The organism is Marinobacter sp. EhC06, from assembly GCF_001650915.1.
In the GTDB taxonomy this organism is placed as follows: domain Bacteria; phylum Pseudomonadota; class Gammaproteobacteria; order Pseudomonadales; family Oleiphilaceae; genus Marinobacter.
In genome coordinates this window covers 171,573-226,808 of the sequence record NZ_LXYO01000033.1, presented here as the reverse complement: position 1 = coordinate 226,808, position 55,236 = coordinate 171,573, and the positions used below count along the sequence as shown (strand labels likewise).

At 58.3% G+C, this 55,236-nt stretch carries 55 protein-coding genes and 1 pseudogene (2 of these 56 running past the window's edge); 23 read left to right on the top strand and 33 right to left on the bottom strand.

What is annotated here, in order from left to right; translation table 11 throughout:
• Positions 1-977, bottom strand: partial view of an AsmA family protein gene (locus A8B84_RS16900; RefSeq protein WP_064227528.1) — the beginning only. Its footprint begins 1,201 nt before the window's first position; the window shows 977 of its 2,178 coding nt (coding positions 1-977); the start codon lies at positions 975-977; its stop codon lies off the left edge, out of view.
• Positions 978-1,169: 192 nt separating this feature from the next.
• Between A8B84_RS16900 and A8B84_RS16895 the strand changes: the two genes are divergently transcribed.
• The 5 genes from A8B84_RS16895 (at position 1,170) to hisF (ending at position 4,590) form a co-directional block, all read left to right on the top strand.
• On the top strand, positions 1,170-1,631 hold the full coding sequence (locus A8B84_RS16895) for an SRPBCC family protein (RefSeq protein ID WP_064227529.1): 462 nt from the start codon (positions 1,170-1,172) through the stop codon (positions 1,629-1,631).
• 138 nt (positions 1,632-1,769) lie between these two features.
• On the top strand, positions 1,770-2,363 hold the full coding sequence (hisB, locus tag A8B84_RS16890; RefSeq protein WP_014578250.1) for an imidazoleglycerol-phosphate dehydratase HisB: 594 nt from the start codon (positions 1,770-1,772) through the stop codon (positions 2,361-2,363).
• A 71-nt stretch (positions 2,364-2,434) separates the two neighbouring features.
• On the top strand, positions 2,435-3,076 hold the full coding sequence (hisH, locus tag A8B84_RS16885) for an imidazole glycerol phosphate synthase subunit HisH (protein WP_064227530.1): 642 nt from the start codon (positions 2,435-2,437) through the stop codon (positions 3,074-3,076).
• The gene (hisA, locus tag A8B84_RS16880; RefSeq protein ID WP_064227531.1) at positions 3,070-3,807 is read left to right on the top strand and encodes a 1-(5-phosphoribosyl)-5-[(5-phosphoribosylamino)methylideneamino]imidazole-4-carboxamide isomerase; all 738 of its coding nucleotides are present in this window, start codon (positions 3,070-3,072) and stop codon (positions 3,805-3,807) included. The genes hisH and hisA overlap by 7 nt, the downstream gene beginning before the upstream one ends.
• Before the next feature lie 9 nt (positions 3,808-3,816).
• Positions 3,817-4,590, top strand: a complete 774-nt coding sequence (gene hisF / locus A8B84_RS16875) for an imidazole glycerol phosphate synthase subunit HisF (protein WP_064227532.1) — start codon at positions 3,817-3,819, stop codon at positions 4,588-4,590.
• Between the two features lie 162 nt (positions 4,591-4,752).
• Here hisF and A8B84_RS16870 read toward each other — a convergent pair whose 3' ends face one another.
• From A8B84_RS16870 to gpmM, 4 genes are all read right to left on the bottom strand, one after another.
• Positions 4,753-5,568, bottom strand: a complete 816-nt coding sequence (locus A8B84_RS16870) for a divergent polysaccharide deacetylase family protein (RefSeq protein WP_064227533.1) — start codon at positions 5,566-5,568, stop codon at positions 4,753-4,755.
• A complete protein-coding gene (locus A8B84_RS16865; RefSeq protein WP_064227534.1) occupies positions 5,565-6,971 on the bottom strand; it encodes a S41 family peptidase in 1,407 nt (468 codons plus the stop codon). Before A8B84_RS16865 ends, A8B84_RS16870 begins: the two co-directional genes overlap by 4 nt.
• Positions 6,972-7,068: 97 nt before the next feature.
• On the bottom strand, positions 7,069-8,202 hold the full coding sequence (locus A8B84_RS16860; protein WP_064227535.1) for a murein hydrolase activator EnvC family protein: 1,134 nt from the start codon (positions 8,200-8,202) through the stop codon (positions 7,069-7,071).
• 20 nt (positions 8,203-8,222) lie between these two features.
• Positions 8,223-9,770 carry a 2,3-bisphosphoglycerate-independent phosphoglycerate mutase gene (gene gpmM, locus A8B84_RS16855; protein WP_064227536.1) on the bottom strand — a complete coding sequence of 516 codons (1,548 nt, stop codon included), beginning with the start codon at positions 9,768-9,770 and terminating at the stop codon, positions 8,223-8,225.
• Positions 9,771-9,917: 147 nt separating this feature from the next.
• Here gpmM and A8B84_RS16850 point away from each other — a divergent pair, with 147 nt between their 5' ends.
• The 8 genes from A8B84_RS16850 (at position 9,918) to A8B84_RS16815 (ending at position 18,076) form a co-directional block, all read left to right on the top strand.
• A complete protein-coding gene (locus A8B84_RS16850; protein ID WP_008169323.1) occupies positions 9,918-10,334 on the top strand; it encodes a rhodanese-like domain-containing protein in 417 nt (138 codons plus the stop codon).
• A 144-nt stretch (positions 10,335-10,478) separates the two neighbouring features.
• Positions 10,479-10,982 (top strand): protein-export chaperone SecB, encoded by a 504-nt coding sequence (gene secB, locus A8B84_RS16845; protein ID WP_064227537.1) that lies wholly within the window; start codon positions 10,479-10,481, stop codon positions 10,980-10,982.
• A gap of 171 nt (positions 10,983-11,153) precedes the next feature.
• Positions 11,154-13,136, top strand: a complete 1,983-nt coding sequence (locus A8B84_RS16840; protein WP_227512665.1) for a TonB-dependent receptor plug domain-containing protein — start codon at positions 11,154-11,156, stop codon at positions 13,134-13,136.
• Positions 13,137-13,174: 38 nt separating this feature from the next.
• Positions 13,175-14,299 carry an HmuY family protein gene (locus A8B84_RS16835; protein ID WP_064227539.1) on the top strand — a complete coding sequence of 375 codons (1,125 nt, stop codon included), beginning with the start codon at positions 13,175-13,177 and terminating at the stop codon, positions 14,297-14,299.
• 4 nt (positions 14,300-14,303) lie between these two features.
• Positions 14,304-15,377: a hemin-degrading factor gene (locus A8B84_RS16830; RefSeq protein ID WP_064227540.1), complete on the top strand. Its 1,074-nt coding sequence runs from the start codon at positions 14,304-14,306 to the stop codon at positions 15,375-15,377.
• Positions 15,374-16,228 carry a heme/hemin ABC transporter substrate-binding protein gene (locus tag A8B84_RS16825; RefSeq protein ID WP_064227541.1) on the top strand — a complete coding sequence of 285 codons (855 nt, stop codon included), beginning with the start codon at positions 15,374-15,376 and terminating at the stop codon, positions 16,226-16,228. Before A8B84_RS16830 ends, A8B84_RS16825 begins: the two co-directional genes overlap by 4 nt.
• Positions 16,218-17,255: a FecCD family ABC transporter permease gene (locus tag A8B84_RS16820; protein ID WP_064227542.1), complete on the top strand. Its 1,038-nt coding sequence runs from the start codon at positions 16,218-16,220 to the stop codon at positions 17,253-17,255. Before A8B84_RS16825 ends, A8B84_RS16820 begins: the two co-directional genes overlap by 11 nt.
• Positions 17,255-18,076: a heme ABC transporter ATP-binding protein gene (locus tag A8B84_RS16815; RefSeq protein WP_064227543.1), complete on the top strand. Its 822-nt coding sequence runs from the start codon at positions 17,255-17,257 to the stop codon at positions 18,074-18,076. The genes A8B84_RS16820 and A8B84_RS16815 overlap by 1 nt, the downstream gene beginning before the upstream one ends.
• Here A8B84_RS16815 and trmL read toward each other — a convergent pair.
• The 5 genes from trmL to traF all read right to left on the bottom strand — a co-directional run bounded on the left by trmL (position 18,034) and on the right by traF (position 23,145).
• A complete protein-coding gene (trmL, locus tag A8B84_RS16810) occupies positions 18,034-18,498 on the bottom strand; it encodes a tRNA (uridine(34)/cytosine(34)/5-carboxymethylaminomethyluridine(34)-2'-O)-methyltransferase TrmL (protein ID WP_064227544.1) in 465 nt (154 codons plus the stop codon). The genes A8B84_RS16815 and trmL overlap by 43 nt on opposite strands.
• Before the next feature lie 5 nt (positions 18,499-18,503).
• Complete coding sequence (locus tag A8B84_RS16805) at positions 18,504-19,682, bottom strand: acetyl-CoA C-acetyltransferase (protein ID WP_064227545.1); 1,179 nt, start codon at positions 19,680-19,682, stop codon at positions 18,504-18,506.
• A 125-nt stretch (positions 19,683-19,807) separates the two neighbouring features.
• Complete coding sequence (locus A8B84_RS16800) at positions 19,808-20,554, bottom strand: pteridine reductase (protein ID WP_064227546.1); 747 nt, start codon at positions 20,552-20,554, stop codon at positions 19,808-19,810.
• A gap of 9 nt (positions 20,555-20,563) precedes the next feature.
• The gene (locus A8B84_RS16795) at positions 20,564-21,685 is read right to left on the bottom strand and encodes a multifunctional CCA tRNA nucleotidyl transferase/2'3'-cyclic phosphodiesterase/2'nucleotidase/phosphatase (RefSeq protein ID WP_064227547.1); all 1,122 of its coding nucleotides are present in this window, start codon (positions 21,683-21,685) and stop codon (positions 20,564-20,566) included.
• 176 nt (positions 21,686-21,861) lie between these two features.
• Complete coding sequence (gene traF, locus A8B84_RS16790; RefSeq protein WP_064227548.1) at positions 21,862-23,145, bottom strand: conjugal transfer protein TraF; 1,284 nt, start codon at positions 23,143-23,145, stop codon at positions 21,862-21,864.
• Between the two features lie 248 nt (positions 23,146-23,393).
• On the opposite strand from traF, the gene A8B84_RS16785 reads away from it, so the two are divergent.
• Complete coding sequence (locus tag A8B84_RS16785) at positions 23,394-23,942, top strand: LPP20 family lipoprotein (protein WP_064227549.1); 549 nt, start codon at positions 23,394-23,396, stop codon at positions 23,940-23,942.
• An 18-nt stretch (positions 23,943-23,960) separates the two neighbouring features.
• The gene (locus A8B84_RS16780) at positions 23,961-25,166 is read left to right on the top strand and encodes a flagellar assembly protein T N-terminal domain-containing protein (protein WP_064227550.1); all 1,206 of its coding nucleotides are present in this window, start codon (positions 23,961-23,963) and stop codon (positions 25,164-25,166) included.
• 12 nt (positions 25,167-25,178) lie between these two features.
• On the opposite strand, the gene A8B84_RS16775 is transcribed toward A8B84_RS16780, so the two are convergent.
• The 8 genes from A8B84_RS16775 to yegQ form a co-directional block, all read right to left on the bottom strand.
• The gene (locus A8B84_RS16775) at positions 25,179-25,649 is read right to left on the bottom strand and encodes a SufE family protein (protein WP_064227551.1); all 471 of its coding nucleotides are present in this window, start codon (positions 25,647-25,649) and stop codon (positions 25,179-25,181) included.
• Positions 25,650-26,192, bottom strand: a complete 543-nt coding sequence (gene sufT, locus A8B84_RS16770) for a putative Fe-S cluster assembly protein SufT (RefSeq protein WP_064227552.1) — start codon at positions 26,190-26,192, stop codon at positions 25,650-25,652. It lies immediately after the preceding gene.
• A gap of 79 nt (positions 26,193-26,271) precedes the next feature.
• Positions 26,272-26,625, bottom strand: coding sequence for a HesB/IscA family protein (locus tag A8B84_RS16765; RefSeq protein ID WP_064227553.1), 354 nt, complete (start codon positions 26,623-26,625; stop codon positions 26,272-26,274).
• A 13-nt stretch (positions 26,626-26,638) separates the two neighbouring features.
• Positions 26,639-27,892, bottom strand: a complete 1,254-nt coding sequence (locus A8B84_RS16760) for a cysteine desulfurase (protein WP_064227554.1) — start codon at positions 27,890-27,892, stop codon at positions 26,639-26,641.
• 6 nt (positions 27,893-27,898) lie between these two features.
• Complete coding sequence (gene sufD / locus A8B84_RS16755) at positions 27,899-29,185, bottom strand: Fe-S cluster assembly protein SufD (RefSeq protein ID WP_064227555.1); 1,287 nt, start codon at positions 29,183-29,185, stop codon at positions 27,899-27,901.
• 15 nt (positions 29,186-29,200) lie between these two features.
• Entirely contained in the window at positions 29,201-29,986 is a 786-nt protein-coding gene (gene sufC, locus A8B84_RS16750) for a Fe-S cluster assembly ATPase SufC (RefSeq protein ID WP_064227556.1), read from the bottom strand.
• A gap of 72 nt (positions 29,987-30,058) precedes the next feature.
• The gene (gene sufB / locus A8B84_RS16745) at positions 30,059-31,507 is read right to left on the bottom strand and encodes a Fe-S cluster assembly protein SufB (protein WP_064227557.1); all 1,449 of its coding nucleotides are present in this window, start codon (positions 31,505-31,507) and stop codon (positions 30,059-30,061) included.
• Between the two features lie 480 nt (positions 31,508-31,987).
• Complete coding sequence (yegQ, locus tag A8B84_RS16740) at positions 31,988-33,313, bottom strand: tRNA 5-hydroxyuridine modification protein YegQ (protein WP_064227558.1); 1,326 nt, start codon at positions 33,311-33,313, stop codon at positions 31,988-31,990.
• A gap of 157 nt (positions 33,314-33,470) precedes the next feature.
• Here yegQ and A8B84_RS16735 point away from each other — a divergent pair, with 157 nt between their 5' ends.
• Positions 33,471-33,827 carry a helix-turn-helix transcriptional regulator gene (locus A8B84_RS16735; RefSeq protein ID WP_064227559.1) on the top strand — a complete coding sequence of 119 codons (357 nt, stop codon included), beginning with the start codon at positions 33,471-33,473 and terminating at the stop codon, positions 33,825-33,827.
• Between the two features lie 6 nt (positions 33,828-33,833).
• Here the strand turns inward: A8B84_RS16735 and fabB are convergent, their stop codons facing one another.
• Positions 33,834-35,045: a beta-ketoacyl-ACP synthase I gene (fabB, locus tag A8B84_RS16730; RefSeq protein ID WP_064227560.1), complete on the bottom strand. Its 1,212-nt coding sequence runs from the start codon at positions 35,043-35,045 to the stop codon at positions 33,834-33,836.
• 11 nt (positions 35,046-35,056) lie between these two features.
• Positions 35,057-35,566: a bifunctional 3-hydroxydecanoyl-ACP dehydratase/trans-2-decenoyl-ACP isomerase gene (fabA, locus tag A8B84_RS16725; protein WP_008169354.1), complete on the bottom strand. Its 510-nt coding sequence runs from the start codon at positions 35,564-35,566 to the stop codon at positions 35,057-35,059.
• Between the two features lie 219 nt (positions 35,567-35,785).
• Between fabA and A8B84_RS16720 the strand changes: the two genes are divergently transcribed.
• The gene (locus tag A8B84_RS16720; RefSeq protein ID WP_138103048.1) at positions 35,786-36,301 is read left to right on the top strand and encodes an SRPBCC family protein; all 516 of its coding nucleotides are present in this window, start codon (positions 35,786-35,788) and stop codon (positions 36,299-36,301) included.
• 8 nt (positions 36,302-36,309) lie between these two features.
• On the opposite strand, the gene A8B84_RS16715 is transcribed toward A8B84_RS16720, so the two are convergent.
• Positions 36,310-37,494 (bottom strand): NnrS family protein, encoded by a 1,185-nt coding sequence (locus A8B84_RS16715; protein WP_064227561.1) that lies wholly within the window; start codon positions 37,492-37,494, stop codon positions 36,310-36,312.
• Positions 37,495-37,617: 123 nt separating this feature from the next.
• On the opposite strand from A8B84_RS16715, the gene A8B84_RS16710 reads away from it, so the two are divergent.
• A complete protein-coding gene (locus A8B84_RS16710; protein WP_064227562.1) occupies positions 37,618-37,989 on the top strand; it encodes a SirB2 family protein in 372 nt (123 codons plus the stop codon).
• Position 37,990: 1 nt separating this feature from the next.
• Here A8B84_RS16710 and A8B84_RS16705 read toward each other — a convergent pair whose 3' ends face one another.
• The gene (locus tag A8B84_RS16705; RefSeq protein WP_064227563.1) at positions 37,991-38,812 is read right to left on the bottom strand and encodes an ion transporter; all 822 of its coding nucleotides are present in this window, start codon (positions 38,810-38,812) and stop codon (positions 37,991-37,993) included.
• 221 nt (positions 38,813-39,033) lie between these two features.
• Here A8B84_RS16705 and A8B84_RS16700 point away from each other — a divergent pair, with 221 nt between their 5' ends.
• Positions 39,034-40,386 (top strand): hypothetical protein, encoded by a 1,353-nt coding sequence (locus A8B84_RS16700; protein ID WP_062781106.1) that lies wholly within the window; start codon positions 39,034-39,036, stop codon positions 40,384-40,386.
• Positions 40,387-40,410: 24 nt separating this feature from the next.
• On the opposite strand, the gene A8B84_RS16695 is transcribed toward A8B84_RS16700, so the two are convergent.
• Together A8B84_RS16695 and A8B84_RS16690 are read right to left on the bottom strand one after the other, a co-directional pair.
• Positions 40,411-40,869 (bottom strand): EVE domain-containing protein, encoded by a 459-nt coding sequence (locus A8B84_RS16695; RefSeq protein WP_064227564.1) that lies wholly within the window; start codon positions 40,867-40,869, stop codon positions 40,411-40,413.
• Positions 40,870-40,970: 101 nt separating this feature from the next.
• Positions 40,971-42,332 (bottom strand): MFS transporter, encoded by a 1,362-nt coding sequence (locus tag A8B84_RS16690; protein WP_053112981.1) that lies wholly within the window; start codon positions 42,330-42,332, stop codon positions 40,971-40,973.
• Positions 42,333-42,641: 309 nt separating this feature from the next.
• Here A8B84_RS16690 and A8B84_RS16685 point away from each other — a divergent pair, with 309 nt between their 5' ends.
• The gene (locus tag A8B84_RS16685; protein ID WP_064227704.1) at positions 42,642-43,103 is read left to right on the top strand and encodes a universal stress protein; all 462 of its coding nucleotides are present in this window, start codon (positions 42,642-42,644) and stop codon (positions 43,101-43,103) included.
• 46 nt (positions 43,104-43,149) lie between these two features.
• Positions 43,150-44,652, top strand: a complete 1,503-nt coding sequence (locus A8B84_RS16680) for an MFS transporter (RefSeq protein ID WP_064227565.1) — start codon at positions 43,150-43,152, stop codon at positions 44,650-44,652.
• Positions 44,653-44,756: 104 nt separating this feature from the next.
• Here the strand turns inward: A8B84_RS16680 and A8B84_RS16675 are convergent, their stop codons facing one another.
• From A8B84_RS16675 to A8B84_RS16665, 3 genes are all read right to left on the bottom strand, one after another.
• Complete coding sequence (locus A8B84_RS16675; RefSeq protein ID WP_064227566.1) at positions 44,757-45,173, bottom strand: globin; 417 nt, start codon at positions 45,171-45,173, stop codon at positions 44,757-44,759.
• 162 nt (positions 45,174-45,335) lie between these two features.
• The gene (locus A8B84_RS16670; protein ID WP_064227567.1) at positions 45,336-46,928 is read right to left on the bottom strand and encodes a hypothetical protein; all 1,593 of its coding nucleotides are present in this window, start codon (positions 46,926-46,928) and stop codon (positions 45,336-45,338) included.
• Between the two features lie 258 nt (positions 46,929-47,186).
• Positions 47,187-48,344 (bottom strand): NnrS family protein, encoded by a 1,158-nt coding sequence (locus tag A8B84_RS16665; protein ID WP_082905202.1) that lies wholly within the window; start codon positions 48,342-48,344, stop codon positions 47,187-47,189.
• A gap of 73 nt (positions 48,345-48,417) precedes the next feature.
• Here A8B84_RS16665 and A8B84_RS16660 point away from each other — a divergent pair, with 73 nt between their 5' ends.
• A complete protein-coding gene (locus A8B84_RS16660) occupies positions 48,418-48,981 on the top strand; it encodes a Yip1 family protein (RefSeq protein ID WP_064227568.1) in 564 nt (187 codons plus the stop codon).
• Here A8B84_RS16660 and trhA read toward each other — a convergent pair whose 3' ends face one another.
• Positions 48,982-49,671, bottom strand: a complete 690-nt coding sequence (gene trhA / locus A8B84_RS16655; RefSeq protein ID WP_064227706.1) for a PAQR family membrane homeostasis protein TrhA — start codon at positions 49,669-49,671, stop codon at positions 48,982-48,984. It abuts the gene before it with no gap.
• A gap of 166 nt (positions 49,672-49,837) precedes the next feature.
• Here trhA and wrbA point away from each other — a divergent pair, with 166 nt between their 5' ends.
• Positions 49,838-50,437, top strand: coding sequence for an NAD(P)H:quinone oxidoreductase (gene wrbA / locus A8B84_RS16650; RefSeq protein ID WP_064227569.1), 600 nt, complete (start codon positions 49,838-49,840; stop codon positions 50,435-50,437).
• An 85-nt stretch (positions 50,438-50,522) separates the two neighbouring features.
• Here wrbA and A8B84_RS16645 read toward each other — a convergent pair whose 3' ends face one another.
• The 5 genes and pseudogenes from A8B84_RS16645 to A8B84_RS16625 form a co-directional block, all read right to left on the bottom strand.
• A complete protein-coding gene (locus tag A8B84_RS16645; RefSeq protein ID WP_064227570.1) occupies positions 50,523-51,230 on the bottom strand; it encodes a Crp/Fnr family transcriptional regulator in 708 nt (235 codons plus the stop codon).
• 101 nt (positions 51,231-51,331) lie between these two features.
• Positions 51,332-52,828, bottom strand: a complete 1,497-nt coding sequence (locus A8B84_RS16640; protein WP_064227571.1) for a nitrite reductase — start codon at positions 52,826-52,828, stop codon at positions 51,332-51,334.
• Positions 52,825-53,661 (bottom strand): annotated as a pseudogene (cobA, locus tag A8B84_RS16635) (uroporphyrinogen-III C-methyltransferase); the annotation flags it as partial. The gene A8B84_RS16640 and the pseudogene cobA, both read right to left, overlap by 4 nt.
• Positions 53,662-53,699: 38 nt before the next feature.
• Positions 53,700-54,896: a heme d1 biosynthesis radical SAM protein NirJ gene (gene nirJ / locus A8B84_RS16630; RefSeq protein WP_064227573.1), complete on the bottom strand. Its 1,197-nt coding sequence runs from the start codon at positions 54,894-54,896 to the stop codon at positions 53,700-53,702.
• A gap of 13 nt (positions 54,897-54,909) precedes the next feature.
• Positions 54,910-55,236 carry the 3' portion of an Lrp/AsnC family transcriptional regulator gene (locus A8B84_RS16625; RefSeq protein ID WP_064227574.1) on the bottom strand. Its footprint extends 189 nt past the window's final position, so 327 of the gene's 516 nt are visible here — the last part of the coding sequence; its start codon lies off the right edge, out of view; its stop codon occupies positions 54,910-54,912.

Sequence of the window (55,236 nt, the reverse complement as noted above, 5' to 3'; positions counted from 1 at the left end):
TCAACCGCGGGCTGGCCGAGGTTGTTCAGCAGACCTTTCAGCGAGAACTCGGCGATGGACAATTCGCCACTCAGGGTTGGCTTGTCGCCGAATCCGGTAACATTCAGGTCGGTAGACAGGTTCAGATTGGCAAGGCTGGCAGTAAAGCCGCTCAGGTTAGCTGTCTCGTTTTCCAGGTTCGCCCTGGCCGAGCCCTCAAGTTCAGCCGTGACTTCCTTGCCACCAAAGGGTTCGCCGGTCATGTCGAACACGGCATTCAGACCGGATACGGCGAACTCGTTGAGCGCCTCGTTGGCGGCGAGGCGGGCGCTGATATTGCCATCCACTTCAAACGTGGGCTGAGTGGTGGCTACCCGGAACCCGATCTCCAGCGGGAACTCGGAGCCCAGAGTTATGTTGCTGGCGTTGACGGTGAAGTTCTCCAGCGTGACGGACTGGCCGGTGCTCTTGTCGGTGTAGTGCACCTGGGCATTGCTGATCTGAACGTTTTCAACGTTGAAGTTCAGAGGTTCGCCGCCTGCGCCCTCGCTATCCTGTGCCTGCTCATCCTGCGTCCCGGCTGTCTCCTCCGTTGCCGCCCCGGCTGGCTTCTCGGGCATGATCCGGTTCCAGTTGCCCTCGCCCTGTTCGTTTACTTCAAGACGGGCATCCAGCCCGTCCAGCACGAAGGTATTTACCCGCGGCGACATGGCAACCAAAGACCAGAAATCGATCTGGGCAACCAGCTGCTCCAGGGCCACAAAACGATCACCTTCAAGTGTGGCCTCTACGGAATTCAGCTCCAGACCCAGCGGGATAAAAGACCAGCCAATGTCGCCTTCCAGCATCAGATCCAGGTTCGTTGTATCCTCAACGGCCTGTTCAATCTGGGGCTTGTAGTCGTTGGGGTTGATCACGGCCATGGCAATGGCAACGGCGGCCACTGCAAGAACGACCAGTGCAACGACGGCAATCAGCACATAACGGACGGCTTTCATATTTCAGGCTTCCTTCCTAATGTTGGGAGCTTGCAGTATTCGCGGCGAATACTGACGCCAATGACCCAAAGGATAACGCAGGGTTAACAAATTAACAGCGAGGAGTATGACAATGCGGTAGTGTTGGGCCAAAATACACCCCCTTAAATTTCCGACTACATTGATACCTATAAACACAAGAAGGAGTTGGCCGTGGCTATTACCGTTTCGATTGAGCTGAACCGGGAACTTGAAATTCCGGGAAGCTATGATGAAGTGTTTGATCTGCTGGCGGATGTGCCACGTTCAGCCAGTCATTTCCCGAAAGTCCACAAACTGACCGATCTTGGCGACAACGCTTATCGCTGGGAAATGGAAAAAGTCGGCGTCGACAAGCACGCGATCCAGTCGATCTATGCCTGCAAGTACCATTCGGACAAGGAGGCCGGGCGGATTACCTGGGAGCCGGTAAAAGGTGAGGGCAACGGGGTTGTGAGCGGTTCCTGGACCATCAAATCCAAGGGTGACAATGCCACTGCCGTGAAGTTCCAGACCAGTGCCGAGTTGACTGTGCCCCTGCCCAGCCTGCTCAAACTGGCCATCAGCCCGGTCATCAAACACGAGTTCAACAGTCTCGTGGATACTTACATGAACAATCTCAAGAAGGCCTTCTGAGGATTCTTCGCTTGCCGTTCAACCGGACTTCGCTATCGTAGCGATTAAACCGGTTGTGGGACTCCAGCGGACATAAAAGGTATAATCGCCGGATAGAATTTTTCCGGCGCTATGCCGCTCAATTGTCACGGAGTCCCCATGGCCGAACGTAAGGCTCGGGTAGAAAGAAATACCCTTGAAACCCAGATCACCGTTGAGATTGATCTCGACGGCACCGGCAAATCCAGTTTCGACACAGGCGTGCCCTTTCTGGAGCACATGATGGATCAGATTGCCCGTCATGGTCTGGTGGATCTGAACATCGTTTCCAGGGGCGATCTGCACATTGACGATCACCACACCGTGGAAGATATCGGTATCACCCTTGGCCAGGCCTTCAAACAGGCCGTTGGCGACAAGAAGGGCATCCGCCGATACGGTCATGCCTACGTGCCGCTGGATGAAGCTCTCTCCCGGGTGGTTATCGACCTGTCCGGCCGCCCTGGCCTGATGATGGATGTCCCATACACCCGCGGTGCCGTGGGCGGTTTTGACGTTGACCTGTTCGAGGAGTTCTTCCACGGTTTCGTGAATCACTCCATGGTGACCCTGCACATCGACAATCTGAAGGGCAAGAACACCCACCACCAGATTGAAACCGTGTTCAAGGCCTTTGGCCGTGCCCTGCGCATGGCGATTGAAATGGACGAGCGCATGGCCGGCATTACGCCGTCCACCAAAGGCTCTCTGTAAAAGACTCGTCGCCAGAAGGCTCGCTTTAGCCGGTCACTTGTGGCCGGTCAATCAAGGACACCGCAACAACCATGAAAACCGTTGCCATAATCGACTACGGCATGGGTAACCTTCACTCAGCCAAAAAAGCGGTAGAGCACGTTGCCCCGGACACCATCGTACTGGTCACCGACAACGCCGAAAAAATTCGTGAAGCAGACCGTGTCATCCTCCCCGGCGTTGGCGCCATCCGCGACTGCATGGCAGAAATGCATCGCCTTGGAGTGGTGGACCTGGTCCGCGAGGTCTCCCAGGACCGCCCGTTTCTTGGCATCTGCGTAGGCATGCAGGCACTGATGTCCCGCAGTGAAGAAAACGGCGGCGTCGACTGTATCGGCCTGTTCCCTTCGCAAGTGCGCTATTTCGGTGATCACCTCACGGAAAACGGCGAGCGCCTGAAAGTGCCCCACATGGGCTGGAATCAGGTACAGCAGACCATTGATCATCCCTTGTGGCATAACATTCCCGAGGGGGACCGTTTCTACTTCGTGCACAGTTACTACGCAGAGGCCGAGGGCAACGCTGATATGGCGGGCCGCACCCGCTATGGTGTAGACCTTGCGGCAGCGGTGGCACGAGACAATATTTTTGCGGTGCAATTCCACCCGGAAAAAAGTGCCCGGGCGGGCTTGCAGTTGCTTGAGAATTTTACGAACTGGACTGGAAAATGCTGATAATTCCCGCGATCGATTTGAAAGACGGCAAATGCGTACGGCTTCGTCAGGGCCGCATGGACGACTCGACGGTGTTTGGTGACGACCCTGTCGATATGGCCACCCGCTGGGTGGAAGCCGGCGCCCGTCGCCTGCACCTGGTTGACCTGAACGGCGCCTTTGCCGGCGAGCCGGTCAACGGGGAAATCGTTCAGGCCATTGCCCGCAAGTACCCGGATCTGCCGATCCAGATTGGTGGTGGTATCCGCTCAGCAGAAACCATCGAGGCCTATCTGAAGGCCGGCGTGCAGTGGGTCATCATTGGCACCAAGGCGGTGAAAGAGCCGGAATTCGTAACCGAGATGTGCAAGAAATTCCCCGGCCACATCATCGTTGGCCTGGACGCCAAAGACGGCCGTGTCGCCACTGATGGCTGGGCGGAGGTCTCGGAAGTGATGGCCACTGATCTAGCTAAACGGTTCGCCAACGACGGCGTGGACGCCATTGTTTACACCGACATCAGCCGCGACGGCATGATGCAGGGCGTAAACGTTGAGGCCACTGCGGCACTGGCCGAAGAAGGGGGAATCCCCGTTATCGCCTCCGGCGGTGTCACCAATATGGATGATCTCAAGCGCCTGGCTACCGTGGCGGACAAGGGTATCCTGGGTGCCATCACCGGCCGGGCTATCTATGAGGGTACCCTGGATGTGGCGGAAGCCCAGGCTTTCTGCGACAGTTTGAAGGGATAAGGACGACCTATGGCTCTGGCGAAACGCATCATTCCCTGCCTGGACGTCGACAAAGGCCGCGTGGTTAAGGGGGTCAACTTTGTCGATATCCGCGATGCCGGCGACCCGGTGGAAGTGGCCCGTCGTTACAACGAGCAGGGTGCCGACGAAATCACCTTCCTCGATATCACTGCCAGTCACGAAAGCCGTGACACCACCTATGAAACTGTCGAGCGGATGGCGGCGGAAGTCTTCATTCCGCTGACTGTCGGCGGCGGTGTTCGTACCGTGGATGACATTCGCAAGCTCCTGAATGCTGGCGCAGACAAGGTGTCGATCAATACCGCAGCCGTGTTCAATCCGGAATTTGTCCGGGAAGCGGCGGAGCGCTTTGGCAGCCAGTGCATTGTGGTGGCCATTGATGCCAAGCGGGTCAGTGAAGAGGGCGAGGAGCCCCGCTGGGAGATCTTTACCCACGGTGGTCGCAAGCCCACGGGGCTGGACGCCGTTGAATGGGCGCGCAAGATGGTGGAAATGGGCGCGGGTGAGTTACTGCTGACCAGTATGGATCGGGATGGCACCAAGATCGGATTCGATCTGGGTCTGACCAAGGCCATCAGCGATGCGGTGATTGTGCCGGTGATTGCCTCAGGTGGGGTTGGAGAGCTGCAGCACCTGGCTGATGGCGTTACCCAGGGTGGTGCCGATGCAGTGCTGGCGGCGTCGATTTTTCACTTCGGACAGCACACCATTCCTGAGGCGAAGGCCTTTATGAAGGCTCAGGGTATAGAAGTACGGGAGTGAGTTTCGTGGTTTGTCGGATTACGACTTTGTCTAATCCGACCTACTGTTCTCCGCGTGCATTCCCATCGTAGGTCGGATTAGGCGAAGCCGAAATCCGACTGTTACCCGTATGCACTCCACTTGTAGGTCGGATTAGGCGCAGCCGTAATCCGACAGCCAAGGCTACTTTTTCTGTGCAAAAGCAGGTCGAATGGCCTGCTTTTCTCCCTCCGCAAACATCTCCCGATTGCCATTGCGCATGGCCCAAAGGCCGCTGACGGTGGCAATGGCGATACCCTGCTCATCCAGTTTTGGCAGGTGCTTCTCCAGGTAATCCACGGTGACCTTGTGAGGATGGCCGATGCCGATGGCGCTGCCGTTTTCCCGGGCGCGCTTGATCAGCAATTTGAACTGGCGATCCACGAACTCCTCGGTTTGCTCATGGTCGAGAAACACGTCCCGGGTCATGGTTGGAATCCGGTAGGCGGCGGCGACATCACCGGCAACAGACGAGGCGATGGTGCGGCTGTCGATAAAGTACACCGGGTAGCGGAACAGCTCCTTCATCACCCAGTCCATGGGCTGCAGCTGCTGTGTCAGCAGACTACCCATGTGGTTGTTGACGCCTTGCACGTGTGGGATGGACTGGAGTGCCCTGCGCAGGGTGGTCACCATGTTCTGTTCGTCCATATCCGGTGTCAGGCCACCGGGGCCGAGGCCATAATTGCGGGTGTTGGCCATGGGGGCATGCAGCATGATTTCCTTGCGCTGCTTGTGGGCGAGCCGGGCAAGGCTGTCCGTATGTCGGCGATAGGGCAGGAATGCCAGGGTGAGCGGCTGATCCAGGTTTGCCAGTCGCTCACCTTCAACAAGGCTGTGACCCATGTCATCAATAATAATGGCAATGGTTGGGGGCAGAGCCGTTCTTGCCGGCTCTGCCGACACCGCGCCGGCGGCAATGCAGAATGCCAGGGCCAGCAGAGTGCTCACTACTCTCACTGATCGCTTCCTTCTGCCTTGTCCTTTTTGTTGGGGTTCAGGATCCGGATGCCCTTGAGCAGGTTCAGTGCGGAGCGCAGCTGGTAATCACGGTTTGACTGGGAGCTGGCTTCGCTCTCCGAGTCTGCTTCACCTTCCTGTTGCTCGCCCTCGTTCTGGCCTTCAAGGTGTCCGCTCAGGTCCGCTTCGGTGAAGAAGGGTTTGCTGTCGAGTTCTTTCAGTTCCGCAGGACGCACTTCAATGTCCGGTTTGATTCCGGTCGCCTGGATGGAACGGCCATCCGGTGTGTAGTAGCGCGCGGTGGTCATCTTGATGGCATGGGTCTCGTCCAGCGGAATAACCGTCTGAACACTGCCCTTTCCGAAGGATTTGGTGCCCATTACCACGGCCCGTTCATGGTCCTGGAGGGCACCGGCCAGGATTTCCGATGCTGAGGCGGAGCCGCCATTGATCAGAACTACAATGGGTGTGCCTTCCATGATGTCGCCGGCACGTGCGCTGAAGCGCAGGCGGGAACTCTGGATGCGGCCTTCGGTATAGACAATCAGCCCTTCATCGAGCAGGGCATCAGCAGACTCTACAGCGGCCTGCAGCACGCCGCCCGGGTTGTTGCGCAAGTCGATGATGAGCCCATCAAGGTCCCGGCCCAATTCGTCTTCCAGCCCGTTGAGGGCATCCTTGAACTGTGAGCCGGTATCAGCCTGGAACTGGGTGATGCGGACATAGCCGTAGCCATTCTCCAGCATGCGGGATTTCACGCTGGTCACTTTAATGATGTCGCGCTCCACTTCGATTTCGATAGGCGCGCTTTCGCCCTCACGCATAATAGTGAGTGTAAGGATCGAGCCGGGTTTGCCCCGCATAAGCTGAACGGCTTCCTCCAGACTCATGCCTTTAACCGGCTTTTCATCAAGCTTGATGATCAGGTCGCCGGCCTGGACGCCCGCCTTCTGTGCAGGCGTGTCGTCGATGGGCGCAATTACCTTAACGAAGCCGTTTTCCATACCCACTTCAATGCCCAGGCCTCCGAACTCACCAGAGGTGCTTTCTTCCAGCTCTTCGTAGTCTTTGGGTGCCAGGTAGGTAGAGTGTGGATCAAGGTCTGAAAGCATGCCTTTAATAGCGCTCTCGAGGAGTTTGCGATCGCTTACTTCCTCTACATAGGCATCTTTTATGCGGCTGAATACCTCGGTGAACTTCCGGAGGTCTTCCAGCGGCAGTTGTTTCTCGGGGTCGGGCAGGCTGATTTCCACCCGTTCGCCGTTCTGGATACCTTCCAGCAGCTGCTCGGTGGCGGCGTCTTCATCTTGGGCCCAGGCCAGTCCGGAGGCGGTTGCGAAACAGGTAGCGAGCGCAATGCTGCGTAATGGAAAGGCGTGGAGTGTACTTCTGACCCGTTTCATTCACATATCCCGTTTTTATTCCGATAGTTGGACTGGATTCCCTGACTCCGGACAGTATGGCGTTACCCGCGGCGTTTGTCAGCCCTCCCGGGGCGTCTCAGTTTGCCAGCCATCGGCCTGGATTGTCGGGCTTGCCATTGTGCCGGACTTCAAAATACAGGGCCGGGGAATCGGTACCACCGGTGCGGCCCGCCTGGGCAATGGGTTCGCCAGCGACCACCCAGTCTCCGGGGCTGGTGAACAGGCTGCTGCTGTGGCCATACAGTGTCATGTAGCCATCGCCGTGATCAATGATGGTAATCAGGCCAAATCCCCTCAGCCAGTTGGCAAACACGACCCGACCGTAGTGTATGGCGCGAATTTCCGCGTCGTCTCCAGTGGCGATAAGCAGGCCATTGCGCCGGAGTTTGCCGTCGGCGTAGCGGTCGCCGTAGCTGCTCAACACCTGGCCTTTCACTGGCCAGGGCAGCTTGTTGCGCAATGACGCGAAGGGCTGGGATTCATTGGGCGAGGGAATGTTGTTGATCGCCTGTTGCACTTCTTCAAGCAGATTTTCCAGCCGTTGGCGATCCGATTCCAGCTCTTCCCGTTCGCTGCGACGGTTCCGTATATCGGCATTCAGGGCGGCCAGTGTCTGCTGGCGCTCTTGTCTGGATTCTGTCAGTTCCTGCTGGCGTCTGGCGACGCTTTCTTCGGTTCTGGCCAGTTCAACCCTGGTCGACTGCACCGCAGCCTGGGTGTTTCTTAGCTCTTGCAGGCTTTGCCTGAATGCCTCAAGGCGATCAACCGTGTCCTTGCTGAGGTATTCATAGTAGGTCATGGTCCGGGCAATCTTGTCCGGATCAATTTCATTGAGCAGAACTTTTACTGCTGGCGCATCTCCCTCCATCCAGGCGGCGCGGATCTGCTTCTTGAGGCTGTCCCGCTGGCGGTCGAGTGTGCGGGTGAGCTCCTGAGCTTCCTTCTCCAGTTCCCGGAGTTTTTGCTGCTGTTGCTCTGCCTGCTGGCGCAGGGATCGGCGTTCACGGGTCAGGCGGCTGATGTTCTTCTCGGTCGCAGCAAGCTGCCGTTCCAGGGCGGAGCGGTCATCTTCGGCATCCTCCAGCCAGTCGTCGATGTCCTCAATGCGTTCCTTGAGTTCCTCGATCTGGGCCGGGGTGACCTCCTGCTGGGCGAGTGCCGGCGCTGCACCCAGAGTGAGGGTGAGCGCCAGAATTGCGGTAAGTCGCAAAGGTTGGTTCCGTTCCCGGATCAGCCGATCTCGACCAGGCTGTGCCCGGTCATTTCCTCTGGTTGCTCCAGCCCCATCAGGGCGAGCAGAGAGGGTGCCACATCACTCAGGCTGCCGTCGTTCTTCAGCACAACCTTGCGATGGCCTGTGTACACCAGCGGCACCGGCCCGATGGTGTGAGCGGTGTGAACCTGGCCGGAGTTGGGATCGGTCATCTGCTCGCAGTTGCCGTGGTCGGCAGTGATCAGAGCTTCGCCGCCGACTTCATCCAGGGCCTCGACAACGCGCTTCACGCATTCGTCGAGGCACTCGGCTGCCTTGATAGCCGCATCCAGCTTGCCGGTGTGGCCAACCATATCGCCGTTGGCGTAGTTGCAGACCACCAGATCGTATTTGCCACTCTTGATGGCCTCCACCAGCTTGTCGGTGACCTCAGGCGCGCTCATCTCCGGCTGCAGATCGTAGGTTGCCACTTTGGGAGAGGGCACCAGGATCCGGTCTTCGCCTTCAAACGGCGTTTCCAGCCCGCCATTGAAGAAGAAGGTAACGTGGGCGTATTTCTCGGTTTCGGCAATGCGCAACTGGGTCTTGCCCTGTTTCGCCATATACTCGCCAAGGCCGTTGCTGAGCTGCTCCGGCGGGTAGGCGCAGGAGGTTTTGATGTCGGCCGCGTACTCGGTCAGCATCACAAAATCGGCCAGTTCCGGGTGCTTCTTGCGTTCGAAACCGTCGAACTCCTTCTCCACAAAGGTGCGGGTCATTTCCCGTGCGCGGTCAGCACGGAAATTCATGAACAGCACCGTGTCGCCATCGTTGATGGTGCCCTCTGGCTCGCCCGGAGCGTGGATGCGGGTTGGTGTTACAAACTCGTCGTTTTCCCCGCGCTCGTAGGCCTGTTCCAGGCCAGATACCGGGTCGGCTGCGGTGAATTCTGCGGTGCCCTGGGTCATCAGATTGTAGGCGGCTTCCACGCGGTCCCAGCGGTTGTCGCGATCCATGGCGTAGTAGCGGCCCACAATCGAGGCAACCCTGCCAACCCCAAGGCTCTTCAACTTGGCTGCGGCTTTCTCCAGTGACGGTTTGGCGCTGCGGGGTGGCATATCGCGGCCGTCGAGGAAGGCATGAATGTAAACTTCCTTCGCCCCGCGGGCAGCGGCCAGTTCGGCAGCAGCAATGATGTGGTCTTCGTGGCTGTGGACGCCACCGGGAGACATCAGGCCCATGAGATGTACGGCTCGGCCGCTCTGAACAGCTTTGTCGATTGCAGAGCAGAGCACTTCGTTTTTCTGGAAAGTGCCTTCTTCGAGATCCTTGTCGATACGAGTAAGGCTTTGATAGACCACGCGCCCTGCGCCCAGGTTCATGTGGCCAACTTCCGAGTTACCCATTTGCCCCTGCGGCAGCCCGACAAACATGCCTGAGGTGTTGATCAGAGTCTTGGGCTGGTTCTGCCAGAGTTGGTCCCAGAACGGGGTGCTGGCGTTGCTGATGGCGTTGTCTTCGGCCGGGTCGCGGTGGCCCCAGCCGTCCAGGATAATCAGTGCAGTCGGCTTGCGCTTTGCTGTCATCATTAAGTCCGGAAGTAAAATGTTAGTAAGTTTACTAAAACGAAAATGAAGTTTATCTATTTTCGCATTTACTGGCCACTTTCGTCACCTTCTGTCAGGGGAGCAGGCTGTGTATAATCCCGCCAAACTCATTATCAGGGTAAGTTCATGGACCGGTTGTTTGAATTTGTCGTTAACCACTACATTCTTGTGTCGCTGTTCGTGGCATTCCTGGTCGCCATCCTTATTCTGGAATCCCGTCGTGGCGGTGCCAAGATCTCGGCCCAGGGCGCGGTCAATCTGATCAACAAGGATGAAGCCGTTGTAGTCGACATCCGGGACCGCAAGGAGTTTGGTGAGGGTCGCATTACCGGCTCGATCAACATTCCCCTGAACAGTCTCAAGAGCCGCGTTGGCGAGCTGAGCAAGTTCAAGGACAAGCAGATCATCGTTGCCGACAAGATGGGCCAGCATTCCGCCATGGCGGTCAAACAGTTGAACGCGGAAGGCTTCAGCAATGTGGTTCGCCTGAACGGTGGCGTGGCTGACTGGAAAGCCAGCAATCTTCCGTTGGTGAAGAAATAGGGCGGCCCTTGATCTGAAGATCATTCTGCCGCACTGTTTCACATAAGCCGGCCCGGCCTGAACGTAAAATGTCCCGGCAGCACGCTCTAAAGCATCCCATAACAACGGGCCCCGAGCCCACGATCGAGAACGAAAGGATTGAAAATGGCTGAGAATCAGCAAGCCGCAGCAGGCAGTGACAACCAGAACCAACCCCAGTTTGCCCTTCAGCGCATCTATGTGAAGGACCTGTCTTTTGAGTCGCCCAACTCTCCAACTGTATTTCAGGAGCAGTGGAAGCCGCAGGTTAACCTGGATCTGAACACCTCCCACAACAAGGTCAGCGACAACCAGTATGAAGTTGTGCTTTCCCTGACCGTCACCGCAAAAGTGGGTGAGAAGGTGGCTTACATCGTGGAGATACAGCAGGGCGGCGTGTTCCTGGTGCAGGGCATCGAGGGCCAGCAGTTGGGCCAGATGCTCGGCGCCTACTGCCCGACCATCCTGTTCCCCTACGCTCGCGAAGCAATTGACGGCATCGTCAATAAGGGTAGTTTCCCGGCCCTGATGCTGGCGCCGGTGAACTTCGATGCCATCTATGCCCAGGCGCTCAAGCGCAAGCAGGAAGAAGCTGCGGGTGAGGCAAACGAAGAGCAGCAGACTCACTGATCTGCGGCGGATGAAGCAGTAATAGAAAAACCGGCTCCGGCCGGTTTTTTTGTGCCTATACAAAAATTCCAGCCCGGGCATTGATATAAATCTAAATTCAAACGATAATCGTTCGCACTAAGATCTGAGTCGTTTGGTTGATTTATGTATTCTCGAATTTCGCATCTAACTTTGTCCTGCGCTTCCCTCCTCGCCATGGTCTCCACGGCAACACTCGCTGACAGCCGGCCAGCCGGTTACCTGGATGAGCTTGTTGTTACCGGAACCCGCAGTGAGCGTCAGTTGCTGGATACCCCAGTGCGGACCGAAGTGGTTACCGCCGAAGAGCTTGAGAGAACCCACGCTCGCAATCTGAAAGAGGCTCTGGAAAACGTGCCGGGTTTGCAGCTCCGGGAGATCCACGGCAAGCCCGGTTACGAGGTCTGGCTTCAGGGAATCGAATCCGATCGTGTGCTGGTTCTGATCGATGGTCTGCCAATGACGGCCACCACCGGATCAACGGTGGACGTCAGCCAGTTGGCCGTGCTCGATATTGAGCGGGTGGAAGTGGTCAAGGGCGCTGTCTCTGCCCAGTATGGCAGCTCCGGTATCGGTGGCGTGGTTAATGTCATTACCCGTCCGCCGGCTTCCGGGCTCTCCGGCCAGTTCGCCACCGATGCCGGTACCTATGGTGACCAGAATCCCTCGGGCGATGAAGCCGACCCCGCGCGATATTCCGCCCGAGCCACGGTCCAGGGAGGTAGTGAACAGTTGGCCCTGCGTCTGTCCGCATCTCACCAGCATTCCGATGGCATCGATCTGGAGCCGAAGACCTGGGCCCGACCGGGTGATGAATACGATCGCACCGATCTCAGCTTCCGCACCGACTGGTCTCCGAACGGGAATCACCGGCTGAGCGCTGCGGTCGCCCGGTTCGAGGAGGAGTCTGGGTCACGTTACACCGAGCGCAACCCGCCTTTTGTGATCAATCAGGGTAAGGATGAAACGGTAACCCGTACCCGCTATACCCTGTCTGGAGATCATGGACGCAACTCCGATCTGCGTGCCGGCTGGTCCGCCGTCCATGAGATTCTCAATGACGATACCCTGAAGTATACCGGCAGCGGGGTCTTTGATGACCGTCGTGCCGAATCCACTCTGTCCCGTTTTTCGGCCCATCTGGGCAAGCCGGTGGGGCTCAGTCACCACCTGCAGGGCGGTATCGATTTCAACCGTGAAACGCTCGAGCAGACCAAGGACGGCGCTTCCGAGCTCGGTGCGGAACCTCGCCGACAGCGTGAAAGCCAGGAAGCCTGGGTTCAGGACACCTGGATGCCCACTGAGCATCTTGAGCTGGTGCCCGGCGTCCGGTTCCAGAATGACTCCGACTTCGGAACCCACACCGCTCCCAAGATCAATGCACGTTACGACCTGGTCCGGACCGATTCACTGATCGGCTTTCTGCGTGCTGGCGTTGGCGCCGGATACCGGGTGCCCAATCTGAAGGAAAGGTACTTCACCTTTGATCACAGCCAGCTTGGCTACATCGTGCAGGGAGCTCCGGATCTGCAACCGGAGGAATCCGTCAGCTATCAGTTTGGAGGGGGGCTGTCCTGGAACAGGGCTGCGTGGTTGGAAGCGAACGCCTTCCTTAATGACATCGAGCAGCTGATCCAGACCTCGCCGGATACCGAGGCTACCCAGGCGCGGAACGACGGCGTTCAGGTTTTCTCCTACGAAAACATTGCTGAAGCAAGGACCTGGGGATTCGAGACCACGGCTGGCTGGGAACCTTCCGAGCACTGGCGGTTTAGCGCCGGCTATACCCTGACCCGAACCGAAGATGGTGCAACAGGCGATGAGCTTAATCGCCGCCCGAGGCACCAGGCGCGTCTGGGGCTGGACGGCCCGCTTGGGCTGCCAGGCCTGTCCTGGAGTGCACGGCTTCGGTACCAGAGTGAGGAGTTCGTGGATGCTGCCGCCGGGACCGTGTCCCCGGGGTATACAACGGCCGACCTGAAACTGAATTACCGGTTTTCAGACCAGCTCCGACTGTTTGCCGGGGCCGACAACATCACCGACGAACAGCGCGACTTTTCCAATGCCAGTGAAGATTTCAGACCCGTTGCCGGGCGCTTCCTCTACGCCGGGCTCACGGTTTCCTTTGGCGAATGATGCCTGACCACCAAAAAAACGACATGAAGGAGATATCCATGGATCTTTTCGATACCAGACCCCCGGCCATTGTGCTGGCCGCCCTGGCTCTGACGGCCTGTGGCGGGGGCAGTGACAACTCTATCGCGGAGGACGATGCGGATAATGTCAGCGCATTTTCCGAGCAGTTGATGCCCGCGGCAACGGAGACCGTCTACCTGAATCTGGAAACCGGAGCGATGGTGGAAGAAAGCGGCGACTGGCACATCGCCGCCAATCGTTTGAACTTCAAGGTGAACAGTGGTGCTTCCGGAAGTGCCAGTGTTGGTGGCGCCCTGGCAATTGCCCAGGACGATTTCTACGACGGTAACGGCGATCCCGACGCCAATGTGTTCACCAACGCGACCGCCAACTCCGAGGAGGAACATTTGCTGGGCATTCTCGAAGCACCCGGGAGCTGGCAGGAGGATGCCTTCGCCAGTGCGTTTGGATCTTCAGATACCTGGTCTCAATACGACTTTGCCACGGGTGTGATCACCGAGGCCGAAGATGTTGGCTATCTGGTGCGCTCTGCTGAGGGAAACAGCTATGCCCGTATGCGGGTTGTCGACTTCAATTTTCCGACCCGCGAAGGGCAGGGGATTGACGGCTTCACCTTCGAGTTTGACGTGCAGGCCTCCGGCGCTTTGGGATTCAGTGACACGGTAATTACTTTCACATCCCCTGCAAGCTATGAGGGCGGCGACGCATGTTTCGATTTTGACTCGGCTTCCGTTGTCGATTGCGAAACCAGCGAAGTCTGGGATGTCCAGGTCGGCTTCTCCGGTCGCGACTGGTACCTGAAATCCAACAGCGGGGTGTCCGGCAACGGCAGTGGCGGGGCCTCCGACCCGATGACCTGGAGCGAACTTGCCGCCAATGACAGCGATCCGGGTGTTCCCCAGCTGTACAACACGGACTCAACCGGCGGGGTATTCACGGATAACACCTGGTATGCCTACAACCTGACCAATCAGCACAAGATCTGGCCGAACTTCCGGACCTTCCTGATCAAGGCGGATGCCAATGATCCTGAGTCCACGGTCTGGGCGCTGCAGATTGTCGGTTACTACGACCAGGACGGAACGAGTGGCCAGCCCACGGTGCGTTGGCTGCCCGTTGAGCTTCAGCAGGCGCAGGAGTAACCCCATGGAACAGACAGCGATGGCAACAGGCACGGCAACCGATTCGCTCGCAGCACGCTGGCGGGCGCTGCAAGAAGCAGAGCCAAATATGAGGGTCCGTCAGATGGCGGATAAGTTGGGTGTTAGCGAGATGGAGTTGGTTCGGCTGCGTGGCGGCGACGAACTGATTCCTCTCAAGGACAATTTCGGGGATCTTCTCAAGGCCCTTGAAAGCGTCGGCCCGGTCATGATTCTGAGCCGCAACAACGAAGTGGTTCATGAAGTGACCGGCACCTTCAAGGATTTCACCAGCGGACGGTCCGGGGCCATGGGGCTGGCCGTTGGTGAGATCGACATCCGCGTCTTTTTCAAACACTGGGCCTATGGCTACCGGGTGCAGGAAAGGGTTCGCTCCGGGTTGAGGGAAAGTCTGCAGTTCTTCGATCAGTACGGGGCAGCGGTCCACAAAATCTACCGGGTTGCCGATACCGATGGCGACGCATGGGCGCGCCTGGTCCGTTCGTTCGCAGATCAGGAGCTGAGGCCGTTCAAGCCTCAGGGAGCGCGCCCGGCTCCTCAACGAGTGGTGCCAGAAGCGGTCAACACAGAGGTTCTTCGGGAGGGCTGGCGGGAGCTCAAGGATGTCCATCATTTCGGTGCGCTTCTGAAACGGGCCGGTACTGATCGGCTGACGGCGCTGGAACTCTTGAGAGGCGAATGGGCTACCGAGCTTGAGCGTACCGATGGTGATGTTCTGGACCGGCTGTTGGAGCTGCTTCGGGATAATCAGTGCCCGGCCATGTTCTTCGTTGGCAATCCCGGGATTGTGCAGATATTCACGGGCAAGGTGGCGAACCTGCGTCGCACCGGTCCCTGGATGAACGTTCTGGACAGAGGCTTTAACTTGCATGCCAACACCGAATCAATCCGGCGCTGGTGGCTGGTCCGGCGCCCCTCCGCAGACGGCATCATCACCTCAATGGAGGCGTTCAATGCTGACGGTGAGCTGGTGTTGACGGTGTTCGGTGAACGCAAGCCTGGCATCCCTGAATCCGAACTCTGGCGGGAGCAGGCGGCGACCCTGGAGGCTTTGTCATGATATCCAGGGTTCTTGTGTGGCTCTTGTTGGCTACCGCGTTCGGGGCTTCTGCCCAGGCGGGGGATTCGCCGCGGGTTGTGACCGCTGACGGAGCGATCACCGAGATTGTATACCGGCTGGGCCTGGAGTCGTTGCTGGTAGGTGTGGACACCACCAGCGGGTATCCGGAACAGACCGAGTCTCTGCCCAAAATTGGCTACCTGCGGGCGTTGCCTTTTGAGGGAGTGCTGGCCCTCAAGCCGGATCTGCTGATTACCTCCGAGCAGGCCGCACCCGCAGAGAATCTGGAGCGCTTGGCCAGGGCCGGTGTTCAGGTTGAAAAACTGCCTTCGGCACGGACGCCGGAGGCTGCGCTGGAGCGGATTGTGACTGTGGGTGGATTACTTGGTGAGGAGGAAAAAGCAGAAGTCCTGGCCTCCGAGCTCCGGTCGAAGATCAACCGTATTCAGCGGGCATCAGCAACCCGTGGAAACCCGCCGACGGTGCTGTTCATTCTCGCTGCCGGAAATCACTCCGTGATGCTGGCGGGGGAAGGAACCTCCGCTTCAGCCTTGCTGGATGCTGTCGGCGCGATCAATGCCGCGTCCGGGATCCAGGGCTATAAGCCGGCTAACCGGGAAGCCATTCTGGCTTCCCGGCCGGATGCCATTGTGATTGCTGAATCCACGCCGGGCCAGTTCACAATCGGTTCCTGGCCGGAGGTGGAGCGACTCGACGCCTGGCAGAGCGGGCACCGGCTGGTGGCAGACGGCATGATGCTGCTGGGTTTCGGCCCGCGGCTGCCCGATGCCATGGCTGCGGTAAACGAAGTCTTACCTGTACCTTCGAACGTGACAGCCAATGATTCGTGATGCTGCGGGCCGTTTAGGTTTTGCACCGTCACTGGTGGTCGCGTTATTGGCCGCTGCGTCTGTTGCTCTGGTGTCTATTGCCAGTGGCGCTTACCCGCTGGCACTTGGGGATATCCTGAGCGTGATCATTGGCCGGGAAGCGAGCGATCCGGTGGCTTCGATGGTGCTGCTGGAAGTCCGAATGCCGAGATTCCTGCTCGGCTTTCTGGTCGGAGCGGTGCTGGCAGTCTCGGGGGCCCTGTTGCAGGGACTGTTTCGCAACCCTCTGGCCGACCCGGGGCTGATCGGGGTGTCCGCCGGTGCCTCCCTGGCTGCCATTGCGGTGATCGTGCTGGGTAATACCTGGCTGGGTGGCTGGCTGGCCATGACCGGCGAATGGGCTTTGCCCATCGCCGCCTTTCTCGGCGGCAGTGGCACGGTGCTGCTGGCCTGGCGCGTTGCCAATCGATCGGGACAGACCGCCGTGGCAACCCTGTTGCTCGCCGGTATTGCGATTAACGCCGTGGCTGGCGCTGCCACCGGGTTGCTGACCTTCTATGCAAACGACGAAGAGCTGCGCTCGCTGACCTTCTGGACCATGGGCAGCCTCGGCCACGCCGGCTGGGACGATCTGCTGGTTGGGGCTCCGTTCATGCTGTTGGCGTTACTGGCCGCCCCCTGGCTGGCCCGTCCGCTGGATGCGTTTCTGCTGGGAGAATCCGTGGTCGGGCACCTGGGATATCGCACCGATACCGTCAAGAAGGCCGCGATCCTGGTGGTTGGCCTTGGAGTGGGAGCTGCTGTTGCGGTCAGTGGACTGATCGGGTTTGTCGGCCTGGTGGTGCCCCACCTCGTGCGCCAGTTGCTTGGTGCCAGTCACCGGGTGGTGTTGCCGCTCAGTGCCCTTGTGGGCGGCACACTTCTGGTGGCCGCGGATTCCCTGGCAAGGGTGGTGGTAGCGCCGGCAGAACTGCCTATTGGCCTGATGATGGCACTGATCGGCGGTCCCTTCTTCCTGGCGCTTCTGTTGAGAACAAAGGTGATCTGATGGTTCTTTCCGTTAACAACGTCAGTGTTTCCCTGGAGCGTTCCCGGATTGTCGATGGCATTGATTGCCACCTGAAGGCAGGGGAGCTGTTGATGCTCCTGGGGCCGAACGGCGCTGGCAAGTCGACTTTGCTCAAGGCGATCAGCGGCGATCTCCCCTACGGCGGCAGCGTGACCTTTTCCGGGCGGGAACTCGGGCAATGGCGCCCGCAGCGGCTGGCCCGTCAGCGTGCGGTAATGCCCCAGCGAGTGGAGGTGAATTTCCCGCTGACGGTCGAGGAGGTCGTACAGCTGGGGCGGCCTAAAATGGCGTCAGACAGAAGCGACCTGGTGGTCGATAAGCTGATGAACGAGCTGGATATCGGTCACCTGAGGCACAGACTGGTGCCGGGTTTGTCCGGAGGTGAGCAGCAGCGGTTACAGCTGGCGCGGGTGTTGGCCCAGATCATCGACAGCCCGGGCGACAGATTGTTGCTGCTGGACGAGTGCACATCCGCCCTGGACCCGGCGCATCAGCAGATGGTGCTGGATCTGGTGCGCCGCCTGGCCAAGGCCGAGGACATGGCAGTTCTGGCGGTTGTGCACGATCTGAACCTGGCGGCCCAGTTTGCCGATCGCCTGTTGGTGATGAAGGCCGGCCGACTTGTCCACGAAGGCTCGGCGCGGGAGGTACTTACGCCTGAACTGCTGGAAGCCGTCTACGGCTTCACCGCGAGAGTGGTCGAGCTGGAGGAAGGCTACCCGATGGTGGTGCCACGGCGCAGAGGGCCCTCGGGCGCTTATACAGCGCCCTTGAAACCCAGCTGCCGCCAGGCCTCGTAAACCACCAGGGCGGCGGTGTTGGAAAGATTCAGGCTGCGGCTTTCCGGTTGCATGGGAACCCGCAGTCGGTGCTCGGGCACCAAACCCTCACGGACATCAGCGGGAAGGCCGCGGGTTTCCGGACCGAACATCAGGTAGTCGCCATCCTGATAGTCCACTTGATGGTAGTGGGTGCTGCCTTTGGTGGTCAGCCCGAACAGGCGTCCGGGCTGCTCGCTGGCGAGGAAGTCCTGGTAGTTCCTGTGGATCTTCACCGAGGCGTACTCGCTGTAATCCAGCCCGGCCCGCCGCATCTGTTTGTCCTCCAGATTAAACCCCAGCGGTTCAATCAGATGCAGCTGGCAGCCGGTGTTGGCGCACAGCCGAATGATATTGCCGGTATTTGGCGGTATCTCCGGCTCGTACAGCACAACGTGGAGCATGAAGCTCAGCGCTCGACAGCCAGGGCAACGCCCATGCCGCCACCGATGCACAGTGTGGCCAGGCCCTTGTGAACATCACGGCGAACCATTTCATGCAGCAGGGAGACCAGAATGCGGCAGCCGGATGCGCCAATGGGGTGGCCCAGGGCAATGGCGCCGCCGTTCACGTTTACCTTGCCGGTGTCCCAGCCCATGTCGCGATTCACGGAAATGGCCTGGGCGGCGAAGGCTTCGTTGGCTTCCACCAGGTCCAGATCATCCGTGCTCCAGCCGGCCAATTTCAGGCAGCGCTGGCTGGCAGGAATCGGGCCGGTTCCCATGATGGTCGGGTCCACGCCGGCGTTGGCATGAGCCTTGATGGTCGCGATCGGGGTCAGTCCCAGCTCTTTGGCCTTCTCGGCACTGCAGACCATCACGGCAGCGGCGCCATCGTTCAGGGATGAGGCGTTGCCGGCGGTGACGGTGCCGTCCTTCTTGAAGGCCGCCCGTAGCTTGCCCAGCCCCTCGGCAGTGACGCCGTCGCGGGGGCCTTCATCGCGGTCGACAACAATCGGGTCGCCCTTACGCTGGGGAATGGAGACCGGGACAATCTGGCTATCGAAGTAACCGGCCTCGCGAGCGGCGGCGGCCTTCTGTTGGGATGCGGCGGCAAATTCGTCCTGCTCTTCACGGCTGATGCCGTATTTCTCGACGATGTTCTCGGCAGTAATGCCCATGTGGTAATCGTTGAAGGCATCCCACAGGCCGTCCTTGATCATGGTGTCCACCATGGACCAGTTACCCATCCGCTGGCCGTTGCGGCTGTTGGGCAGCACGTGGGGCGCCTGGCTCATGCTCTCCTGGCCGCCGGCAATCATCATCTCGGCATCACCGCAGCGGATGGCCTGTACCGCCATGTGCACCGCTTTCAGCCCTGAGCCGCAGACCTTGTTGATGGTCATGGCGGGCACCGACGCCGGAATGCCGGCGTTGATGGCAGACTGGCGAGCCGGGTTTTGACCACAACCGGCGGTAAGAACCTGACCCAGCACCACCTCGTTGATCTGGTCGCCGGCGACACCGGTTTCTTCCATTAGTGCCTTGATGACGGCAGTTCCCAGCTGGTCTGCGCTCAGGCTGGAGAGGCCTCCGCCAAAGGTTCCAATGGCTGTACGGCGGGCGGCAACAATAACGACATCACGCATGGGAATTCTCCGGATCAGTGGCGCGCGCGGGACTGGGGCCGACGCGTGCAGGATTGAAAACTGCCGGCATTGTATCCGGAAAGCGGCGCCCGGCCAAAGAGCAGGCTTTGAGTGAGCAGAGTGTGCTACATATTCAGGCTTCGGCCGCCATCAACAGAGATGATCTGACCGGTGATGAACGGCGCATCGCAGATCAGGAACGCAATGGTTTCGGCGATATCATCGGGTTTGCCGGTGCGGGCCAGTGGGGTCTTTTGGAGAATTGCCTGCTGCGCGGATTGATCCATCTCGGCTTCGCCCTCTGGCCAGAGGATTGCACCCGGCGATACGCCGTTCACCCGCACGTCCGGCGCCAGATCTTTTGCCCAGGAGCGTGTCAGGGCGGCCAGACCGGCCTTGCTGGCGCAGTAAAGCGGGTGGTCATCGATGGGCCTTTCGCTGTAAATATCGATCATATTAACCACGCTGCCCTGGTTTCGCCGCAGTTCGGCCAGACACGCCTGAAGCAGAAAGAATGGGGCCCTGAGGTTGGTGTTCAGGATGGTGTTCCAGTCGTCTTCGGTGGCGTCCGCTGTCGGGGTGGGGTAGAACACCGACGCATTGTTCACCAGTGTGTCCAGTCGGCCCCAGTGTGCGACGGCGTCACTGGCCAGCCGGTAGACGTCAGCTGTCTGGCTCAGATCCGCCTGGAGGGCGCGGGCGGAGTCTGGCCGTTGTCGGTTCATCTGCGCAATCAGTGAGTTCGCCTGCTCTTCCCGGTTCCGGTAGTGAATCACCAGATTCCAGCCTCTTTCGTGCAGTATCCGGGCAGTCTGTGCGCCAAGACGGTGGGCTGCGCCGGTGACCAGGGCAACGGGCGTTGTGGACGGCATGGTGGCTCCTCAGTGGTTGGTCGGGGCGACGGCGTCGCCGATGCGTTTCAGGCGTTCAGTGCGGATCGCGCTGCCCAGTTCCTTGCCTTTGTAGCCTTGCGCCAGGAGGGCTTTCGGGTCAACGCCGGTAGCCGCTTCCGACGCGGTTCGAAGCAGGTTTAGTGGGCCGGAATCGCTGGGCAGGGCGCATTCGAGCACGTTCAGCAGTTGCGAAAAACGGTCCGGGCGGCGCCAGAAATCCGCCTGATCCAGCAGGTCCAGCAGGACTTCGGCTTCAGGGTACTGCGGATCGATGTTCCGGATCTGCGGCGTAAAGGCAGTAACCAGTCGCACCAGGTTCTGGCAGTCATTGGGGGCTTTCAACGCTTTGGTCCGAGCCAGCGCAACAGAGTCATCCAGGGGGGACAGGAGTGCCGCAAAACGTTCTTCCGTCTCGGCGTCGAATTGGTCGTGGACGCAGCCAAGTGCCGCCATCGCGAGTTGGAATACCTTTGATGGTGCCAATTCCGGAATAAGAACCTCAAGGGCGCCGCAGTCACGGAGAACTTCGAAAAAGGCCTGGGGCGCCTGTTCATGCAGCGCCCGCTGGAATTCCTGCCAGACCCGTTCGGGCACCAGTTCGTTCACTTCTCCGCTATCCACCATGCGCTTCATCAGGGCCATGGTCTGGTCGCACACGGTAAATCCCAGCGGCTGAAAGCGGGCTGCAAACCGGGCGGTGCGCAGAATTCTCAGGGGGTCCTCCGCAAAAGCTTCCGAGACATGGCGGAGCTTGCGATCTTCTATGTCTCTGCGGCCTTCAAAGGGGTCTACCAGATCGCCGTCTTCAGCTTTTGCCATCGCATTGATGGTCAGGTCCCGGCGCTTCAGATCCTGCTCAAGGGTGACGTCGGGCGCGCTGTAAACAGTGAAGCCGTGGTAGCCACGCCCCTGTTTCCTCTCGGTACGAGCCAGGGCATATTCTTCCCGGGTTCGGGGGTGCAGAAAAACGGGGAAGTCCGCGCCCACCTGCTTGAATCCGTTGGCAAGCATTTCCCCGGGGGTTGCACCGACCACCACCCAGTCCCGGTCCTTGACCTCAAGGCCGAGTAATTCGTCACGAACAGCACCGCCAACCAGATAGGCCTGCATGAAATGTCTGATTCCTTTCGGAGAGTGTGTCGATGGATTATCCGTTTCCCGGGCAGGGCAGGCAAACCTCTGACGCAGTTCGCCATAAAAAAGCCCGCCCGGAATCGCCCGGGCGGGCTTTGATCGGGGGTTGGGGTCAGATGAAATCTTCATCTGACCCCACTTTCAGCTCTTCGTCAGAACGCGGTGCCAAGCTCCAGAGCCGCACCGACATCGGCATCGCTGTATAGCGCGCCGAGATCCAGGCGGACGCCGACGATGTTCAGGCCAAGACCGGCGGTGAACTGGGTTTTCTCTTCAATGCCGTCGTTGTCTTCGTTGCTGGCCAGGTTATGGCGAACACCGAATCGCAGCTGAGCGTAACGGAAGGCATCGAATTCGGCGCCGAGGGCTGCCCACTGAGTGTCGTCCTCAAAGCCGAAGGCTTCTTTCTTGGTCAGGTCAATTTCCGCGGTGACCACATGATACTCGCTCTTGTGGGCAATACCGGCCGTTGCCATGGGGTTGAGTTCCAGCGTCCGGACTTCTTCTCCGAGCTCCGGGCGGCTGGCGGCAGAGTCCAGCTCCATGGGAATGAGGTTTTTGACTACGATGCCCGCATTCCACTGTTTCTCATCGCCAAATGCGTAAGCTGCACCGATATCCAGGTTAAAGCCGCTCTTGTCGGTCTGGTACTGGTCGCCGTCGAATTCGTCATCCTCAAAGCCAGAAACAGTTTCGGTGTATTGAAACGTTCGCAGCTCAACGTATTTGGGAGAAACGCCCAGTTGAAGTTCGTTGCCGTTGTTCAATTTTAGTGAATGCGCCAGGCTAATACCCGCCTCAACAATGCCCGATGCGAGAATTCGACCGCGGGAGTCAAGGTCCTCATCCAGGTTCGCGGCCTGCAGTTCTGCAAGGTCGGCAGGATTGTTCGGATCCAGGTCCACGATGTCTTGCAAGGTTTGGCGGTCATTTTCATCAAGCTCGCCGCGGACAGTCGCCGTCAGATTTCCGGTCGTGAAAAATCCTACCGAGAGTTTCTTGCTCGGCACAGCGAAACCGACTCCGAGGCCAAGGTTTGCCCTCAAGGTGTCTCCGTCGAAAGCATCAAGTCTCTCAAGTAGGTCCCCGGCAATTGCCTGAGCATCTTCCGGGTTGCTGGTCCGATCAATCTGGTCGAAGCGGTCAATAGCGTCCTGGATGTCGTCGACCTGATCAATGGTTTCCTCTTCGTCCGCTGCCCGTACATTCACGGAAGGCAGCGTAAGCCCGAAATCGTCGTTCCAGCTATGATGATCCGCAGCCATCATGGCCGGGTTTTCCGCAGGGGCGTCAGATGGCGCTGCAACAGCAACCCCGGTGCCGCCCATGCCGAAAGAGCGGGCAGACATAAAAGACTGTGGGCTGGCCAAGGCAGAGGAAGTGGCAATGGAAAGGCCAATGGCGACAGAAAGTTTGGTCAGACGATGTCCGGTCATGAAGAATCCTGTTGTTTAAAAAGGCAAAATAGGTATTACGTAGCTGAAAGGTTAATGCAGAACGTTTGCCGGTACATGACGCATGGGGTAACGGTTTGTTTTTGATGTGTAAACAGAGGCAGTTTTTTGCCGCATACCGATATCAGAAAGATCCGGCTGGGCATTGTTGATCGGAATATCAGTGGCTTAGAAAAACTGGCGTAATTCTTTCATGGAAAGACGGAAATGATGTTTTCTGGAGACACGCAATGAACCTTCGCTGGATACTCATGCCTCTGCTGGCAATAACGGTGGCTGCCTGTGCGCCGGTTGGCAGTTACCAGGGTGATAACGGCAGTCAGTCCCGTCCGGATACCGAGCTGGAGCCAATCACAGTTCGGGTGAGTGGCCTTGGTACCTACGAGGATGTTGCGGCCGATCGTTCAAATACCCGCAAGCGCCTCATGGCTCGGCGTGCCTCCCAGCTGGATGCCTACCGGAACCTGGTTGAACGGGTTTACGGCACCGTGGTCTATGGCAGTTCCACGGTTAATGACTTTGTTTTGCGCAATGACATGTTCAGAACCTACGTCGATAGTTACATTCGCGGCGCCAAGTTGGTGGCAGTAAACGAGCACAGCGACGGCGTGTTCGAGACGGTGATGGAACTGAAGCTTGAGCCACGTTTCCGGGCCTGTGTGGCCGAGGTCGCTGATGACCAGGTGCAGGATCTCTGCCCGATCCCAATGCCGCAGGAAAATGACAGCATAGGGGACGTTCAGAGCAAGGGCGTGGATTCCCTGTATTACCTTGATTGATCGAGAGTATTGAGAGCTATGAAACGCTTGCTGTCACTGGTGGTGCTCGGGGCTCTGGCCCTTGTTCTGGTTTCCGGCGCCCATGCCGTTGTTCTGGAGGGTGTGGGCCATGCCAATATCCACAACGGAGATCTGGAAGCCGCCCGGGCTGAAGCCCGCAAGGCCGCGATCCGCGATCTTTCCCTGCAGTACGAGGCCCGGGTAAGCACGCACGACACTATGGAAAACGGCGTTATCACCGAGTCCAGGATGGATCTGGCGTCAAGCGCCAGGGCGCGGAACGTGCGGATTATCGATGAATACCAGAGTGGCAACCTCTTGAGAGTCATTGTCCGCGGCGACATCAGTCAGAGCCGGAGCCAGTGTGGTACCGGAGAAGCAGGACGATTGAAAAAGCGTGTAGCCGTGACCGGGTTCCCGATGCTCTATCCGGATCAGGCCAGGGTAGGACGTATCGATGATGCCGGCGAAATCTTGCCGCAACAGCTTCAGCAGCGTTTGGTTGCCGAGGGCGGGTTGCAGGTATTCGGAGCGACCACTTCCCGGATGTTTACCGACCTTTTGAACGCCCCCACGGTGCAGCAGGGCGATAATCGGTTGAGCAATGTACTCGAACTGGCCCGGGAAATGGGTGTGCAATTCGTGGTAACCGGGGTTATTCGGGATCTTGGCGTTGCAGACCCCTCTGCGTGGGGCACTTCCGTACTGGACCGGATGCAACGGGGTATTGGAGTAGTGGATCAACGGCGTCGGTTTGCGGCGGATCTCATTATCTTTGATGGATTCAGTGGTGCTCCTGTCTACCGGCAGCGGTTCGCCACGGCGGCAGACTGGGATGCCGGGCCCGGCAGCTCGGCAGGTTTCGGTTCGGCGGGTTTCCAGAAGACCGCCTATGGTCAGTCAGTCGATGGCGTTATCGGGGATATGGCGGTGGCTGTGACCGAGGCGCTGGCGTGCCAGCCCTTCATTACCAGGATTGCGCGGGTGGACGGCCACGGGGTGACGCTGGAATCCGGTGCCACAGCGGGGCTTCGGCCGGGCGACGAGCTGAAACTTTACCGGAGCAAGCGGTATCTCGAAGCGCCTGAGGATTCGCCGGAACTGCAGGACAGCGGAGTTGCAGTAACGCTCGATAAGGTACAGCCGCACTTCAGTCGCGGCACCATACCGCAGCTTAGCGGCATCGTTAATATCCAGCGGGATGATATTGCGATTATCTGGTGAGGCTGGCGGGCATCAGTTGCTGGCGCCGGCCACTTCTGCAGCTGCAATATCCCGGATTTTGCCGACCATGGCCCGAAGCCCGTTGCCGCGGGTTGGGGAAATATGGCGAAACAGGTCCAGCTGCTCAAACAACTCATCGATGTCTGTGGCCAGCAGGTCCCTCGGGGTTTTGCCGTTGAGGGCGACCAGGATGATGGCGGCCAGTCCACGAACGATCATGGCGTCCGAATCAATCAGCAGGTACAGCCGGCCACTGTCTTCGTCATAGTGGTGAATCAGCCAGACCTGGCTCTGGCAGCCGTGAACATAGTTTTCCTCAACCCTCGATTCCTCCGGGAAGGCAGGAAGCTGCTTGCCCAGATCAATGATAAAGGCGTAGCGCTCTTCCCAGTCGTCCAGCAGCTCGAAGCCATCCAGAACGTCTTCTAGGGTGGTGTCTTTACCCAGGGGGTTGTTCAGAAAGGTCTGTTCACTGGCAGTCATTTACAGCATTCCCAGTTCGAGTTTGGCTTCGTCGGTGAGCATGTCGTTGCTCCAGGGCGGATCGAAGGTCAGTTCAACCGTCACCTTGTCCACGTTGGGAACATGCTCCAGCTTGGTCTTCACATCCTCGGTAATCACCGGGCCCATGCCACAGCCGGCGGCGGTCAGGGTCATCAGGACGTAGACATGGTTGCCGTCTTCGGTGCCATTTTCAATCTTGCAATCATAGATCAGGCCCAGATCGACCACGTTCACCGGAATTTCCGGATCGTAGCAGTTCCGCATGGCTTCCCAGACCTGGTTTTCGTTCACCGTGCCGTCTTCAGGGGTGTCGAAGCTGCTTTCCAGGGGTTTCTTGCCGAGCGCGTCGGCATTATGGCCTTCAATCCGGGCCAGATTGCCGTTCACGGCGACCGTGAAGGTGCCGCCCAGTGACTGTGTGATAGTCACAAAGGTGTCCGACGGAATCATGATTTCGGTTCCGGAAGGAACAAGGCGGGCTTCCACCTCGCGTTTGGTCAGGACCACTTCCCGTTCTTGCATGCCTGTTTGGGCCTCGCTTTTTTCAATCTTTGGTGTCGGATTACGCTTTGCTAATCCGACCTACATGTTCCGAGAGGGATTACGCGACGGTAAAGCTCTCGCCGCATCCGCATTCTGCCGTGGCGTTTGGATTGCGGAAGTGGAACATGGAGTTCACACCCTCGGTGATAAAGTCGATCTCAATGCCGTTCACCAGAGGCAGGTGCTCCTCTTTAACGAAGACGTCGACACCATCAATGTGGAAAACCTTGTCGTCCGTTGCGACCTCTTCCACCCATTGGGTTTCGTATTTGAAGCCGGAGCAGCCACTCTTTTTAATGGCCAGCCGGATGCCCTTGGCTTCCGGCTTTTTCTCCAGCTGTTTGCGCACGTGCTTGACCGCGCTTGGCGTCATGGTGACGGCAACGGTCGGGGTGAAGACTTCGGCTGTCATGATTCCACCTCCATCAGGCAAACAGACGCTGGACTTTTTGCAGGGCGGTAAACAATGTATCCACCTCGTCCAGTGTATTGTAGAACGCGAATGAGGCCCGGGCTGTACCGGGAACTCCATAGAAATCCATCAACGGCATGGCGCAATGGTGGCCAGTGCGGATCGCAATACCCTGCTGATCCAGCAGCGTGCCTATATCACTGGGGTGCAGGCCGGCAATTTTAAAGGACATGACCGGCACTTTCTGTTTTGCGGTGCCGATGATTTCCATGCCGGGGACCGTTTCCACCAACTGGTTGGCCCGCTCAAGCAGGGCGGCCTCGGCCGCTTCCATGGCAGAGCGGTCCAGGCCGTTCAGGTAATCGATGGCCGCTCCCAGCCCAACTGCCTCGGCAATAGCCGGGGTGCCGGCTTCAAATTTGTAGGGCAGGGTATTCCACGTAGTCCGCTCGAAGGACACCCGTTCGATCATCTCTCCGCCGCCCTGATAGGGAGGCATTTCTTCCAGCAACTGGGCCTTGCCATACAGCACGCCAATGCCCGTAGGGCCGAACAGTTTGTGAGAGGAAAACACGTAGAAATCGCAGCCCAGTGCCTGAACATCGGGCTGGTAATGTGGTACCGCCTGGGCGCCATCCACCAGGGTAATGATGCCATGGGCTTTGGCCTGTTCAATCAGGGCCGCGACCGGGTTCACCGTGCCAAGCACATTGGAAACGTGGGTGAAGGCGAGTACCCGGGTTTTTTCATTGAGCAGGCTGGTAAAGGATTCCATGTCCAGCTCGCCATCCGGTGTGACCTGAACAGGAACCACTTTCGCACCTGTGCGTTCGGCAATCATCTGCCAGGGCACGATGTTGGCGTGGTGCTCCATGTAGCTGACCAGAATCTCGTCGCCCGCCTTCAGGCGCGGGGCCAGGCCATTGCCAACCAGATTGATGGCCTCGGTGGTACCACGGGTCCAGATGATCTCCCGGGTGCTTTCGGCATTCAGGAAGCTGCGGACCGTCTCACGGGCGCCCTCGAAGGCGGCGGTAGCCCGGTCACCGAGCGTGTGGGCGCCGCGATGAACGTTGGAGTGCATCTCACGGTAATACCGATCCATAGCTTTAAGCACGGCCTCTGGCTTCTGGGCCGAGGCACCATTATCCAGATACACCAGAGGTTTACCGTTCACCTGCTGTGACAGGATCGGGAAATCCCGGCGAATCGCGTCCACATCAAAAGTGCTACGCTTGGCGGTGCTTGCCACGGACAGATCGGTCATAACCGGTTACGCCTCCTGGAATGTCTGTTCGAAGAAGTGGTTGAGCCGGCCCTGGACCGTCTCCCTCACTGCTTCGACCGGAATCTGCTCTACCAGCTCGTTAATAAAGGCCATGGTAAGCAGGACGTTGGCCTCGCGTCGGCCGATACCCCGTGAAACCAGATAGAACAGCGAAATCTCATCAAGCTGGCCGATGGTTGCGCCGTGGGCACACTTCACATCATCGGCGTAGATTTCAAGTTCCGGCTTGGTATCGATTTCTGCCCCGTTGGACAGCAGCAGGTTCTTGTTGTTCATATCCGCATTGGACTTCTGGGCGTCCTGATGGATATGAATCCGGCCATTGAAAACCGCATGTGACTGGTCTGCTGCAATGTTGCGATAGGTCTCCTCGCTGTTGCAGTGGGCAGCCACGTGCTCAATGGTGGTGTGGTTGTCGTAGTGCTGCTTGCCCTGGGTAACAACCACTCCGTTGAGCTTGCACTCGGCGCCTTCGCCTTCCAGCCGGACCTGCAGATCGTGCCGGCGCAGGGGGCCACCAAAGCCAACGGTATGGCTTTCAAACCGTGAGCTCCGCTGCTGCAGAACACCAGTAGAACCAATGTGCTGGACGTTCTCGCCTTCCATATTCAGGCGGATGCTGGTGATGTTGGCGCCTTCGGCCACATTGAACTCGGTAACGGTATTGACCATCACCTGGGCCGAGCCGCTGGAGATATATTCCTCGACGAGGGTAATCTGGCTGTGTCGACCGGCATCCACGAAAATACGCGGGAAGGCGGAACCGCTGGCCTCAGCCGTTACTTCGTGAACAATGAACAGCGGCTGGTCGAGCACAGCGTCCGGTTTGAGACGAATCAGAAGGCCGTCTTCAAACCGCGCGGAGTTCAGCCGGGCCATCTGGACCGCCTTGTTGTCCAGGGTGCTGTCCAGACGGTCCGCCAGGTCACTGGCTTCCTCGTCGCTCAGGTCACTGAAGCTCTGAATGCTGATGCCGTCGAGATCAGGGTACTCGCAGGCTTCCGGCATCATCACGCCATTGAGAAACGCAACCTTGTAGCCAGGCACCGCCAGGCTGCTGCCGGTCTTGCCTTCCGCCGGCAGGGAAATGGCCATGTCGTCGGTTAGCTTCAGGTACTTGCTGGAGTACTTCCAGTTCTCGGTTTTCCGGGTCGGCAAGGGCATGTCGACCAGTGCGGTTCCCCGTTGCTTGCGCAGGGCGAGCAGGGGCTCAGGCAGTGACTGACCGGCCGGATACAGGAACGCGGTGGAAAGCGTGGGTGCTGGTTTCATTCCGCGACCTCCGGTTTAGTTGGCAGAACTGGTGGCTGAACTGTCGGCAGTTTCTTCATCCTTGAGGCCCAGCCAGCCGTAGCCGCGTTCTTCCAGCTCCAGGGCCAGCTCGCGGCCGCCGGATTTGATGATCTTGCCGCCGGCCAGCACGTGCACGTAATCAGGCACGATGTGGTTCAGCAGACGCTGGTAGTGGGTCACCATCAGGATGGCGCGGTCTTCAGCGCGCAGAGCGTTGACGCCGTCAGAAACAACCTTCAGGGCGTCAATATCAAGCCCGGAATCGGTCTCATCAAGAATCGCCAGCTTCGGCTGCAGCAGCAGCGCCTGCATGATCTCGTTACGCTTTTTCTCACCACCGGAGAAGCCTTCGTTGACACCCCGCTTGAGGAACGCCGGATCCAGATCTACCTGTTTGGAGATCTCTTTGGCGAGCTTCATGAACTCGGCCGCGTTCATCTCATCCTGGCCCTTGTGCTGGCGCATGGCGTTCACGGAGGTGCGCAGGAACTGAAGGTTGCTAACGCCGGGAATTTCCACCGGGTACTGGAATGCCAAAAAGATGCCTTCACGGGCACGCTCTTCGGTCTCAAGTTCCAGCAGGTTCTCGCCATTCAGGGTGATCTCACCCTCGGTGACTTCAAATGCTTCGTTGCCTGCAAGCACCTGCGACAGGGTGCTCTTACCCGAGCCATTGGGGCCCATGATGGCGTGAACTTCCCCGGCCTTGATTTCCAGGTTGATGCCCTTGAGGATTTCTTTGCCCTCAACGGATGCGTGCAGGTTCTTGATGCTCAGCATTTGTAGCGTCTCTCTCATTTAACCGTCTGAATTCTGTTGCGTGCCCCTGACTCAGGGGAGTCAGCCGTCCTGTTAACCAACGGAGCCTTCGAGGCTCACTTCGAGCAGTTTGCCGGCTTCGACAGCGAACTCCATGGGCAGCTCTTTGAAGACTTCCTTACAGAAGCCGTTCACGATCATGGAGACCGCCTGTTCCGGGTCGATACCGCGCTGGCGGCAGAGGAACATCTGCTCGTCGCTGACCTTGGAGGTGGTTGCCTCGTGCTCGACGATGGCCGACTTGTTCTTGCTCTCGATGTAGGGGAAGGTGTGCGCGCCACAGCGATCGCCAATCAGCAGCGAATCACATTGGGTAAAGTTACGCGCGCCCTCCGCTCCCGGGCCGAACTTCACCAGGCCACGGTAGGCGTTGGAACTCTTGCCGGCGGAAATACCCTTGGAGATGATCGTGCTGGAGGTGTTCTTGCCCAGGTGGATCATCTTGGTGCCGGTGTCGGCCTGCTGATAGTTGTTGGTCAGTGCTACGGAATAGAACTCACCAACGCTGTTTTCGCCCCGCAGGATGCAGCTCGGGTACTTCCAGGTAACCGCGGAGCCGGTTTCGACCTGGGTCCAGGAGATCTTCGAGTTCTTGCCGATGGCAGCGCCACGCTTGGTAACGAAGTTGAAGATACCGCCTTTGCCTTCTTCGTCGCCCGGATACCAGTTCTGTACCGTGGAGTACTTGATCTGGGCGTCGTCCAGGGCAACCAGCTCAACAACTGCAGCGTGCAGCTGGTTCTCGTCCCGCATCGGCGCGGTGCAACCCTCGAGGTAGCTCACATAGCTGCCCTCGTCGGCGATGATCAGGGTGCGCTCGAACTGTCCGGTGTTGGCCGCGTTGATGCGGAAATAGGTGGACAGTTCCATGGGGCAGCGAACGCCCTTGGGCACATAAACGAAAGTGCCGTCAGAGAATACCGCTGAGTTGAGCCCGGCAAAGAAGTTGTCACCGTGGGGTACAACAGTGCCGAGGTACTTCTGGACCAGTTCCGGGTAATCGCGGATGGCTTCGGAAATGGAGCAGAAGATCACGCCGGCCTTGGCCAGCGGTTCCTTGAATGTGGTTGCCACGGAGACGGAATCAAAAACCGCATCTACCGCCACGCCCGCGAGCTTCTCGCGCTCGTGCAGGGGAATGCCCAGCTTCTCATAGGTTTTCAGCAGTTCCGGATCCACTTCGTCCAGGCTCTGGGGCATGTCTTCCTTGCGCTTGGGCGCGGAATAATAGGAAATCGAGTTGTAGTCGATTTTCGGGTAGCCCACGTGGGCCCAGTCCGGCTCGTCCATCTCGAGCCAGCGACGGTAGGCTTTCAGACGCCACTCCAGCATCCATTCCGGCTCTTTCTTGATGCCGGACAGGCGGGCGATTACGTCTTCATTCAGTCCGGGTTCGAACGTGTCGGATTCAATGTCTGTTACGAATCCGTGTTCGTATTCCCGTTTGATCAGCTCGTTCACCTCTTGGTCGGTGGTCGCCATGATCGTCGCTCCGTATTCTCTCATCGCGGGCTTGCGCCCTTGGTGTCGCCGACAGCCTCAAGAACGGGCTGCCGATCGGATGTCATCAGTTTGGGTGTTGCAGTGGTCGCTCATCCTGTGAGTACGCCCTGCAATCGCTTTTTGGATGACGGATTTCCAAAGCTGGCATTGAAAAATAAGCAGATTAGCTAGCTTTGATCCATCGCTTCTGGCGAGCGATTATACAATACCAGAGTAAAATAGTCAGGTATTAATTTGTGCGTGCGGTGATTATACCTTAATCGGCCTTTGGGGCACTAAGGGGGGGGGGTAATGAGGCTGATAGTCTGGTTCTTGCAGGGCTGGGCTATTTAGGTGAGTGCAGGGCAGGGTGAGCGGGGTGTCTCCCCAGACACGCCGTGAACCCATCCATGGGGGCTTGGTGTTGCCATCCCTGGCAACACACAGTCTGGGGAGACACCCCGCTCACCCCGCCTCAGACTAATTGCTATGCGCCGAGGGCAAGATTCTGGTTAGGTAGCTGTGCTCCAGAGTCTGTGGAAGATCAGCCGGTTTCGGAATTCGAACGATATGCCCGCTGCCAGGCGCATGGTCCATGGCCTGGCCGTTTCGGTTTTCCATGATATTTGCCGAGAACCGGATGTTGCCGGCCGGGTTGATCAGCTCCAATTGGTCGCCCGGTGCGAATTTGTTCTTTACGTCGATAGTCAGCCAGCGGCCATCCGCCTCCGTAATGGTGCCGACAACCTGCTGGGTGCCAAGGAACGAGGAGCCCTGTTCGTAGGACTGGTATTCCTGGGGTACATGCCGGCGGAGGAAGCCTTCGGTGTAGCCCCGGTTGGAGAGGGCTTCCAGTTGGTTCATCAGGTCCATGTCGAAGGGCTTGCCCTGCATGGCTTCGTCGATGGCCCGGCGGTAGACCTGGGTGGTGCGGGCTACGTAGTAGGTGCTTTTGGTGCGACCTTCGATTTTCAGGGAATGAACGCCCATCTTCGCCAGTTCGGCGACGTGCTGAACGGCTCTCAAATCCTTTGAGTTCATGATGTAGGTGCCGTGTTCATCCTCGTAGGCAGGGATGAATCCGCCGGGGCGGTTGGGCTCTTCCAGCAGGATCTCCTTTGGAGCGACTTCCTGTGCGGCGCCGCTGCCACAGGTGGCGATCAGGTCGCCTGTCTGGTCGTGACCGTGTTCTACCTGCTTGTAGTTCCAGCGGCAGGCGTTGGTGCAGGCGCCCTGGTTGGCATCCCGGTGGTTCATGTAGCCCGAGAGCAGGCAGCGGCCGGAGTAGGCCATGCACAGTGCGCCGTGTACGAAGACTTCCAGTTCCATCTCCGGGACCCGGTCGCGGATCTCGCGAATTTCGTTCAGGGCCAGTTCCCGGGACAGGATGACCCGGCTGATTCCCTGGCGGCGCCAGAACTCGACGGTTGCCCAGTTCACCGCGTTGGCCTGTACCGAGAGATGGATGGGCTGGTCTGGCCATTTTTCCCGCACCAGCATGATCAGGCCGGGGTCGGACATGATCAGGGCGTCGGGTTTTTGCTCCAGTACCGGTGCCAGATCCCTGAGATAAGACCGCACCTTGTCGTTGTGAGGTGCTATGTTGGAGACAAGGTAGAATTGTTTACCGAGTTCGTGGGCCCGTTCAATGCCGGCGCCGAGGGCTGCAACGTCTTTGAAACTGTTGTTTCTTACTCTCAGCGAGTAGCGGGGCTGGCCGGCGTAGACCGCATCGGCGCCATAGGCAAAGGCGGTTTCCAGATGTTCGGGGGTGCCCGCGGGGGCGAGCAGTTCCGGGGTGTTCATAGTGGCTCCGGGCGATTCTGAAAGCGGGGCATTTTGCCTCATGCTAACGGACGTTCCCTTGATCCTGCTCAAAGGTCGTATTGATTGTTTTCGGCTAACATGTGTACGCTCACGGTTCCGGTTTTCGGGCCGAAGCGTTGCAAAGGAGGAGTTCCAGATGGCACTAAAGCCTCTGACGCCAGAGGTGGCGCGGGCTTCGCTGAGTGTCAGGGTTAGTTCCCTGATCAGTGTACAGCTTGCTCGTGGCAAGGTTGGTGTGGAAGTCGTGGCGTCGCAGCTGCATATGAGCCGCTACACGCTGCACAAGAAGTTGAAGCGTGAAGGGCTGACATTCGCCCGTTTGCTTGAGGATGTTCGCCGTAGGCAGGCGCTGACCTACATGCAGGACAAGACCAAGCCGCTGGTGGAGATTGCCGAGCAGCTCGGCTTTTCGGAGTTGAGCGCATTCAGCCGGGCTTTCAAGCGCTGGATGGGTACATCCCCGGCTGAATATCGCTCGGTCAGGCTGTCCTGATCCGGATCAGACCTTTTTGAACACCAGAGAGGCATTGGTGCCGCCAAAGCCAAAGCTGTTGCTCATCACCAGGTCGAGTTTCTGGTTATCCATGCGTTCCCGTACGATCGGGTAGCCTTCGGCCCCTTCGTCGAGGCTCTGGATATTTGCCGACGGAGCAATAAAGCCGTCACGCAGCATGATCAGGCTGTAGATAGCCTCATGCACGCCCGCTGCGCCCAGGGCATGGCCGCAAAGGGGTTTGGTGGAGCTTAGCGGCGGGATCTTGTCGCCAAACGTCTCTTTCAGGGCTTTCAGCTCGGTGATATCCCCGGCCGGGGTGCTGGTGCCGTGAGTGTTCACGTAGCTGATTTCGCCATCCAGATTCTTCATCGCCTGCTTCATGCAGCGCACGGCGCCCTCGCCACTCGGGGCAACCATGTCGGCGCCGTCAGAAGTTGCACCGAAGCCGACGAGCTCTGCCAGTATGTTTGCGCCCCGCGCTTCTGCGTGCTCCAGCGCTTCAAGGGCCAGCACACCGCCGCCACCAGAAATAACGAAGCCGTCCCGGTTCGCGTCATAGGTGCGTGAAGCCAGTTCCGGCGTGTCGTTGTATTTGGTCGACAGAGCGCCCATGGCATCGAACAACAGGCTCAGGGTCCAGTGGATATCCTCGCCGCCGCCGGCAAACATCACATCCTGGCGCCCGAGAGCGATAAGATCCGCGGCATGGCCAATGGAATGCGCACTGGTGGCGCAGGCGGAGGTGATGCCGTAGTTGATGCCACGAATGCCAAACCCGGTTGCCAGTGACGCGTTAATGGCACTGCCCATGGTGCGGGGCACACGATAGGGGCCAACCCGGCGGATGCCGCGGTCGCGATGGGTATCGATGGAATCGAGCAGTTCAACCGTCGAGGCGCCACCCTGGCCAAAGATAATACCGGTGGTATCTGCCTTGATGTGCTTGTCGGTCAGCCCGGCCTGTTCGATGGCTTCGAGCATTGCCAGATAGGTGTAGCCAGAAGCCGGGCACATGAAGCGCCACAGCTTCCGGTCAATCAATTCGGGCAGGTTCAGGTTGATCTGGCCGCAGATGTGGCTGCGCAGACCGTTATCCCGGGCTTCTTCGCTGAAGCCGATGCCGGAACGGGATTCCTTGAGTGACTGGGCGACTTCCTTCTGGTTGGTACCAAGGCTGGAAACTATGCCCATACCGGTGATTACAACACGACGCATCCTGTTAACTCCTAAAAATCATCGGTCGAGGTGAACATGCCAACCCGCAGGTCTTTGGCAGTGTAGATTTCCCGGCCGTCTACTTCCATCCGGCCATCAGCGATTGCCATGGTCAGCTTGCGTCTGATCACGCGCTTGAGATCCAGGCGGTAAGTAACCTTCTTGGCTGTGGGCAACACCTGGCCGGTAAACTTCACTTCACCAGCGCCGAGGGCGCGGCCCTTGCCTTCACCGCCACCCCAGGCCAGGAAGAAACCTACCAGCTGCCACATGGCGTCCAGGCCAAGACAGCCCGGCATAACGGGATCGTCAACAAAGTGCACCTTGAAAAACCACAGGTCCGGATTGATGTCGAGCTCCGCTACCAGGCTGCCCTTGCCGTAGAGGCCGTCGTCGTCAGCGATATGCGTGACGCGGTCAAACATCAGCATTTCATTGATGGGTAGACGCATGGAGCCAGGGAAGAGCTCGCCGTGGCCGCATTTGATCAGGTCTTCTTTATCAAAATGATCCGGGTTCATAGTGCCAGTGTCTCTGTTACAAAATGATTTCCTCATACTTTAGCTCGAATTTCGCGAGGAGCTATTGACCTTTAGTGGATGATTGCCGGTTTGAAGTTCCCGGATTTTGTCTGTTTACCCCGTTTGATGGTCATCAAGGTGGTCGCCAGGCACCGCGAATACAATCATCAGGAGTCCGTTTTGTGAAATCCGGAGATTCGAAACTGGCAAGGAGGGCGTATGTCCGGGAATGAGGAAACCATCGAAGGTAAGGTCCGGCGCAAGGGTGACCGGGTTATGGTACGTCTGGAAAGAGAGACCGGGCATTTGCCGGAAAGAGTCTGGGAAATGCTGACCGACTCGGTGTATCTGGCCGAGTGGCTGGCTCCGGGTACTCTGGACGCCAGGCCGGGCGGTCGGGTTCAGCTGGATTTCGGTAACAGTGGTATGCCGATCGATTGCCGGGTCACAGATTGCCAGCCCAATCGTCGCCTGGCCTATTCCTGGAGTTCTGGTGATTCCCCCGAACGGCCCTTGGTGTGGGAGCTTGATCCCATCGACGAGGGAACCCGCCTGTCACTGACCTTATTACTGCCTGACGATGAAGTGGTGCCCATTGCCTGCGCGGGCTGGGATGCTCACCTTGAGATGCTGCTGGCGGCATTGGAGGGGATCAGTATTCACTTCCCGGCCAGCCGGTTCCGCCAGGCAAGGGCAAGGTTCGAGTTGCTGGTCAGGCAGGAGTTGGCTGCCTGACCAGCGGTTCAGCCTTCACGGCCATCGGGTCTGGGGCTGGCGAGGATGCCGGTGTAGCGGTACAGGAACATACCGAAGGCAAACAACCAGAGCAGGGTGCTGCTGCCAATGCCGGGGTGCCAGGGAATGATTTCGAAGGCGGTAAGCACCCGTATCAGTGCGGCCAGATGAATTGCAACGAACGCAAGCACCATGCCTTTGGGCAGCACCAATGGTCTGCCGCTGTGGCCGAGGGCGACCCGGGCAATGACTCCGAGAATCAGGCACGCGACCGCGCCGGTTCCGGCGGCGTGACTCCACGCGTTGGACGGCCAGCCCGCGAACAGTGTGCCCGCCAGCAGGAACAGGGACACCGGCACCCAAAGGATGGACAGGTGCAGAATCCAGAGCAGTGGTTCCTGGCGAACGAGCCAGCCTTTCCAGCCAGCAAGACGCACCAGCATAAGCACACCAGAGAGCAGGGCCAGCACACCGGTCACCGTTTGCCAGCCCGTGACCAGTGATGCCATCAGGAGAATCAGGCTGAACACCGTTGCCATATCCAGTGCGGGCACCGTTTTTACAGCGGTACTGTCGAGGCCCCGCTGACGCAGCCATCCGGTTGAAAATGCCGGAGTGATGCGACCGCCGATAATGCTGATCAGTGCCATGGCCATGATCAGAGCGCCATAGCTGAAGGCCATCTCGAGCCGGGTTACAAATCCGATCTGCATCAGCCAGAGGAGGCCGAGTACCACCATGATCATCAGTTGCCGCTTTTGCCGCGCGTGCCAGATTCGCCAGCCGGCATCCACCATAACCAGGGGCAGGAATGCCAGATTCACGCCCTGAACCAGCCAGTAAGGCAGTTCAGCACCGGTTGCCAGCAGCAGACGGCCGGCCAGCCAGACACCCCAGAGCAGCAACAATCTGAATCCGTGGGTGCGTTCCGTCTGGGTCCAGACGCACACTGCGGTCAGCAGGAACCCCGCGATTGCGGCCGACAGAAACCCGAACAGCATCTCGTGCTGATGCCAGAACAAACCGGGCATAGCGAGCGGCAGGCTGATAACACCGTTTACCTGCATCACCCACAGGGGGATGGCAGCAATGGCCAGAACGGTCATCGACAGAAAGAAAATCCGGAAGGGATAGGAAAATAGCTGACTGACGCTGGCAGACGCCCGTTCAGGGGAAGTCGGAATGGCCTGCATAGATGTCTCCCATATACATGTATTCTGGGTATATGTTAAACCCTGCTGCCTTCGTTAACCATACCTGCTTGGGGGTAGATTGCGTACAATGGCCGCAAGCCATTCAGTCACAAAGGAAATTCCATGACGTCGTACATGATTCTGAAGCACCTGCACATGACCACCGCGTACCTGACCATCACCCTGTTTGCCCTGCGTCTGCTGCTGGACGCCGTTGGAAGACCAGGCTGGCGCGAGACACCGCTGCGGTTTATCCCCCACATCAACGACACCATACTGCTGGTGGCGGCAATCTCTCTGGTTTTTGTGGCCGGATACGCATCGGCCATGCCCGGGTGGCTGATTGCCAAAATTGTCTTGCTGTTCGGCTACATCATCGCCGGCGTATTCGCCCTGAAAACCACCCTCGGCAAGCCCGTTCGGATTTCCGCAGCGGTGCTTGCCCTGGTGCAGGTGAGCGCCATCCTGCATCTGGCAATGACCAAGCCATTCTGAGTCAGCGCTTTTCGCTGATTTGCTTCGTCAGCTCCGCCAGCTGAACCTGCACCGCCTGGAGCTGGCGTGCAATCTCATCCCGCTCATCATGGGCCTTCTGGGCCTGCTTGGCGTTCTGCTCCTCGCTCATGACCTCCAGGATGGCCCCGATCATCATGTTCAGGAAAACAAACGCTGTCAGGAAAATGAAGGTGATGTAGAAAATCCAGCTAAGCGGGTATTGCTCCATGGTGGCGTACATCACATCCGTCCAGTCCTCGAAGGTGGCCACCCGGAACAGGGTCAGCATGGCAATGGCCACATCGCCCCAGAGCTCCTCGTCCACGCGGGCGAAGAACATTGAGCCCATGGCCGCGTAGATATAGAAAATGATGAACATCAGCAGGGCGATGTAGCCCATGCGTGGAATGGCCTTTAACAGGGAGTTGATCAGGAACCGAAGCTCCGGCACCACGGATACCAGGCGCAACACCCGGAACACCCGCAACAGACGCCCCAGCAAAACCGCTTCGGAGTTATCCAGAGGAATCAGGCTGCCGATCACCACCAGGGTGTCGAACAGGTTCCAGCCGTCGAACAGAAATCGCTTTTTGTTGGCGCACACGCCAAACCGGAACAGGATTTCCACCAGGAAAAACAGGGTGATGGCATTGTCCATGACGATCAGCGACTTCTCCACCAGAGGTGGCAGATCATAGGTTTTAGCGCCGATGGTCAGGGCCGACAGGATGATGATGGTAATGACTGCGCCTTGGAAAACCTTGCTGGACTCAATGCGGCGGAGTTTCTCGAAACCGGAGGCGGGGCTTAATTGGGACGACATGGCAGGCGGCGGCTCCAGATAATTCGGGGGGAGGGCGGAATTCTAAAGGGCTGCGACGGAATTGGATAGCCCGAATGATGGTCGGACGCCCCTGACAGCGAAGCGGCCGTACGTAATAAGCAAGATTTATTCAGCTTGATCAGAAATATTCATTCGTGCGATGGGCAAACCCTTCCCATAATCAGGTCACAAACAACAATACCAAAAGCGAGTGACATTCCATGGAAGACAGACCGGAGTTAGCCGGCTGGCGCTGGGGGCCGTTCACCTTCCGCGTTCCGTTTTACCACACGCGCCTGTGCTGGTCCGAGTTCCTGCAGGGGCTTTTTGTTTCAGCTGCGACAGGCCTGGCATTAATTCCCGTAATGACCGCCTTCTTCGGACTCAGTTTTGAAGAAGCCGTCGCATTGTCGATGATCCATGCCTCCCTGATTGCCTCGGCGGTGATCGTTTTCGGCGAGCCCTACGCGGGAGGCTGGATTACCCCCGCGTTGCCCCTGATTCTGGCGTTTGTGATAGGGGGCTATGAGGATCCGGTCAGCCGGTTCCAGGCAATGACCGCGCTGAGCTTGGTGTTTGCCTCGCTTGTCCTGTTTCTCGGTATAACCGGCCTGGGCCGGCGCTTTGTGATCTGGCTGCCCGATACGCTCAAGGCCGGCATTATTCTCGGGGCCTCGATAGCTGCGCTCAAGCGGGTGTTCGTCGACGATGCTGAGCGCTTTCTGCTTGAACAGCCGATCGCCACGGGTCTTGCCTGTGCCATCTGCCTGATATTCACTTTCTCCATTCCGATGCAGAAGCTCAAGGAACGGAGCCGTTTCTTCTTCATGCTGGGAGCACTGGGCTTGCTGCCGGGCTTTCTGGCCGCGGCCATCGTCGGGCCCTTGGTTGGTGAGGTGAATTTCGATATCCAATGGGGAATCCTGGTGCCACCACTGGGTGAGGCATTGGCGAAGGTTTCGCCGTTGGCCATAGGCTGGCCGTCCCAGGAGATGATTCTCCAGAGTATTCCGCTGGCGCTGATTGCCTACATCATCCTGTTTGGCGATCTGGTCACCGGGAATGAAGTGCTGCGTGACGGCTTGAAGGTGCGCAAGGACGAGCATGTGGATATCAACCTCAACCGCACCCACTTCTCCCTGTCGATCCGTAACGCCATCATGGGAATTGTTGCGCCCTTCTTCCCGACCCAGGGCGCGGTCTGGACTGGCGTTCACGTGATTGTGGTGCAGCGCTGGAAGCAGGGGCCCAAGGCCATGAACAGCCTGCACAGCGGCCTCGCCTCCTACTATCTGATGGGCCTGCCGTTTATCTTCTTCCTGTTGCCGCTACTGACCGGGCTCAAACCGTTGCTGGGTGTTGCCCTGTCGCTGACTCTGGTGCTTACCGGCTTTGCCTGCGCCTACATTGCCATGTCGATCCCGAGGGATAATGCTTCCCGGGGTACGGTGGTTCTGATTGGCGCCGCGCTGGCGTTCTTTGAACCGTGGATGGGGCTGTTGATTGGCGTGGTGGCTACCCTGGCACTGGTGGGCTGGGACCGGAGCCCGGATCCAATTCCCCACGACGAGTGACGCGCCGATGGCAGATCCCTGGTGTCAGCCAGCCTGGCCCAGGATGATCTGCCATTCCTCCTCGCCCACGGGCATCACGGATAGCCGGTTACCTTTGCGAACCAGGGGCAGGTCTTCGAGCCCGGCCATGGATTTCAGCTCCGCCAGCGGGATCAACCTTGGCAGGGTGCGAACATACTTCATGTCGACAGCCTGCCAGCGAGGCTTTTCCTTCGTGCTCTTGCCATCGTAGTAGGGCGATTCCGGGTCAAACTGGGTTGGATCCGGATAGCCGCTGCGAACAACCGTCACTATGCCGGCAATCCCGATGTGCTTGCAGCTGGAGTGGTAGAGGAAAACCTCGTCGCCCTCTGCCATTTGGGCCAGAAAATTCCGGGCCTGGTAGTTACGCACGCCGTCCCACGGGATCACCCCGTCCGGGGCTTTGGCAAAATCCTCAATGCCACATTCCGCGGGTTCTGATTTAACCAGCCACTTGGCCATGATGGTTCTCCCATTTACCGAATCAGCCTCATTGCAGTCCCCGCGATTATACGAAAAAGCCCCGCAGTGCGGGGCAACGAGGGGCAATAAATCAAGCGGCGTCAGGATTGGCCTGCTGTTGGCGGTGGCGCCAGAGGTTCTTTGGGTTTTTTGCGGTTCAGCGGGTAAAACAGCTGTGGCGAGGCCAGTTCCGGCAAATCCGTTCTTTCCTCGTTGGCGGCCCACTCCACCCGCTCGGCAGAACGGATTGCATAGTGCATCCACGCCAGGGCAGCTGCAACGATCACAAACATCAGCATAAAGCAGCTCTGCCAGATGCCCGTGAGGTCGTTCAGTACCCCGAAGGTCAATGGCAGGATAAATCCTCCAAGCCCGCCAATCATACCGACCACACCGCCTACGGCGCCGACATGCATGGGGTAGTAAACCGGAATGTGTTTGTACACCGCTGCCTTGCCCAGGGACATAAAGAATCCGAGGATAAAGATCAGCGCCACGAACATGGGCAGGTTCATGGCCAGGGTAAAGCGGATATCACCATCAATGCCCTGAACGACGTAATCGGTGGGCGGATAGCTCAGCAGAAACGTGCACAGAACCGAAGCACCGAAGGTCCAGTACATCACCCGACGGGCGCCGAAACGGTCTGACATCCAGCCGCCCAGAATCCGGAACAGGGAGGCCGGAATGGTGTAGAGCGCGGCAATGATACCGGCGGTTTTGATGTCCAGGCCGTAGACGCCAATCAGGAAGTGCGGCAGCCAGAGCGCCAAAGCCACAAAGGCGCCGAACACGAAGAAGTAGTACAGGGCAAAGCGCCAGACCCTCAGCTCCCGCAGGGGTTCCATCTGCTCCAGGAAGGTTTTGGACTTGCTGCCAGCCCGCTCTGCCGCCAGAGGATCTTCCTTGGCCAACAGGATGAAAACAACACCCATGATCGCCAGCACCGTGGCGTAAATCTGTGCGGTGCTTTCCCAGCCGAATGCCACCAGCAGGAACGGGGCCCCGAAATTGGTTACTGCCGCGCCCACGTTGCCCGCACCGAAAATGCCCAGGGCTGTGCCCTGCCGCTCCGGTTCAAACCAGGCCGCCGTGTAGGCCACCCCCACGATAAAGGCACCACCTGCCAGGCCAACGCCCAGAGCGCCTACCAACAGCATGAGGTACGTGGTTGCGAATGTGAGCAGGTACACGCAGGCGGCGGTCGTGAGCATCAGAATACCGAACACCCAGCGGCCGCCGTACCGGTCTGTCCAGATGCCCAGGAAAAGTCGACTTATCGAGCCGGTAAGAATGGGGGTGGCCATTAGCAGACCCAACTGGGTATCCGACAGCCCTAGATCCTCGCTGATGCGAATCCCGATGATGGAGAAAATGGTCCACACCGCAAAGCACAGGGTGAAGGCGAAAGTGGATAAACCCAGCGCGCGATATTGCTCGGGTTTTGACGGGCTGATAGCCATGTTTCCCCTCCTTTCAGATATCCATCGAGTGCTGTCTGAAAGCACCTCTTAAACCATACCAAAAACAGGGTTTTTCCATGCGGGGCATTGGAGGTACCTCCTGCTGGGTGCAGTGGTGGTAGGCAATCCGAGGCTTTTGAGGTGCAGGGGATAGATCCTTGATTTCTCTCGTGGGGTACGCGTTGCCAGGGTTGATTTACGTCAATTATGGGCGGCACCGGAGTGTGGGCTAATGCTGACAGATATCAATGGATGCACCTTGAAATGGCCTTTGAAAGGGCGCCGAAAACGCCCTCGGGAGAACCCAAAATGAAAATCATGATTGCCTACGACGGCTCGCGAAATGCCAGGTTGGCGCTGGCTCAGACCATCACCATGTTTCGCGATCTCAAACCCGTCATCACTCTGGTTGCAGTTGCCGAGAATCCGCGGGACATCACCTCCGGAAATGAGGACATGTTCCAGCAGGAAGTGACAGAGCTCAAAAACCACCTGGCTGAGGCGATGGAGGTCTGCGAGCAGGAGCAGGTCTCTGCTGAGAACATGCTTCTGGAGGGCGACCCGAGAAAGATGCTGCTGTTCGCCGCGGAAAAGAAGGTCCACCCGGACATGCTGGTTATCGCCCGCCACAGCCATGAGCCTGACGGCGGTTTTATTGCCCGCTCACTGACTTACTTCGTGGACGAACTGGATTACATGACCTTCGGCAGCGTGAGTTCCTTCCTCGCCCGCCGCATCCAGTGCCCGCTTCTTATTCTGCCCAGCCGTTGAGTCTGGCCATAACCGTTTCTGTATCTGAAAGCCCAGGGAGGCTGACATGAAAGTCGCAGACGTTTTCCACGTCAAGAATCCGGAAGTCAGGGCACTGCATCTGACCTGGATCGCATTCTTTATCACGTTCTACGTGTGGTTCAACATGGCGCCGCTGGCATCGAGCATGCTCAAAAGCGTCGACTGGCTGACCGCCGATGACCTTCGCCTGTTTGCCATCTGCAACGTGGCATTAACTATTCCTGCCCGGATCATCGTGGGCATGGCCCTGGACCGTTTTGGTCCCCGTCGCGTGTTTTCCGTGCTGATGGTGCTGATGTCCATCCCGGCGCTGGTGTTTGCGTTCGGTAACACCATGACGCAACTGCTGGTCAGCCGTCTGGTGCTCAGCTCCATCGGTGCCAGCTTTGTGGTGGGTATTCACATGACCGCCATGTGGTTCAAACCAAAAGACATCGGCTTCGCCGAAGGTTTCTATGCCGGTTGGGGCAATTTCGGCTCGGCCGCTGCGGCCATAACACTGCCAACCATTGCACTGCACATGTACGGTGGTGAAGACGGCTGGCGCTGGGCCATCGCCCAGAGTGCGATTGTGATGGCCGGCTATGGCGTCTATTACTGGTTCGCGATTACTGACGGCCCTGTTGGCACTGTTCATCGCAAGCCGCGCAAGGCCGTGGCTCTGGAAGTCAGCAGCTGGGGCGACATGATCAAGCTGATCCTCTGGACTATTCCCCTGGTGGGCGTTCTGGGCATTCTGGTATGGCGCATCGAGAACATGGGGTACCTGAGTGCTACCGGCGCCGCCATCTGTTACGCGGTGATTGTGGCGATTGTCTGCTATCAGATTATCCAGATTCTGCGGGTTAATGTTCCCTTGCTGAAACAGGGCGTGCCGGAAGACGATAAATACCCGTTTAACAGCGTGGCAGCGTTGAACAGCACATACTTCGCCAACTTTGGTGCCGAGCTGGCGGTGGTGTCCATGCTGCCGATGTTCTTCGAGGAAACCTGGAGCCTGAGTGCGACCGCCGCCGGCCTTATCGCTGCCTCCTTTGCCTTCGTGAACCTGGTGGCGCGCCCGATGGGTGGCCTGGTTTCAGACCGCATGGGCAACCGCCGGTTTGTGATGCTCAGCTACATGTTTGGCATCTCCGTGGGCTTTGCGCTGATGGGCCTGATGAACTCTAACTGGCCGCTGATTATTGCCGTGGGCATTACCGTATTCACCTCATTCTTCGTGCAGGGTGCCGAGGGCGCCACCTTTGGCATTATCCCCTCCATCAAGCGGCGTCTGACTGGCCAGATCTCCGGCATGGCGGGCGCTTATGGCAACGTGGGTGCGGTGGTGTACCTGACCATCTTCACCTTCGTAACCCCGACCCAGTTCTTCTACATCATTGCCGGTGGCGCGTTTATCAGCTGGTTGCTGTGCATCATGTGGCTGAAGGAGCCGGAGTCAGGCTTTGCCGATGAATACCAGGTGTCCTCTGTGGATCTCCAGATCGAAGAGGAAGAGCGTCGCCGGCAGGCTGCCGCTACCAGCTAACCGGGAACTGTTGAAGAAGAGGCCGCCGAGGCATTGCCCGGCGGCTTTTTTGCGTTTGAAGGGGCATCATTTCGGGGGCAAGCCTGCCGTACTGTGCCCACGGATCAGAAGTGGTCGTAGGCGAATTTCATGTAGGTGATTCCAGGGCTCAGAACCAACCGCCAGGCCAGTTCGATATCGTCGCTGCACTCCTGGTCATAGGCTCTTACGGTGTCCGTCAGGCAGTCGAGCCAGAGGTCGTAGAGGTAGGGCTTGATGCTCAGATGGCGGGCGCTGTGAAGGCAGGCTATTCGATGAAGGACATCGTCAACGTTGCCGCTGGCGTAAAAGGCTACGAGGCTGAAAAAGGATTTCTTCAGCATACTCCGCTGAACGGCCATATCGGTATTGCGAAACAATGCCCGGACCTCGGGAGAAGACATCAGGAACCGGCGATAGAAGCCTTCAAAGAAGTCAGGCACCTCGGGTGGGGTCTGAAGGACACGCTCGTAGCTCGCGTCGAATAGCTCTTCAAAGGACATGGCAGGCTCCCTGGTTCTGTCGGGATTAAATCCAATATCCTGAATCTAGCATTTGCCAGCGTGTGCGTCATATTGTGCAGATATGGAGGTAGCCTTTGATGGAAGGCAGGCATAAAAAAACCGGCGCCCTTCACGGACGCCGGCTGTTACTTGAACCCTGTATCAGGGGTTCTTGATGTACGCATCCTTGCGCAGGTAGAACCACCAGTTAACCACCAGACAGAGTGCGTAGAACACCGCGAACCCGTACATGGCCACCTCCGGGGTGCCGGCCTGGATTTCCTGGCCCATCACCCTGGGGGCGATAAACGCGCCGTAGGCGGCAACCGCAGAGGTCCAGCCCAGAACCGGGCCTTTCTGCTGCTGGTTGAAAATGAAGCCGATGCTGCGGAAGGTGGAGCCGTTACCGATACCACTGGCGGCAAACATGATGATGAACAGGATCAGGAACGGCGCAAAGTAGGTGTTTGGATCGGTGGAGTTGTAGGCCAGCATCATCACATAGCCGGTGGCCACAGAGGCTGCCACCATCACAACCGAGATGATCTGGGTAACGATGGATCCGCCCACCTTGTCGGAAATCCAGCCGCCCACCGGGCGGATCAGTGCGCCTACAAACGGCCCCATCCAGGCCCAGGTCAGTGCGCTGGGCGCATCAGGATTGACTACACGGGTTACCGTGCCATCGGCCGCCACTTCCATCATGTTGCCGAAGATAACGCTGATAGACAGCGGCAGGGCAGCGGAGAAGCCGATGAATGATCCAAAGGTAAGGATGTAGAGCACAGTCATGGACCAGGTGTGCTTGTTGCTGAAGATCGCAAACTGGTTCTGGATGTTGGGCTTGATGTCGCCCGGGATCAGCCGCAGAAGAATCAGCGTCAACACAATGGTCAGCGGCAGTGCCAGCCACATGTTCAGAACACTGAGGGCCCAGACGCCAGCGATAGAGGCGAGAATGCCTACACCATAGAGTCCCAGAATCTTGCCGAAGGCCGAGAGGGGGTTGCCGGGGTTCGGCGTAACCACTTTCAGGTTGTTCATTCCAAACCAGCCGGCAAACGCCAGCGGGATCAGAAACACCAGCCAGATAAACCCGGCGTTCTGGATCCAGGTATCGGTACCCGCCTCGATGCGGCCAATCAGCGTGCCGCTGGGGCTCTGCAGCTGCATTGGGTCACCGGCAAGGGCGCCGAAGATACCCACGGTCATGACCAGTGGGATGACCACTTGCATGGTAGTTACGCCGAAGTTACCGAGACCGGCGTTCATGCCCAGGCCATAGCCCTGTTTGCTTTTCGGGTAGAAGGTGCTGATGTTGCTCATGGAGCAGGCGAAGTTACCGCCGCCGATACCGGAGAGCAGTGCCAGTGCCTGGAACACGATAAACGGTGTATCCGGGTTCATCAGGGCGATGCCGGTACCGGCAGCAGGAATCATCAGCAGGGCAGTGGTCAGGAACACCGTGTTTCGTCCGCCGGCGATCTTGATCATGAACGACGCGGGGATCCGCAGGGTGGCACCAGACAGCCCTGCAATCGCAGACAGTGTAAACAGTTGCTCAATACTGAAAGGAAAGCCCAGGTTCTTCATCTGGGTGGTAATCATTCCCCACATCAGCCAGACGGCAAAGCCCATCAGCAGGCTGGGGATGGAAATCCAAAGGTTGCGGGAAGCAATACGCTTGCCCTCCCGCTCCCAGAATTCTTCGCTCTCGACATCCCAGTGTTCGATGTCTGCGTTGGTTTTGGCCATGATTTTGACTCCGTCGGTTAACGTGCCCTTGGCCCAGTTTCTGGTGGCGCTCGGGCTTCTCGACACCATTGTGCAAAGCGAGGTGGGGAGGCATTCTTGATATTTCTCAAAGACAAAATGTCGTCTCAGCTGGCCGGTATTTTGATGAAAAGTCAGGGGCATTTAAGGTCAATAAAACCTATTAAAATCAAATGGGTGCGATAGTGATATCCCGAAGTGGGTAGGTGTTCCGGATGCTGGCGCAGTGGAGGTAGCCAATCATTTCCGGCGGTTCTGGCTATCTCGGAACAGTAAAATCGTCTGCAGCGCCACAAAACCGTAGATGCAGGACCAGCTCGCCGCTGCCAACCAGAGCGCAGCCGGTTCAAGAAAGGGCGCGTTCCCCGCGTAGAGTCGGGCGATTGCTGCAACGGCCATGCCCGAGGCGATGCTAGCAACCTGCCAGGTCGGTGGTGTCATTCGTCTGGCTCGCTGCCAGGCGAGCCGCAGCATGACACTGGTGGAAAGCGTGCCGAGGGCACCGATCGTTATCAGGTGCATAAAGGGGACTGGATCGCTTTCTTGCACAAGGCTTAACCCGCTTGCGCCAGCGCCTGCAGCCAGCCATAAGTAGCCAAGGGCCAGCACCAGAAGGTCTGGCCGGTTTCGGCAATGCCAGAGTTTCCAGCGAACAGCGCGAACCACAATCAGTAAACCCGCAACCAGCAATAACAGCCCCACGGCCGGGGCCGCGACTGGTAGAAAGCTGAGCAGCAATACCAGCAGCAAGGTGGCCAGAAGCGTTCCCTCAACATGTGGCTGAACCCGGGCCTCAAGGGGAATGCCCCGTTTCTCAAGCGTGCCGGCCACTGCTGGTGCGATGATTCGACCCCCGATAAACGTCATCAGAAGCAGCAAACCGACAATGGCGGTTGTCAGTACCTGGCGGCTATCCTGAATCGCCGGTGCGCTTGCGGCCAGTGTGTTGCTGGCAAGCCAGAAAAGGACCGACAACAGGCAAAGAAGCAGAATCAGCGGGCCGGCAATCCGGTTGCGCCATTTCTTTGCAGCCTGAAATCTTGGGACCGCGTAGCGCGCCAGTAGGAGGGCGAAGGCCGGGCTTAGCAGTTGGGCGGCAATACTTTCCGGAGCAAGAATCCAGCTGACCCTCGCTAGTAGCCAAAGCGTAAAGAGCAGAGTGAGTACCCGGTCAGGTTGGGGGCCGAGTGTGTAGCCGGCGATTAGGGCCAGGGCGAACCCGAATATCAATTCATGGCCGTGTCCCGCACCCAGCAAACCAGGCGGCCAACCTGTCCCGGACAGCACACTGTATATCGACAGGGGAACCGTTAATGCGGCGAATAGTGATGCGGCAGGGAAGAACAGCCAGAACGCATTAATGTTCTTTCGTGGCATGCCTGAGTTGTCCGAAGTCATCTCGTGTCCTTGACCGTTCGGCGCACCGAAACTATCAGTAAAAATAACGCGGGAAATATTTTAAAGGTGCATCATGAATATTACACAACTTGCCCGTCTACCATTTTCCGGCAATGGCGCCTGGTCAGAGCTGCGGCGCCTTGAGCTGTCTATTCCGTTCCTGGCGTGGGTGGTGGTAGTGCCGATGTCGTTTCTGCCGCCGGTGCTGCTCTACTATGCCGGCACGCAGTACGGAGACGCCTTCATGCAGGGATTCGGAGGCAAGGAGTGGCGGTTCATCACCACGATCCTTTTCCTGGCAGAGTTACTCACGTTCTTCGTGATGGGCTGGCTGATCCACGCCGTCATGGGCAGTCATCAACTGAAAATCAGTTATCAGGATGCCTATTTGCTGGCTGCAATTGCGCCGCTACCGCTCTGGCTGTCATCACTGGCACTACTGGTGCCTGTGCTGGCAGTCAGCGTTGTGGCGGTCTTTGCCGCCTTGTTCCTGTCCTGTGCGCTGGTGTACCAGGGCGTTCGCTCATTCTGCGAGCGAAGCGATAATGATGTGGTGGTTATGTCCGCCACCTACACCGTTATGTCGGCGTCTTTGCTGGCATGGGGCGTGCTGATGGCGATGGTTTGGGCGTTCTGATCACGCCGTGTGGGGCAGGACGCCAAAATAGATGGCACTGAAGTGGCAGGCGCTGCCGCCGATTACGAACAGGTGCCAGATCGCGTGCATATAAGGTATGCGGTCGGCCAGATAGAAGGCGACACCGGCGGTGTACACAATGCCGCCGGCAATCGTCAGGTTCAGGGCTGTTTCACTCAGGTTGGCCACCAGATCGGATGAGGCGAATGTGATCAGCCAGCCCATGGCCACGTATATGCCAACCCTTGCGAGCTTGAAGCGGTTCTTGAAAATAACCTTCAGAACCACGCCGGTGATCGCCAGTGACCAGATTACCGCAAACAGTGTCCAGCCCACCGTGCCACGCATATTCACAAGCAGAAACGGCGTGTAGGTGCCGGCGATCAGCAGAAAAATGGCGCAATGATCAAGGGTTTTGAACGCCCTTTTCAGTTCTGGCCGTTGGGCACCGTGGTACAGGGCAGAAGCCAGATAGAGAAGAATCAGGGACGCGCCGAAAATACTGAAACTGACAATCTTCCAGGCATCTCCGAATTGACTGGCACCCACGATCAATGCGGCCGTGCCAATCACGCTCAATATCGCGCCGAGCCCGTGAGTGGCGCTGTTCAGCCACTCTTCAATGCGGTGATGGTTATTCTTTGCGGGGGATGGAGTTGCTGTCACTGAGCGGTCTTCCGTATAAGTCATGGCCATAAAATACTTCAGCGTACACCTGTACGCAATGGCTGATCGTGAACATCCTGTGACCCTGTTCAGAAAAACTGAACGACCTGTCGGAAAACTTCCGATTTCTCTCGAGTCTGCCACTGGTTAGCATGCGTTTATCCGATCACAGACAGAGGAGGTTCTCCCGATGGCAAAAGTACTTGTGCTCTACTATTCGATGTATGGCCATATCGAAACAATGGCAAACACCATCGCCGAAGGCGCCAAAGAGGTTAGCGATGTAGACGTCACGATCAAACGCGTACCGGAAACCATGGCCGATCAGGCGTTTCTGGGTGCCGGCGGCAAGGCGGACCAGGAAGCCCCGGTAGCCGATCCGAAAGAGCTGGCAGAATACGACGCCATCATCTTCGGTACGCCCACCCGGTTCGGCAACATGGCCGGGCAGATGCGCAACTTCCTGGATCAGACAGGCGGTTTGTGGGCCGAAGGCAAGCTTCATGGCAAGCTGGCCAGTGTGTTTACCTCCACAGGCACCGGTGGCGGGCAGGAGCATACCATCAGCTCATTCTGGACCACACTGGCCCACCACGGCATGGTCATTGTGCCCCTGGGTTACGGCATCCCGGAATTCTTCGATATCTCGGAAGTGAATGGCGGGACTCCCTACGGAGCGTCAACTATCGCAGGCGGGGACGGCTCACGGCAGCCCAGCGAGAAAGAGCTGGCGATTGCCCGCTTCCAGGGTAAGCACGTTGCCGAGCTGGCAGTAAAACTGCACGGCTGAATCTGAAGTTTTAGCAAAGCGTTGAGCGTTTTTCAGGGCAGCAGGCGAGAGCTTGCTGCCTTTTTTATGCGGTATCCGGTTGGCTTCAGGGCCGGCTCTTCGCAGTTGCGGTTTTCAGGCGGGAGAAAGTCGCCGGCACAACACCGAGCCATGATGCCAGTTGATTATCTGGCACCCGTTTAACCAGTTCCGGGTATTCTTCCAGCAACAACTTGTAGCGTTCTCTTGCCGGCATGGTGTGCTTGCGGAATTCTCTCATACTGGTCAGCTCGGCAATTTCTTCCGTCAGGGCAAGGGCGAACCGGGGCCAGAGCCCTTCTCCGTGAGACTGGATGGCGGACCGGAACACAGCGAAGTCAGCAACCCAGGCCGTTACCGGCGTTACTGAGGTCAGGCAGAGGGTGTTTCGTACGGTTCGGCTGCGGCCAAAAACCGGCCAGACCATATCGCCTTCGGAAAAGAAGTGGTGTACGGACACTTTGCCGCTGGGTGCTTCCCGGAACAGCCGCATAATGCCGTACTGAATCAGGTAGACATTTGCCCAGGGCTTGTCGTGCTTTTCCATGGCAGTTTCGGAGTCAACCCTGCAAAGATGAAACAGGCGGGCGAGGTCTGCCAGAAACCGGGCGTCCGGATCGTTTTCATGCCCGGCCAGGCGAATACCGAAGACCCGGCTGAGGCCATTCAGCAGGGCAGCTGACTCCGGTGCGGCATCCTGCTGGATAATCTCCGGGTTGTTTTCTCCCAACATGCACGGGGCGGAGGAAACGTCTGGCCTGAAGATGCTGTTCATGGCGTTGACCCTGTTATGAGTGTCAGGTCAATTATGGTATCAGAGAAACATCTTTTGAAATGACTTAAATCATTAAGGCTTTTTCACTGAGTCGATAACGATCAATGACTGGTTCCCTCTTCGTAGTTGATCTTGTTCCAGACGTTATATTTGCCGGAGGGTTTGTTCATGGGAATCCGTTTCTCTTCTTTCAGGGTGTCTGCGTCGTAGACGACTACCGCACCGTCCTTGTCCCATATGCTCAGCAGCAGTTTTTCTCCGTAGCGGTCGAATTCTACATGGGCAGCAACCTTACCCGGTTCGGGCTGTAACGTTTTGACGATTTCCAGAGTCTGTTTGTCGATGACGTGAACCTTGTCCTTGTTGGGGCCGAAAAAAACGTCGACCCAGGCATAGCGGGAGTTTTTGTGGCTTCGCATAAAGAAACCCGGCCCCTCGGTCGGGAGGGTCTTGATGATCTCCCAGCTGTCCATATCGATGATGGAAACTGCGCCGGTGCGAAAGTGCGGGGTGGCCATCACCCGTCTACCCTGGTACTCCCAGGTAATGCCGGAGCCCAGATGTGGCATGCCCGGAAGGGGTAGATCGGCGACGGTTTCGCCGGTATCCAGATTGAGCACCAGACCATGGCTGCCGTCCCGGGCGGCCCCGATGAGATGGTCGTAGCCCGGGTCAAAAAAGAAGTCATCGAGCCAGGTGCCGGTTTGCATTCGTCGGACGTTGGCTTTGCCATCCTGCACACTGATCTCCCAGGCTTCAGGGATGTCCTTCAGGGCGGCAATGAAGCTGTCCCGCGGTGGAGCCGCGTACACGGCGCTGACCCGGGAGCTTGCGCCTGCGCCGTTCTCCACCGGGATGATGTCCATGAGTTCGAGATTGTTGGCGTCGAACAGAACCAGAGTATGGGGCAGATAATTGGCTGCCATGACGTGGTCGCCATCGGCCGAAATGGCGATGTTGCGCATGTTGATACCGGCGCGTACTTCCGCGACCACTTTCAGGTTGTACAAGTCGTACTTGGTTATCCAGCCGTCCCGTGAGCCAAAGTAGACGTAGCGGCCGTCGGGACTGTATTTCGGTCCGCCATGAAGGGCGTAACGGCTCGGGAAGCGGTGGACAGGTTCCATCCTGTCGCCGTCGAGAAGGGTAACGTGATGATCGCCGATCTCCACCACCAGAAACAGGTTCATCATGTCGGCCTGGTAAGCCGGCTTATCTGGCAGAGAGCCCTGTGGGTGGGGCAGTAAATGGCTGCCCAGAATTTCGGGCCGGCCCCAGGTCGGCGGGCTGGCGGGCGGTCGGTAAATAAAATCGGCCAGTGCTGTTATGGATTCCTTGCCGAGAACATCGGCAAAGGCCGGCATCTGGGTGGCGGGCCGGCCGTTACGAATGGCGTGCTCGGCCTGCGGCTTTTTCAGCCGTGACAGATTATCCGGCAGCAGGGCCGGGCCCATGCCGCCAAGACGATCCTGTCCATGGCAACTGGCGCAGTGTTGCTGGTACAACAACTCGGTTTTCGGTGAGGGCGTCGCTTGCAACGAGGCTGGCGCCAGCAGACTGAAGGCCATAACCAGTCGGGCGATATTGTGAATCCTCATGCCGGCCTACCTCCCGCACTGGCTGCAGTGGCCTCGGGCTGGCCTATGCACCAGCCGGCTGCGGTTGGCTGGGCCAGTTTCTCGGCCAGCCGGACAACTTCACCAACAATGATCAGCGTCGGAGGCTGGAAGCCTTCACGAGCGATCGTAGCCTCGAGTTCCAGCAACGTTGTTACTGTCATGTGCTGTTGTGGCGTGGTTCCGCGTTCCACAAGAGCCACAGGGCAGTCACCCGGCAAACCATGGGCAGTAAGTTCCCTGACAATGGTGGGGGCGTTGTGGAGCCCCATGTAGAACACCCGGGTCTGGCCGGGCGCCGCCAGTACACGCCAGTTCAGTTCCAGGGACTGGTCGGCCTTGCGGTGGCCCGTTACGAAGGTGACGCTCTGGGAATAATCCCGGTGCGTCAGCGGTATGCCGCAGTAGGAAGCGCAGCCGGCGGCGGAGGTTATGCCGGGTACCACCTGGAAGTCGATATGATTGTCCACCAGGAACTCCGCTTCCTCGCCACCACGGCCGAAGATGTACGGGTCCCCGCCTTTCAGTCGGACAACCCGGCGTTGTTTGACTGCCAGCTGAACAAGCAATTCATTGGTGTCTTCCTGTGGAACGTAATGGCACCCGCTGGCCTTGCCGACGTGAATGCGTTCGGTCGCAGGGTTCACCAGCTCCATAATCTGTGGCGAAACCAGGCGGTCGTAAACAATGGCATCGGCTTGCTGTATCAGCATCAGGGCCCGCAGGGTCAGAAGCCCTGGGTCTCCCGGACCTGCTCCAACGATGGCTACCTCACCTGCCCGCAAGGGTTGTTCCGCCAACTGGAACTCCACCAGGCACTTCTTCCTTTGGCTGGTTGTCATGATGATTGTCCTTACAGGTTGTGAACCGGAATCTCGATGACCGGCGCGGCAACCCGCCGGGGCATGTCGAGCACACCGATTTCTTCATTGGTGAGGTAACAGCCAGGGTCCTCTTCCCAGAAGTCACCGGAAATGTTGTAGGCCCGAACCCGGGTGTTGCCATTGCAGATGGTCAGGTAACGGCAGTCGGCGCAGCGCCCCTTGACCGGGCGTGGGTTCTGGCGAAAGCCTGTCATCAGTGAGTCACTGGCTTCTGACCAGATCTGTGAGAACGGTGTGTTCCGGACACTGCCCAGGTTGTAGTCCCACCAGAAGGTGTCGGGATGCACTTCCCCCAGGTTGTCGATATTGGAAATGTTGACGCCTGAGGCGTTGCCGCCCCACCAGGTCAGCCGTTGCTGAAGTGCCGGGACCTGATCCGGGTAGTGTTCTGCCGCCCATTGCAGCAGGAAGGGGCCATCCGCATCGTTGTTGCCCGTTACGTATTCCCGTTCGATGCCTCTCTGGAGCTCGTCATGGCAGTGATCGAACATCAGGGTCATGGCCTCCCGGGTCATGTCATACCAGGCGTCCCGCTTGCGGTTGCGCCCGCCTCGGCCGGAATAGTTCAGATGGGAAAGGTAGAACTTGTCGATGTCGTGCTCATCCAGCATCTTGAGCATGTCCGGCAACTCGGGAAAGTTGTCCTGAGTCAGCGTGAAGCGAAGGCCCACCTTTATGCCGGCGCGTTTGCATAGCTCCACTGCCTTCATAGAGGCGGCGAAGGCGCCTTTCTTCTGGCGGAACTCGTCGTGGGTCTGTTCCAGGCCGTCGATGCTGATGCCCACGTAGTCGTAGCCGGCGTCCGCTATCTGATGGATTTTCTCCTCGGTAATCAGCGTGCCATTGGTGGAAAGGCCGACATAAAAGCCCATGGCTTTGGCGCGGTGGGAGATGTCAAAGATATCCGGGCGCATCAGCGGTTCGCCGCCTGAAAGGATCAGCACGGGAACTCCGAAAGCCTTGAGATCGTCCATCACCGTATAGACCTCATCGGTGCTCAACTCGCCCTTGAAATCCACATCGGCGGAGATGGAATAGCAGTGTTTGCAGGTCAGGTTGCAGCGGCGAATCAGATTCCAGATTACGACCGGGCCTGCGGGTTTCGGAACCGGGCGCACAGGAGCCGGACTCATCAGGCTCTTGATGTAGCGGGTCATTCTGAACATGGTGCTCCCTCTCTCATGATTTCCGCAGCCGCAGACCGGTTTTTTTAAGGATGGCCGAGCTGAAAAGAATGGTGTGGCCTTCGCAGGTGTCTCCGAGCAAGTCGTGAATCTGCGAAGCCTTGTCTTCAACTTCTTCACGGCTGGTACCGTGAACCATGGCAAACAGGTTGTAGTTCCAGTAGGGCAGGTGTCGCGGCCGTCGGTAGCAGTGGCTGACAAAGGGCAGTTCACCCACCTGCCGGCCCATGTCAGTGATGGCGTCGTCGCGGACATCCCAGACCGTCATGCCATTGAAGCGGTAACCCAGCCGGTAGTGGTCGGGCACCGCGGCCACCCGCCG

Excerpts from the sequence above, each read along its gene's own strand:
- hisB (WP_014578250.1), top strand. The coding sequence starts at position 1,770 with ATGGCCGAACGTAAGGCTCGGGTAGAAAGAAATACCCTTGAAACCCAG.
- hisH (WP_064227530.1), top strand. The coding sequence starts at position 2,435 with ATGAAAACCGTTGCCATAATCGACTACGGCATGGGTAACCTTCACTCA.
- hisA (WP_064227531.1), top strand. The coding sequence starts at position 3,070 with ATGCTGATAATTCCCGCGATCGATTTGAAAGACGGCAAATGCGTACGG.
- hisF (WP_064227532.1), top strand. The coding sequence starts at position 3,817 with ATGGCTCTGGCGAAACGCATCATTCCCTGCCTGGACGTCGACAAAGGC.
- A8B84_RS16865 (WP_064227534.1), bottom strand. The coding sequence starts at position 6,971 with ATGAAACGGGTCAGAAGTACACTCCACGCCTTTCCATTACGCAGCATT.
- gpmM (WP_064227536.1), bottom strand. The coding sequence starts at position 9,770 with ATGACAGCAAAGCGCAAGCCGACTGCACTGATTATCCTGGACGGCTGG.
- A8B84_RS16850 (WP_008169323.1), top strand. The coding sequence starts at position 9,918 with ATGGACCGGTTGTTTGAATTTGTCGTTAACCACTACATTCTTGTGTCG.
- secB (WP_064227537.1), top strand. The coding sequence starts at position 10,479 with ATGGCTGAGAATCAGCAAGCCGCAGCAGGCAGTGACAACCAGAACCAA.
- A8B84_RS16835 (WP_064227539.1), top strand. The coding sequence starts at position 13,175 with ATGGATCTTTTCGATACCAGACCCCCGGCCATTGTGCTGGCCGCCCTG.
- A8B84_RS16830 (WP_064227540.1), top strand. The coding sequence starts at position 14,304 with ATGGAACAGACAGCGATGGCAACAGGCACGGCAACCGATTCGCTCGCA.
- A8B84_RS16825 (WP_064227541.1), top strand. The coding sequence starts at position 15,374 with ATGATATCCAGGGTTCTTGTGTGGCTCTTGTTGGCTACCGCGTTCGGG.
- A8B84_RS16820 (WP_064227542.1), top strand. The coding sequence starts at position 16,218 with ATGATTCGTGATGCTGCGGGCCGTTTAGGTTTTGCACCGTCACTGGTG.
- A8B84_RS16815 (WP_064227543.1), top strand. The coding sequence starts at position 17,255 with ATGGTTCTTTCCGTTAACAACGTCAGTGTTTCCCTGGAGCGTTCCCGG.
- trmL (WP_064227544.1), bottom strand. The coding sequence starts at position 18,498 with ATGCTCCACGTTGTGCTGTACGAGCCGGAGATACCGCCAAATACCGGC.
- A8B84_RS16805 (WP_064227545.1), bottom strand. The coding sequence starts at position 19,682 with ATGCGTGATGTCGTTATTGTTGCCGCCCGCCGTACAGCCATTGGAACC.
- A8B84_RS16800 (WP_064227546.1), bottom strand. The coding sequence starts at position 20,554 with ATGCCGTCCACAACGCCCGTTGCCCTGGTCACCGGCGCAGCCCACCGT.
- A8B84_RS16795 (WP_064227547.1), bottom strand. The coding sequence starts at position 21,685 with ATGCAGGCCTATCTGGTTGGCGGTGCTGTTCGTGACGAATTACTCGGC.
- traF (WP_064227548.1), bottom strand. The coding sequence starts at position 23,145 with ATGACCGGACATCGTCTGACCAAACTTTCTGTCGCCATTGGCCTTTCC.
- A8B84_RS16785 (WP_064227549.1), top strand. The coding sequence starts at position 23,394 with ATGAACCTTCGCTGGATACTCATGCCTCTGCTGGCAATAACGGTGGCT.
- A8B84_RS16780 (WP_064227550.1), top strand. The coding sequence starts at position 23,961 with ATGAAACGCTTGCTGTCACTGGTGGTGCTCGGGGCTCTGGCCCTTGTT.
- A8B84_RS16775 (WP_064227551.1), bottom strand. The coding sequence starts at position 25,649 with ATGACTGCCAGTGAACAGACCTTTCTGAACAACCCCCTGGGTAAAGAC.
- sufT (WP_064227552.1), bottom strand. The coding sequence starts at position 26,192 with ATGCAAGAACGGGAAGTGGTCCTGACCAAACGCGAGGTGGAAGCCCGC.
- A8B84_RS16765 (WP_064227553.1), bottom strand. The coding sequence starts at position 26,625 with ATGACAGCCGAAGTCTTCACCCCGACCGTTGCCGTCACCATGACGCCA.
- A8B84_RS16760 (WP_064227554.1), bottom strand. The coding sequence starts at position 27,892 with ATGACCGATCTGTCCGTGGCAAGCACCGCCAAGCGTAGCACTTTTGAT.
- sufD (WP_064227555.1), bottom strand. The coding sequence starts at position 29,185 with ATGAAACCAGCACCCACGCTTTCCACCGCGTTCCTGTATCCGGCCGGT.
- sufC (WP_064227556.1), bottom strand. The coding sequence starts at position 29,986 with ATGCTGAGCATCAAGAACCTGCACGCATCCGTTGAGGGCAAAGAAATC.
- sufB (WP_064227557.1), bottom strand. The coding sequence starts at position 31,507 with ATGGCGACCACCGACCAAGAGGTGAACGAGCTGATCAAACGGGAATAC.
- yegQ (WP_064227558.1), bottom strand. The coding sequence starts at position 33,313 with ATGAACACCCCGGAACTGCTCGCCCCCGCGGGCACCCCCGAACATCTG.
- A8B84_RS16735 (WP_064227559.1), top strand. The coding sequence starts at position 33,471 with ATGGCACTAAAGCCTCTGACGCCAGAGGTGGCGCGGGCTTCGCTGAGT.
- fabB (WP_064227560.1), bottom strand. The coding sequence starts at position 35,045 with ATGCGTCGTGTTGTAATCACCGGTATGGGCATAGTTTCCAGCCTTGGT.
- fabA (WP_008169354.1), bottom strand. The coding sequence starts at position 35,566 with ATGAACCCGGATCATTTTGATAAAGAAGACCTGATCAAATGCGGCCAC.
- A8B84_RS16720 (WP_138103048.1), top strand. The coding sequence starts at position 35,786 with ATGTCCGGGAATGAGGAAACCATCGAAGGTAAGGTCCGGCGCAAGGGT.
- A8B84_RS16715 (WP_064227561.1), bottom strand. The coding sequence starts at position 37,494 with ATGCAGGCCATTCCGACTTCCCCTGAACGGGCGTCTGCCAGCGTCAGT.
- A8B84_RS16710 (WP_064227562.1), top strand. The coding sequence starts at position 37,618 with ATGACGTCGTACATGATTCTGAAGCACCTGCACATGACCACCGCGTAC.
- A8B84_RS16705 (WP_064227563.1), bottom strand. The coding sequence starts at position 38,812 with ATGTCGTCCCAATTAAGCCCCGCCTCCGGTTTCGAGAAACTCCGCCGC.
- A8B84_RS16700 (WP_062781106.1), top strand. The coding sequence starts at position 39,034 with ATGGAAGACAGACCGGAGTTAGCCGGCTGGCGCTGGGGGCCGTTCACC.
- A8B84_RS16695 (WP_064227564.1), bottom strand. The coding sequence starts at position 40,869 with ATGGCCAAGTGGCTGGTTAAATCAGAACCCGCGGAATGTGGCATTGAG.
- A8B84_RS16690 (WP_053112981.1), bottom strand. The coding sequence starts at position 42,332 with ATGGCTATCAGCCCGTCAAAACCCGAGCAATATCGCGCGCTGGGTTTA.
- A8B84_RS16685 (WP_064227704.1), top strand. The coding sequence starts at position 42,642 with ATGAAAATCATGATTGCCTACGACGGCTCGCGAAATGCCAGGTTGGCG.
- A8B84_RS16680 (WP_064227565.1), top strand. The coding sequence starts at position 43,150 with ATGAAAGTCGCAGACGTTTTCCACGTCAAGAATCCGGAAGTCAGGGCA.
- A8B84_RS16675 (WP_064227566.1), bottom strand. The coding sequence starts at position 45,173 with ATGTCCTTTGAAGAGCTATTCGACGCGAGCTACGAGCGTGTCCTTCAG.
- A8B84_RS16670 (WP_064227567.1), bottom strand. The coding sequence starts at position 46,928 with ATGGCCAAAACCAACGCAGACATCGAACACTGGGATGTCGAGAGCGAA.
- A8B84_RS16665 (WP_082905202.1), bottom strand. The coding sequence starts at position 48,344 with ATGACTTCGGACAACTCAGGCATGCCACGAAAGAACATTAATGCGTTC.
- A8B84_RS16660 (WP_064227568.1), top strand. The coding sequence starts at position 48,418 with ATGAATATTACACAACTTGCCCGTCTACCATTTTCCGGCAATGGCGCC.
- trhA (WP_064227706.1), bottom strand. The coding sequence starts at position 49,671 with ATGACTTATACGGAAGACCGCTCAGTGACAGCAACTCCATCCCCCGCA.
- wrbA (WP_064227569.1), top strand. The coding sequence starts at position 49,838 with ATGGCAAAAGTACTTGTGCTCTACTATTCGATGTATGGCCATATCGAA.
- A8B84_RS16645 (WP_064227570.1), bottom strand. The coding sequence starts at position 51,230 with ATGAACAGCATCTTCAGGCCAGACGTTTCCTCCGCCCCGTGCATGTTG.
- A8B84_RS16640 (WP_064227571.1), bottom strand. The coding sequence starts at position 52,828 with ATGAGGATTCACAATATCGCCCGACTGGTTATGGCCTTCAGTCTGCTG.
- nirJ (WP_064227573.1), bottom strand. The coding sequence starts at position 54,896 with ATGTTCAGAATGACCCGCTACATCAAGAGCCTGATGAGTCCGGCTCCT.